40 protein-coding genes and 2 pseudogenes (1 of these 42 running past the window's edge) are annotated in these 57,671 nt (G+C 43.8%); 17 read left to right on the top strand and 25 right to left on the bottom strand.

Features of this window, described 5'->3' with window-relative positions:
* The 13 genes and pseudogenes from gdhA to DXA15_RS26130 all read right to left on the bottom strand — a co-directional run.
* Positions 1 to 455, bottom strand: a pseudogene (gene gdhA, locus DXA15_RS08530) (NADP-specific glutamate dehydrogenase); it reaches 879 nt to the left of the window's first position.
* A 266-nt stretch (positions 456 to 721) separates the two neighbouring features.
* Positions 722 to 1,219, bottom strand: coding sequence for a hypothetical protein (locus DXA15_RS26150; RefSeq protein ID WP_233567009.1), 498 nt, complete (start codon positions 1,217 to 1,219; stop codon positions 722 to 724).
* Positions 1,188 to 2,579, bottom strand: a complete 1,392-nt coding sequence (locus DXA15_RS26145; protein ID WP_233567008.1) for a hypothetical protein — start codon at positions 2,577 to 2,579, stop codon at positions 1,188 to 1,190. The genes DXA15_RS26150 and DXA15_RS26145 overlap by 32 nt, the downstream gene beginning before the upstream one ends.
* 133 nt (positions 2,580 to 2,712) lie before the next feature.
* A complete protein-coding gene (locus DXA15_RS26140; RefSeq protein WP_233567007.1) occupies positions 2,713 to 3,873 on the bottom strand; it encodes a fimbrial protein in 1,161 nt (386 codons plus the stop codon).
* 29 nt (positions 3,874 to 3,902) lie between these two features.
* Positions 3,903 to 5,780 (bottom strand): hypothetical protein, encoded by a 1,878-nt coding sequence (locus tag DXA15_RS08520; protein WP_128133760.1) that lies wholly within the window; start codon positions 5,778 to 5,780, stop codon positions 3,903 to 3,905.
* Positions 5,781 to 5,791: 11 nt separating this feature from the next.
* The gene (locus tag DXA15_RS08515) at positions 5,792 to 6,940 is read right to left on the bottom strand and encodes a FimB/Mfa2 family fimbrial subunit (protein ID WP_128133759.1); all 1,149 of its coding nucleotides are present in this window, start codon (positions 6,938 to 6,940) and stop codon (positions 5,792 to 5,794) included.
* Positions 6,941 to 7,065: 125 nt separating this feature from the next.
* Positions 7,066 to 9,135 (bottom strand): Mfa1 family fimbria major subunit, encoded by a 2,070-nt coding sequence (locus tag DXA15_RS08510; RefSeq protein ID WP_199676265.1) that lies wholly within the window; start codon positions 9,133 to 9,135, stop codon positions 7,066 to 7,068.
* Positions 9,136 to 9,300: 165 nt separating this feature from the next.
* Positions 9,301 to 9,747, bottom strand: a complete 447-nt coding sequence (locus tag DXA15_RS08505; protein ID WP_128133758.1) for an HU family DNA-binding protein — start codon at positions 9,745 to 9,747, stop codon at positions 9,301 to 9,303.
* A gap of 4 nt (positions 9,748 to 9,751) precedes the next feature.
* On the bottom strand, positions 9,752 to 11,197 hold the full coding sequence (locus DXA15_RS08500; RefSeq protein ID WP_128133757.1) for a DUF3868 domain-containing protein: 1,446 nt from the start codon (positions 11,195 to 11,197) through the stop codon (positions 9,752 to 9,754).
* 13 nt (positions 11,198 to 11,210) lie between these two features.
* Entirely contained in the window at positions 11,211 to 11,810 is a 600-nt protein-coding gene (locus DXA15_RS08495; RefSeq protein WP_128133756.1) for a DUF3575 domain-containing protein, read from the bottom strand.
* Positions 11,811 to 11,829: 19 nt separating this feature from the next.
* On the bottom strand, positions 11,830 to 12,924 hold the full coding sequence (locus DXA15_RS08490; protein WP_128133755.1) for a sigma-70 region 4 domain-containing protein: 1,095 nt from the start codon (positions 12,922 to 12,924) through the stop codon (positions 11,830 to 11,832).
* A 467-nt stretch (positions 12,925 to 13,391) separates the two neighbouring features.
* A complete protein-coding gene (locus DXA15_RS26135) occupies positions 13,392 to 13,895 on the bottom strand; it encodes a tyrosine-type recombinase/integrase (RefSeq protein ID WP_233567005.1) in 504 nt (167 codons plus the stop codon).
* Positions 13,841 to 14,329 carry a phage integrase SAM-like domain-containing protein gene (locus DXA15_RS26130; protein WP_233567003.1) on the bottom strand — a complete coding sequence of 163 codons (489 nt, stop codon included), beginning with the start codon at positions 14,327 to 14,329 and terminating at the stop codon, positions 13,841 to 13,843. Before DXA15_RS26130 ends, DXA15_RS26135 begins: the two co-directional genes overlap by 55 nt.
* Before the next feature lie 125 nt (positions 14,330 to 14,454).
* Between DXA15_RS26130 and DXA15_RS08480 the strand changes: the two genes are divergently transcribed.
* Positions 14,455 to 17,412: a PEP/pyruvate-binding domain-containing protein gene (locus DXA15_RS08480; protein ID WP_128133754.1), complete on the top strand. Its 2,958-nt coding sequence runs from the start codon at positions 14,455 to 14,457 to the stop codon at positions 17,410 to 17,412.
* A gap of 74 nt (positions 17,413 to 17,486) precedes the next feature.
* On the opposite strand, the gene DXA15_RS08475 is transcribed toward DXA15_RS08480, so the two are convergent.
* The 8 genes and pseudogenes from DXA15_RS08475 to DXA15_RS08440 form a co-directional block, all read right to left on the bottom strand.
* Complete coding sequence (locus DXA15_RS08475) at positions 17,487 to 18,482, bottom strand: metallophosphoesterase family protein (protein WP_128133753.1); 996 nt, start codon at positions 18,480 to 18,482, stop codon at positions 17,487 to 17,489.
* 13 nt (positions 18,483 to 18,495) lie between these two features.
* Positions 18,496 to 19,398, bottom strand: a complete 903-nt coding sequence (locus tag DXA15_RS08470) for an alkaline phosphatase (protein WP_128133752.1) — start codon at positions 19,396 to 19,398, stop codon at positions 18,496 to 18,498.
* An 83-nt stretch (positions 19,399 to 19,481) separates the two neighbouring features.
* Entirely contained in the window at positions 19,482 to 20,552 is a 1,071-nt protein-coding gene (locus tag DXA15_RS08465) for a metallophosphoesterase (protein ID WP_128133751.1), read from the bottom strand.
* A gap of 23 nt (positions 20,553 to 20,575) precedes the next feature.
* Entirely contained in the window at positions 20,576 to 22,621 is a 2,046-nt protein-coding gene (locus DXA15_RS08460; RefSeq protein ID WP_128133750.1) for a BNR-repeat neuraminidase N-terminal domain-containing protein, read from the bottom strand.
* 11 nt (positions 22,622 to 22,632) lie between these two features.
* Entirely contained in the window at positions 22,633 to 23,664 is a 1,032-nt protein-coding gene (locus DXA15_RS08455; RefSeq protein WP_128133749.1) for an endonuclease/exonuclease/phosphatase family protein, read from the bottom strand.
* 133 nt (positions 23,665 to 23,797) lie between these two features.
* Positions 23,798 to 25,317: pseudogene (locus tag DXA15_RS27920) on the bottom strand (SusD/RagB family nutrient-binding outer membrane lipoprotein).
* Between the two features lie 11 nt (positions 25,318 to 25,328).
* Complete coding sequence (locus tag DXA15_RS08445) at positions 25,329 to 28,628, bottom strand: SusC/RagA family TonB-linked outer membrane protein (RefSeq protein WP_128133748.1); 3,300 nt, start codon at positions 28,626 to 28,628, stop codon at positions 25,329 to 25,331.
* 258 nt (positions 28,629 to 28,886) lie between these two features.
* A complete protein-coding gene (locus tag DXA15_RS08440) occupies positions 28,887 to 29,909 on the bottom strand; it encodes a FecR family protein (protein WP_128133747.1) in 1,023 nt (340 codons plus the stop codon).
* Positions 29,910 to 30,175: 266 nt separating this feature from the next.
* On the opposite strand from DXA15_RS08440, the gene DXA15_RS08435 reads away from it, so the two are divergent.
* Positions 30,176 to 30,760: an RNA polymerase sigma-70 factor gene (locus tag DXA15_RS08435; RefSeq protein WP_128133746.1), complete on the top strand. Its 585-nt coding sequence runs from the start codon at positions 30,176 to 30,178 to the stop codon at positions 30,758 to 30,760.
* 52 nt (positions 30,761 to 30,812) lie between these two features.
* Here the strand turns inward: DXA15_RS08435 and DXA15_RS08430 are convergent, their stop codons facing one another.
* Positions 30,813 to 31,547: a nucleotidyltransferase family protein gene (locus tag DXA15_RS08430; protein WP_128133745.1), complete on the bottom strand. Its 735-nt coding sequence runs from the start codon at positions 31,545 to 31,547 to the stop codon at positions 30,813 to 30,815.
* The gene (locus DXA15_RS08425) at positions 31,544 to 32,974 is read right to left on the bottom strand and encodes an RNase adapter RapZ (protein ID WP_128133744.1); all 1,431 of its coding nucleotides are present in this window, start codon (positions 32,972 to 32,974) and stop codon (positions 31,544 to 31,546) included. The genes DXA15_RS08430 and DXA15_RS08425 overlap by 4 nt, the downstream gene beginning before the upstream one ends.
* 425 nt (positions 32,975 to 33,399) lie before the next feature.
* On the opposite strand from DXA15_RS08425, the gene DXA15_RS08420 reads away from it, so the two are divergent.
* Positions 33,400 to 35,907, top strand: coding sequence for a DUF6383 domain-containing protein (locus tag DXA15_RS08420; protein WP_128133743.1), 2,508 nt, complete (start codon positions 33,400 to 33,402; stop codon positions 35,905 to 35,907).
* Positions 35,908 to 35,984: 77 nt separating this feature from the next.
* Here DXA15_RS08420 and DXA15_RS08415 read toward each other — a convergent pair whose 3' ends face one another.
* Positions 35,985 to 36,821, bottom strand: a complete 837-nt coding sequence (locus tag DXA15_RS08415) for a hypothetical protein (RefSeq protein ID WP_128133742.1) — start codon at positions 36,819 to 36,821, stop codon at positions 35,985 to 35,987.
* A 79-nt stretch (positions 36,822 to 36,900) separates the two neighbouring features.
* Between DXA15_RS08415 and DXA15_RS08410 the strand changes: the two genes are divergently transcribed.
* A complete protein-coding gene (locus tag DXA15_RS08410; protein WP_128133741.1) occupies positions 36,901 to 38,334 on the top strand; it encodes a CCA tRNA nucleotidyltransferase in 1,434 nt (477 codons plus the stop codon).
* A 99-nt stretch (positions 38,335 to 38,433) separates the two neighbouring features.
* Here the strand turns inward: DXA15_RS08410 and DXA15_RS08405 are convergent, their stop codons facing one another.
* Positions 38,434 to 38,769: a helix-turn-helix domain-containing protein gene (locus tag DXA15_RS08405; protein WP_007657339.1), complete on the bottom strand. Its 336-nt coding sequence runs from the start codon at positions 38,767 to 38,769 to the stop codon at positions 38,434 to 38,436.
* 495 nt (positions 38,770 to 39,264) lie between these two features.
* Here DXA15_RS08405 and DXA15_RS26125 point away from each other — a divergent pair, with 495 nt between their 5' ends.
* From DXA15_RS26125 to DXA15_RS08350, 13 genes are all read left to right on the top strand, one after another.
* Complete coding sequence (locus tag DXA15_RS26125) at positions 39,265 to 39,564, top strand: carboxypeptidase-like regulatory domain-containing protein (RefSeq protein WP_233567001.1); 300 nt, start codon at positions 39,265 to 39,267, stop codon at positions 39,562 to 39,564.
* Positions 39,489 to 42,470 carry a SusC/RagA family TonB-linked outer membrane protein gene (locus tag DXA15_RS08400; protein WP_369683046.1) on the top strand — a complete coding sequence of 994 codons (2,982 nt, stop codon included), beginning with the start codon at positions 39,489 to 39,491 and terminating at the stop codon, positions 42,468 to 42,470. The genes DXA15_RS26125 and DXA15_RS08400 overlap by 76 nt, the downstream gene beginning before the upstream one ends.
* A 13-nt stretch (positions 42,471 to 42,483) precedes the next feature.
* Positions 42,484 to 44,130, top strand: a complete 1,647-nt coding sequence (locus tag DXA15_RS08395) for a RagB/SusD family nutrient uptake outer membrane protein (RefSeq protein WP_233566999.1) — start codon at positions 42,484 to 42,486, stop codon at positions 44,128 to 44,130.
* 5 nt (positions 44,131 to 44,135) lie between these two features.
* A complete protein-coding gene (locus tag DXA15_RS26120; RefSeq protein ID WP_233566997.1) occupies positions 44,136 to 44,351 on the top strand; it encodes a RagB/SusD family nutrient uptake outer membrane protein in 216 nt (71 codons plus the stop codon).
* 174 nt (positions 44,352 to 44,525) lie between these two features.
* Positions 44,526 to 45,692, top strand: coding sequence for a Gfo/Idh/MocA family protein (locus DXA15_RS08390; protein ID WP_128133740.1), 1,167 nt, complete (start codon positions 44,526 to 44,528; stop codon positions 45,690 to 45,692).
* A gap of 30 nt (positions 45,693 to 45,722) precedes the next feature.
* Complete coding sequence (locus DXA15_RS08385) at positions 45,723 to 48,821, top strand: glycoside hydrolase family 2 TIM barrel-domain containing protein (protein ID WP_128133739.1); 3,099 nt, start codon at positions 45,723 to 45,725, stop codon at positions 48,819 to 48,821.
* A gap of 158 nt (positions 48,822 to 48,979) precedes the next feature.
* Positions 48,980 to 50,563 (top strand): SUMF1/EgtB/PvdO family nonheme iron enzyme, encoded by a 1,584-nt coding sequence (locus DXA15_RS08380; protein ID WP_128133738.1) that lies wholly within the window; start codon positions 48,980 to 48,982, stop codon positions 50,561 to 50,563.
* 47 nt (positions 50,564 to 50,610) lie between these two features.
* Positions 50,611 to 51,999: a Gfo/Idh/MocA family oxidoreductase gene (locus tag DXA15_RS08375; protein WP_128133737.1), complete on the top strand. Its 1,389-nt coding sequence runs from the start codon at positions 50,611 to 50,613 to the stop codon at positions 51,997 to 51,999.
* A 4-nt stretch (positions 52,000 to 52,003) separates the two neighbouring features.
* Positions 52,004 to 52,945, top strand: coding sequence for a sugar phosphate isomerase/epimerase (locus tag DXA15_RS08370; RefSeq protein ID WP_128133736.1), 942 nt, complete (start codon positions 52,004 to 52,006; stop codon positions 52,943 to 52,945).
* 24 nt (positions 52,946 to 52,969) lie between these two features.
* Positions 52,970 to 53,659 (top strand): helix-turn-helix transcriptional regulator, encoded by a 690-nt coding sequence (locus DXA15_RS08365; RefSeq protein ID WP_199676267.1) that lies wholly within the window; start codon positions 52,970 to 52,972, stop codon positions 53,657 to 53,659.
* A 9-nt stretch (positions 53,660 to 53,668) separates the two neighbouring features.
* On the top strand, positions 53,669 to 54,253 hold the full coding sequence (locus tag DXA15_RS08360; RefSeq protein WP_046145191.1) for a response regulator transcription factor: 585 nt from the start codon (positions 53,669 to 53,671) through the stop codon (positions 54,251 to 54,253).
* A 246-nt stretch (positions 54,254 to 54,499) separates the two neighbouring features.
* Positions 54,500 to 55,459 carry an Rpn family recombination-promoting nuclease/putative transposase gene (locus DXA15_RS08355; protein ID WP_128133734.1) on the top strand — a complete coding sequence of 320 codons (960 nt, stop codon included), beginning with the start codon at positions 54,500 to 54,502 and terminating at the stop codon, positions 55,457 to 55,459.
* Positions 55,460 to 55,948: 489 nt separating this feature from the next.
* A complete protein-coding gene (locus DXA15_RS08350; RefSeq protein WP_128133733.1) occupies positions 55,949 to 57,268 on the top strand; it encodes a hypothetical protein in 1,320 nt (439 codons plus the stop codon).
* Positions 57,269 to 57,671 lie beyond the last annotated feature (403 nt).

Here is a 57,671-nt window from a genome sequence, read left to right as displayed (position 1 = left end):
CGCCACAGTTCCATGATAAAAGCCTGGCAGAAACGCATGATTTCTGCGTCGCTCTTGCCACGGGGTGCAAAATCGGACCCACCTTTACCGCCGCCCATCGGCAGGGTTGTCAGCGCATTTTTGAACGTTTGCTCGAAGCCCAGGAACTTCAGGATAGATAAGTTTACCGACGGGTGGAAACGAATTCCTCCTTTATACGGGCCAATCGCATTATTAAATTGTACGCGATATCCTAAATTAACTTGCACTTCACCTTTATCGTCTACCCAAGGTACACGGAAAGTAAAAATGCGTTCGGGTTCAACCAACCGTTCGATGATTTTGGCTTTCTCGAACTCTGGATGCTGGTTATAAACCTCTTCTATTGATAAAAGAACTTCTTTCACGGCCTGCAAGTACTCTTTTTCACCCGGGTGCTTTGCTTCCAGTGCAGATAAAATAACTTCTGTCTTCATAGCGTTTCTTGCTTTTAGGAATAACAATGTGTAGGCAAATGTAGCGAATCCTATGGAATGACCAAGTGTTTTGCTTACTTTTTGATAGTGAATTATATGTTTTTAATCATCCGCAATAAGCAGTTTATAACAATGCCCATCCTAACAACCTTAGGATGGGCATTATTAGGTGATTAGAATGGGCATTGTAACGACCTTAGAATGCCCATTCTAACAACCCCTTGATTTGCAAGGCGTAGGTGCTTGGTGGCAGGCGGGTGGAGGGGTTAAGGTGTGGGGGACATCCCGGGACTATCGTTGCGGACCGGGCGTATCCCGAAACCATCGGTATTGTAGAAGGCCTCATAAGGGGCTATCAGGTTCAGCCCATCACCGCCTCTATTGGTCCATTTACCTCCGGGCTGAATATCATTACGGTGGAACTTCAAGTGGTAAGAGTTTGTCTCATTATCTGCCATATTGAACCAAACATAACCTTCGCCCATGAGATCGGGATCCCCCGTATTCGGATATTGTACAACCTGTGCGTGACCATCATAATCTCGGTAACCGGTGACAGGGAAGATGATGGATTGAATTTTCCTCGTGTCCGTGTAAAGTTCCAAAACTTGCCTGTTTACTGAGCTGCCGGAATAATAGTCCGACAGCATGTTGCTTTCAAGTACATCATACCAGTCATACGGAAATTTTGCATTTCCTCCATGGGTTGTAAATCCGGTGAAAACAGTGTTGTCACCTACCTGATATCCCGGAGCAGGGGTCATAGACCGTCTTATTACCATTATTTGACCACAGGTCGGAATATGATTTGTTTGTACTATAAAAACCTTTCTTATAATCCTTGGGGTCATTGGGCTGTCGCGTAGCATTATGCCATTTGTCAGGATTCTTAACAAGCACCTCAAGGCACTCTATAGTGTTTTTACGGTTTATGTTATTTGCAAATTGCGCCGGTTCATTATAAAGTCTGGGAGGATCATAGTCCCCACTTTCACCATAAGGGGTGGTGCTATCATGAGTCCATCTCTTTTTGTTTTCCCAAAGTTTGTTTGATCCGACAAACGGATCCTTACGTCCCCACTGGTAGTAAGGATGGTCGCCACGAGGAAGGAGAAAATGGGGATATTGCTCAATCGTCCTTATTATCTCGTGCTCTCCTACTTTGAATGTTATATCACATTTGCGGCGCTTATAATATTTTATCTTTTTGTCTCCTGCACACCATCCGAGATTGACAGGCATGACATCGAATGCTTCCTCTTTATGGTTGAGAATCCGGATATCCTTCTCGAAATCTTCGGAACCGAAACGGGTTGCCCAGATGTGCCAGCTCCAGATCGCTTTTGTGCTTCCGCTTTTCCCGTATACTGTACCTCGGTCTATATCGACATACTCATCTTCATCTGCACTTTTGTCAATCAAGGCTATCACGGCATTTCCTTCCTGTATGTTACTTATGTGGAATTTTATTCCACCATTACTGTTAAAAAGAGTAGGATCATATTCTATTTCATCTGGTATGATAAGATTTTCAGCATCCTGCCATATAAGTTTCACACTGACATTGGAAGTTTCTAAGTTTACATTATTATCCTTAATATATGGGGCTGAAATTTTTTTATTAAGATGGTTTACCATGTGCGTTGAAGAATATGCTGTAGTGTTGTATTTTCCATCTGTGATGGCATTTCCATACACGAGAGGAAAACAATACCAGCCGGGAGCACCCACCATGTAGCAGTTGGCGGTATTCTCCACAGTACCTCCTCCATCTATGCCAGAAAGATTATACGGGGAGCCTTCAGAACCTTTGTTTGTAGTAGGAAACAAGCCATTGATTGTGGATTCAGTCGGATCTGTCATGGAGGCAACAAAAGTATATGGTGTCTGTGACCTGTCATCACTAAGAGTACCTTTGGTAAGTGTGAGCCATCCGGAGGTAGTGTTATCTATCTCCCACACCCCGGTCTGCTTATTATACGAATAGTAAGTATAGCTGATTTTCGGGTCTATCCATTCTTTGTCCATGCCGTTCGTAGCATAGCTGGTCACCGTGATTACATTCTGATCACTGAAATCATGGCCGGCGTTTGCCATGGTAGCAGAATAGTCTTGAGCAGGCACGAAAAATTTGCCTGATAGTTCACGTCTTCGGGGTAGGTGACATCCAAATACTTCTCGCCATACTCGATGTGCCAGTCTATGTCATTGCCATAGTCCTTGAAGTTCATCGTAATCTTGTAATGGTGGTTACGGACTAAATCGAAATTATTTGTCGCATTATTTCCAAGCATGAAGCGGTAAATGATTTTACCCTCTGATTTATATTCAGCCGGTTGGCGACATAATATCCTTCCACTTCGAGGTAGGTGCCGTTATCAACCCCGTCTTTTGTCTTGGAGTCAATGATGCCGTCTCCGTCGGTGTCTTGAAGTTTGGATTTGTCTTCATGTGTACCTTGCATATTTTCATAGCAAGGAAGTGCTTTGGCGTTGTCATCATGGAAACTTGTAACGCTTGAATCTTCCCAGATATTTGGAGTAAACGTCTGTGTTTTTGTCACTGTGGGCCAACTGTTGTAGTCGTCTCCCTTTCCATAGCTGATGGAATAGTCTGATGAGGTGCATATGATATTGTTTGTATTGTCAGTATTGTCTGTGTTTTCGGTATTGTCAACATTAACAGCAAAGGAGTTTGTTCCAAGTAATGCACCGGATGCCACATCCTTCAGTACGGCATTCTTAATATAGACCGTGACATCCTCTTTCAGATTCGTTCCGTCGAAATCGACGGTCACTTTCGATACCGCCCTGCGCACCCAGGAATGAATGTTTTTGGTGGTCGGGGTGATGGTAAGGAGTTCGTCGGCTTCAAAACCCTCATTGCCGGGAGTGGTTCCCGCACCGCCCAGTTTGAATACACCGAACATTTCAAGGTCTTTCGTAATATCATCATTCCAAACAAGTTTGAATTTTTTAAGTCCTTCGATGGTTTCTACCTTCGTGAGGTCGCTCTTCTGTTCATCGGATATATTGGCAACGGCATAGATATAGTACTCGCCAGTCTGTATTTCCTTTGTGAATGTGACATGCTCATGCGTAGAGCCTTCTGAAGGAGTGGGGGTGAAATTTACATCCCCGCTGTAATCTTTATTAAGTGTTCCTTTTGAATCGAAGAAGAACACATACAACGATTTTATACCCTTGTATTTCGTCCCTTCAGGGGCTTCGGTACGTGTCTGTACTTTTGTCGTTACAAGCGGTTTGAAAATAACTTCGCCTTTGATTTTAACCTTTGCGTCGGGTATTTCCTCCGTGTTTATAAAGTCGTCCGTGCATCCGACAAATGTGACAATCATAGCCAGGGAAGCCAGGATGATTGAAAAAATGATGTTATGTTTTGTATTATACTGTAACATGATTGTTCATGAATTTTAATGTTCCAGACTCACTTAAGGTATTTTACCCATTCTCCGAGTATGGCTTCTCTCTTTGCATCTGTATCTCCTTCCGACCAGGGATAACGGTTGCCGAGAATATCAAACCAGTATTTCGGATATATATTACTCTTCCCATCCCAGCGTACCTGATTCCAATTTAATCTATCCCATTCGTACAGGATGCGGCAGCACTTCAAATTCAATCCTACCTTCTGCAAAGCAGCATAAACTGATTGGGCGTCAGCGTCTCCATTGGGATCTCCTCCGGAATCAAGCCATACACGCTGCCGTAGGTCATTGAGATAAAAAGCGAGCCAAGGATTCGACCCATCCTTTACCGGTTTATATCCGGTTATCCCTTCCGCTGTGAGCAGATATTTCTTTCGGGTCTCCTTCTCGAAAAAATGGTCAAGTTTTGCCGCTGTCCGTTCGTAATCCGTATACACAAGTAAATACTCTTTGCTATTGATGGTCACAAACGACGCATTGTCATCTCTTCCGAGGTAAAATGGAGTTCTTTTAGTCGGGTCTGTAGGGTTTTCTGTCTGGTCATACCAGCATTTGTTCCCATTTTCATCCTTACCCACTATGTATCCGGTGAATTCCTCTCTCTCCAGTCCATAATCGGGTTTGAGTTCTACCGATGTGAAGGGGATTACATCCACCACAAGCTCATCAGCGTCTTCCGTAAAGATGAAACCTACCACGACATGCGTATTGCGGAAAAGCGAAGCCAGGTGGGGCAATGTTTTGGAAGGATATGTCTTCACCTCTTCCTCCGTTCCGCCTACGGCTCGCTCTTTCGTGCGGACAGTAATGCTGTATTCCTGTAGTTCCAAAGGATTGCTTCCGCCTTTTATCGTCTTGCTTTCCGGCAGGTAGATGGCATTGGATGTTTCGGCCGACGGGGATGGCTGTGCGTCTGTAGCTGCCGGTATTTTCAGCGAGGCATCAACTGTGGCAGTTGATGTTACAGAAGTTGGCACTTTATAGTCGGTCAGCCATTTATTGTCTGTGCCACTTTGTGAGGCGTTGGCTTCGTATCCCATCCAATCGATCCAGTCTTTCTCTAAATCTAAGGACTTATATGTTACGTTACCGTCCGTTTTCGTTTCTTCGACTACCCAATACTTGTCGTCCTTCTTGTTCACATGGGGCATCAGGTACATCTGGTCGGTTATTACCCCGTTGATATCGATGCCGGTCACGGTGATGTCTCTCTTTTTCGATTGGTTGGTGAACTTGAAAGAGAACTTGGTGGCTGCCCGTACCAGATATAATGGGTCCGGGTATGTCAACTTACCGTCTGGGAACTTGTTGAGGGGCGGTACATCAATCTCATACAGGGCGGTCATCGGCAGGGCGGAAGGTGTGTATGAGTAACCTGAAGTGGATACATCAAACACATAGTTGTCTACCGGTACCCGGCCCGTATCGTCCGGAATGAACTGCTTGTCGGTAAAGTCAAGCGGTTTTCCATCAGCACCGACCAGGCTATTTCCGTTATCGTTTGATTCATTCGCGATCAGATAGATTCTTTTCCGGCTGTCGGGGGCGACTTCGAAGGTATATTTGTTCGACAGCTGCGATCCCCAAGAAACGGTTTTGTTATGTTCCACCACCCACGCAGCGTTTTCCGTTCCTTCCTCCTTCCCCTGCGAGACAATCACGATGCGCAGCGTCTTGACACGATCGTCTGCGACCGGCTCTTCACCCGCACGGGTAGAGATTCCGGCCAGGGTCGCCTGGAACGTGAGGAATATATGGTTGCCATCTTCTTCTTCGCGCGGGAATTCGGGCGTTTCGTTCGAACACGCGACGAATCCCAACAGGCCGCAAAGGAGGAGGCATAATATACTGATAATATGTCGATGTTTCAAATTCATTTGTTATCGTTTTACAAGTCGAAATCGTTCAGCCGGATCACCCAGTCTTTGACCTGGATGACATAGCATCTGTAACCGATGATGGGATCAGGATCGGGGTCCGGATCAGGATCAGGGTCAGGATCAGGATCGGGATCAGGATCGGGGTCTGGATCAGGATCGGGGTCTGGGTCGGGATCAGGGTCAGGGTCAGGGTCAGGACCTGGATCCGGGTCCGGGTCCGGGCAATCGGGGCAGTAGGTCGGGGTCAGGAAGAAGATGATGGAGTATTCGTCCTGGCGGTCGAGGTATTCCTGCGCCGATATATTGTGTCCCTCCATCTGCGTGAGGAGGAGGTAGTTGTTGAGGTTGACGTTGATCACGTCCTCTTTCCATTCCTTGTGGCGCACGATGAGGCGGTAGTTCCGGCGGGCCATCAGGCGCATGGTGTTCATCTCGGCGACGGCGACGGTCTGATTCACCGGTTTGCCCATGAGGCTGTCGCCTTCGGCGATGTTGACGTTTTCCGTATAGTAAGGCAGGTAGGTGATGGCGGGGTCGGACAACAGTTGGTTGTCATAGTCCATATAGCCGTTGTCAGCCACGATGCGGAACGTGAAGTCGCGCACGTCCATGCAGTTGCCGTCGGTGTCTTGCAGCACGAGGCGCACTTTGTTGGTGTTCTTGGCGAGCGAGATGGTGTCGGCTTCCGGAGCGTCGCGGGTGACGGTGAGCGTGTCGAGGCTATGCCACAGGGGCGTCAGCTCGTCGGGCTGCGTCGCGTCGTCGCGCCGGAGGGTCTTCACGCGGCAGTCTTTGTCGACCGAGGTTTCCTGCGGTGCGGGCCACTCATAGCACTTGTCGTCCAGTCCTGCCCAGGTGACCACCCGGTAGGTGCCCGGTTCGAGGTTGAGGGCGATGGAGTTGCGGCTGTCCAGTTCGCTTTTTTCAATGCGCCGCTGGAAGAGGTAATGGCCGTCGGCATCGTGGAAGAAGAGCGTCAGGTAGTCCACTTCGTGCTGCAAGGCATCGGCAAACTTCATGTTGTAGTCATATTTGAAATGTAGCCGGTATTCACATTCGGGCAGCGAATCGTCGTGGATATAGTTGCACGCACAGAAGCCTGCCACCCAGACGGCTGCCGCGACCAGCCCTTTACAAGTATGAAATATACGGTCCATAATCTTGAATCTTTTTGTTGTTTCTTATTCGTTCCTCCTCCCGGTATCTCTCCGGCGGGGAGGTGAGGGCATGCCCTCCAAAGAGGGGCTGTGCCAGCACAGCCTACTCTTGAGTGATGTTTTTGTTACAGGATGATATCGCCGTTATCACGGATTACCCAGTCTTTGACATAGATTATTACATTGAAGCGGTATTCCTTGGTTTCGTCATCTTTATCCGGATCCGGTTCGTCTGTGCCTGACAAACCTAAACCGCTGATATCGGTTACAACCATATCATAAATGTTGTTGCGCACGATGCCGAACTCCATGATACCCATCTCGGTCGGCTTGCCGTTATTGGCATGTCTGATCCAGTAGGGATAGTAGGTTACGCCGTCTTTATATTCTTTCACGTTGGCATAAACATGTTCTGCCTGATTTGTAGCAGCCAGGTAATCATCTATATTGTCACTTGCGCTAAACGTCGTATTTTCATTATAATTCCCTTGTTTATATGTAGCTATACGAGCTCTTAGATACCGGATATAACCCATTGGATCGGAATCAGTGCCTTGATAGAATGCGCTATTCTCGAATTCAGATATTTTTATTCCCCCTATGTTTGCTGTTTTAAAATCATCATAACCGTAGATTTTTGTTTGTGGTCCCAACGTAGCCTGCCTATTCCAAACAAATTCATTGAATATTGCTTCAAAATTTTGATAGACATTTGATTGATAGACCAAGAAATTTTTACCCTTAGTTTTCGAGGTTATCTTTCCTTCTGTCAAGTCATCATAAATCACATCAATGGGTCTGACTTCTTTCCCTGTACCGTCTTCCTTATCTGCAACTGCGTTCCACTTTAGCGGAAAATAAGTGGCTTTAAAGAGGGCACCGGTTGAATACCCGTTCTTGGAATAGGTGACACTTGTCGTATTTTCCATCGTGTAGTCGATCAGGATGCTGGTGTCGTTTGGGTCATTGTTTTGTGGATTTGCATTTAACATTCTTGTATTATCTAATGTACCCCATAATGCATCAAAAGATGCACCTTTAAACACATTGCTATACTTCAGTCCGGGAACAGGATCTGTAGCAGTCAGCATATAAGGAGCTCCTTTTGGGTCGTTTTCAGCTGCTATATTGCTGTAATCTGTAATTGTAGATGGCTGTTGAGTTTTATTTCTTGTCCACGGGTCGATTACATAGTTTGTGCCGGGATATACATAGCCGGCTCCAGGAATAGCCTCTTTTTTCATTGTTTCATCACCTAACCATGAGTCATCGCCTTCGGTTAAGGCAGAAATGTCATTTGATGTAGTTTCCAATGTAACCCGCTTCAATAGGTAAGAACCGGATGTCAACTTGTTTACGAGTGCCACATTATCGAGACGTACTTGGGCTATTGTTTCCTCTGTGCCTTCGTCATCAGTTCTCTTAATCGGGTATATGTAGTTCTCTATTTCGGGTTTATTTTCGACAGGTTTGATGCGAACCTTGGCAGCCAGGCGTTCTACGTGTACTTTGACTTCCGGAGCATTGCTTTCTGTTGCATTGGCATCCAATGTGACAGTTTCGCCATCTTTCATATGTGATGACATGATGAAATCTCTTTGAAGTCCCTCTACCGTATGATGAATTTTATCAACCAACAAATTGGCTAATTTGGTAGCGGTGATATCTGTGGTGCTTTTGATTGTTTCTGCCAAACTATTATCACGCCAGTTGGTTACGGTTATCACTCCGTACGTGTTTTTGTCGAAATCTTCATCATCTGTCGCTGTTACCAATACTGTTACGGATTTATTGTGCAAGTTTCCATCACCAGGGTTCATAGAACCTGACGTTTTTGCGTAACCCGCTCCCACGATTTTCGATGATTCTTTGAATTCCGGCTCAGTCAATGTGTTATTTCCACCGCTTCCTGATTCGTTTTTGTAAAGAATGACTGTTACATCACTTACAATATACTCATTTACCTTTCCCACTTCGTGGCCATCGCCATCTTCACCACCGGTAGGGGGAATGTCTGACGCAGGAGGATCGGCGCGTGTCACGACACCGGTATTGACCGTTACTTTCATGTAGGTACTCGAGCCGTTCCCATTGGGGTTCTCGTTACCTTTGCCCGGATTATCCAAGTCGTCCGAACAGGACACCGCCGCGAATGCGAGGGCAAGTGCCCATAATGAATAATGTTTAAGTTTCATATACTTTGTTTTTTATGAATGAATATTTTAATATCTCTGTTAATCAGTTGTTTAAACCTTTTGGAAGCACCCCTCCGAACACTGCCGCAGTGCCCCTCTGACGACTGCCGCAGTGGTCGGAACACGACTGCCGCAGTCGTCAGAGGCCTTCTTCCGGGGTGGCGATCATTCGATTTCCGGACGATCGCTGCCTCCTTCTTCTTTGCTTGATTCATCATCCTTTTTGACGCGGGTGAAGGTCATGCTGTCGCGCACTGCCTGTATCGTTTTCCCGGGGATGAACGAAATGGAAGGGCGTTTCATCATGGTGGCGGCATCGAATTCTTTTTCGGTGGCTGCTCCCTTGCTCCCTACTACCGGGCGGAAAGTCCCTAACTCGCCGGCTTGCACTGTGCGACCCTCCTTTACGTGGCGGGCAATGTGGCGGGGCAAGCGGTCGAGACACGATTTGACATCGGCACTGGTCAGGGTTGTTTCCTCTGCGATAGCTTCGCATAATTCTTCGAAGCCTACGGTTCCGTTGTTGACCAACTGGGCATAAAGCTTGGTTGAGCCTTCGGGCGCATCCTTCGAAAAGTCTTTGCGCAGAACTAATTTGTACTTAGCACTCATGGCATTACTTTTTTGAGGTTAATAATGTGTATTCAATCATCTGCTTGACTTGCTCCAAATTGGCGGCTGCGGCATCTGCCACTTCGGGGTTGCCGGTCAAACGTGTGAGAGTCTTTTCTGCTTCCGTCCATTGTTCGCCGAGCATCAAGAGGATGGCTTCCGCCAGTTCCTTATGTGCCGAAGGGGTGGCCTTGGCCAGGTAGCGGCGGGCGCGGTCGGGTTGCTTGTTTTGCAGGGCGATGTTGGCGGCGTTGAGGTTCGACACCGGGTCGTCGGGATACATGCGGACGGCTATTTCGAACACCTCCTTGAACTCGTCGCTGCCGGCCGGGTAGCTCAGTGCCACGCGGTGCATCTCTTCGAGGCTCAGTTGCGAGGGGGCGCGATGGATCAGTTCGCGTGCCTCTTCGACGGTAAAGTTGCGTATGTTGTATTCCACCACATAGTCCGAACGGCGCAGGGCGGGATAGATTTCTGCCAGGATCTGCTTGTAGACGGGCAGCTGTTTCAATTTGGCTTCGCGGGCATCGAAGTCAGCCGGTTCATCGGCACGCACGATGGCGAGGGCTTCCGCTTTCCCATCGAGCGTCGACGCTTCGAGGCGTTCCTCCAACCCTTCCCAGTCTTCCGGCTCGGCGGTGACGTCGTAGGTGGTCTGGTTGTTGAACTTGTACAATCCCATCACGTAGTTGAGCAATGCCTGTGCACGTCCTTCCGCCAGGCGGCGGTTGTTAGCGTAGGTACCTTCGGGCGACGCGAAGCCTTTGATGGCCAGGCGGGTGATGGTGGCGTAGTTGTTATCTTTGACGGCATCGATGGTCTGCCGGATGGCAGCCAGCTCGCTGGGGTTCTTGCGGTAGTCGGGGTATATCTCGGTGCGGTTGACCGGGAAGTCGAGATATGCCTGCCCGTTGAGTGTACGGCGTTTCACCTCTTCGGCAGCGGGTGCGAGGAAGGCAGGCACTGGTTTCAACACGATCGGTTCGATGAAGTTGATCGGGAAGAGCGTCGAACGGTCGTTCTGCAGCGTTTCCCATCCGCAGCCGCATTCGTCGGTGACGAGGGCGATTTCGGCGCGTTTCATCCATGGGGCCATCGGGGTACGGGCGGTGTAGCCGAAGGTCTGCGACTCGCCGTTCGTGCGGCGCAGGGCGTATTCGCCGTGGGTGGCGTAGGTGCGTCCCGTGCGTTCATACAGGATATGGCGGTCGCGCCCGTTGAGGATGATCGGGGTGAGCGGGCGGATGCTGTCGCCCGAGGCGACGACCGGGGTACAGACGATGCTGCGGCCCGCGGGCACGTCCACTTCGCTGAAGTCGAGCGTCATGCCGACGAGCAGCGTGCCTTCCGATTGCTCGACGTTCTTGTCCTTGACTTTGATTTCTTGTGCCTGCAGGGCGATTGTTGCCAACAGGCTTGTTGCTATGAGTAAAGACTTGTTCATTTTCATAAGGCGGCGACGATTAGAATTGGTAAATCAGGTTGATGGCAGCCTGTGTGGGGCCGAAATAGTGCTTCTTTTCGTACCCTTGCCGGCGTCCGCAGTTGGTGCAGGGGTATTTCTCCGATTCGAGGTAGAGGTAACCCACGCCGACGGTCGCTTCCAGGTTCCAGTGTTTCGAGAGCAGGAACGAGTAGCCATAGCTAACACCTACGCCCGCGCCCCAGCCCTGGTGACGTTCGCCTTCGGTACCCAGCAGCTTGATGTCCGATACATTATATAATAGGTAGGGGATGTGCAGGCCGATGAAGTGCTTATAGGAAGTTTCGCAGAACCAATAGCGCAGTTCGGGATGCAGGCGCAGGTGTTTGAGCGATTTGCCGTAGCTGCCGTCGTCTTTCTTCCCGTCAAATGGGTTGAGGCCCGCTTCGACGTCCAGGCTCCAGTGGCGTGCCAGGCGAAATTCCACACCGGCATTGAATGTTCCCATTACTCCCCAATAAGGGATGTTGGTCTTGATCCCGACGGTCGAACCTCTTTGTCCGGCTAACCTGTTTTCCTGGGCGTGGAACAGCAGGGGGAGCGTTGAGAGAAATATCATGATGACAAATTTTCGTATCATACCTTCTATAATTTGATTGTTATTTGATATTCTTTTTTTTGCCGAGCGAAGCGGCCAACTCAGGTTCGTGTGTCCGTAGGTAACGGCGGAAGGTATCCGCGTCTACCCCGAACTCGGCAGCCGCATGGGTGACCGGGCGCGGACGAGCTTTCAGGCTTTCGATGGCCGGGGCATATTTGGCGGCGGTCGACTTGAGGTAGCGTTTGCTTTGGCTCAGGTCGAGGTCGTATCCGTTACAACCGGCTTCGGGAACGCCACCCCGCCGTTCGAGCATCAGGTCGCGGTGCCACATACGCAGGTGGTTACGGAAACCTTCGAGCGTGACGCCGGTACGGGCAACGATCTCTTTGGCGGTCAGGTGAGTCGTTCGGTAAAGTTCGACCGACTCGCGGTATTTCTCATACGTGCCGAAGGAGGGTTCGGCCGCACGGCCGTTGCTCTCCGGCTTATCCTCTTTGCAGCGGTTTGCCGTTGGTCGGTAGAGGGTGCTTTTTTGTTTCACCAAGTCTTTGTGGTAGAAGCGCAGGTACTGGCTGAGTCCACCGAGCGAGACTTCGCACTCTTCGGCGATGGAGGGCAAGTTGCGGTCGGTGTTGCGGAACAGTTCGACGGCACCGGCATATTCAACCACGCTTTCGGGGCGTACCCCGCGTAGGAAGTTGTCACCGAAGCCGAGGCGTTCCCTTGCCTTTTCGCGCCGTTCGAGGATCTCCGGGTAGTGTAGTCTCAACTGGTTGCGCAAGGCTGTCCCGTCGTGCCCGAACATACGGGCGATCTGTGAGACGTTGTATTCGATGTAGTCGAAGTCGTCGCAGGCTTCGATGGCTTGTTTGTATTTTTGGTGGGCGGCAGGTGTCTGGCCCCGCTTGCCTCGTAGTTTGCCGTCTTCCGTGAAGAAGGCACTCTTCTCCGGTTCGGCATTGTTTCGTTTGAGTACCAGCTCCCGGTAATGCCGCCTCAAATAGACCCTGAAACCGGACAAGCTGACACCGCACTGTTCGGCAATTTCCTTGCCGGTCATGTCGGTGGTCGCATACAACATGACTGCTTGCGAATATTTTCCGTAAGAAATGTCAAATGTGACTTGTTGTTCTATGTTTTTTTCTTCTTCCATCCGATACCTTTGGGTAGTAACTTATTTATGAAATAAGGTGGACACACAACAGTCCTTATTTATGAAATAAGTTTTTCGTAGGGAACTTTATGGTCCGGGGAACGCGGATGGAGGCGTGCAAAATAGCAATTACTGAACGCAGACGACTCAGAACGCGCAGAGTTACGCAGACTATTTTATTAAAAATTAATCTTGTCTGCGTTGTTCTGCGCTCTGTCTGCGTCGTCTGCGTTCCTTGGGTAGGTTTTCATGTTCATAAACGGACGAATCAAGCAATAAGAAAGCAGGAGGGCCTTTTGTCTGAAAAAGTCTCCACATATTTTTTTTGTTTCCGCATTTTCTACTACTTTTGCTTTCGATATAAGGAAATATTTCCCTTAATCCAAGCGAGAAACATCACTAATCTTCTGATAGAAAACTTGTTATAGGCTATATATCCTTATTTCATAAATAAGGTAATATTTTGCTTATCCCCTGTCAAACAGTCTGTTGATCGGGGCGGAAACTATCCGGTTTGCCTTCGTCAATTCCGACACATCCAATTCACTTAAATAATAACGGGTCGTTTTTTCCGAACTATGTCCCAGCCCCTGGCTGATAACGGCTACAGGGACACCTGATTGTAGAGCCGATGACGCCCAACTATGCCGTATCACATATGAAGTGAAAGGAACGGGGATATTGAGTTTTTCACCGACCGTTTTCAACTCTTGATTGTGCATGGCCAAGCAATGTTTATATTGCGAGTGGGTAGGTGAACTCGACGGGAGGATGGGGAAAAGGAATTGCCTTTCTCCGTTTGCGGGCGCATATTTGTGAATGATCTGCCACATGCCGGTAGTGATTTCCATACGGATCTGTGCCCCCGTCTTCCGCCGGTTATAGACCAGTTCGCCATTGCGGATATTGTTTGCCGTCAGGTAGGCATATCGACAAACGGCATCCCGCAAGCCAAAAAACTGAACAGGCACAGGTCTACTGCCAATTCCTGACTACGTGAACCGTCGGTTGTAAGATTGCCCAGTTCACGGATAAGGGTGACGGATATGGCCCGTTTGATGGTCGGTTCCCGTTTTAGTTTTATTCCTTTGAAGGGATGTTCGGCAGGGTGCAACAAGCCATCGTAGCAGGCGGCATTATAGATGGCGCGCAAACTGCTCAGGTAGGAGTTGATTGTGTTCGTTGCCAATCCTTTACTTTGTAAATAGGCGGTAAAATCGGAGACCAGGGTTCGGGTCAGGTTTTTCATGCGAAACTCCGTATTTCCTGTAAATCTTAGAAAATGATTGACGGTAACCTGGTAAAGTTCTGCTGTACATGTCTTGTTCAACTCCTTTTTCTGTTGGATACGCATGTTAGCATATTCGAGAAGCGGTAATGTGGAAAAAGTTTTCTTTCGTGCCATAATTGTATTTTATTTAAATGATTATGATTGCCGAAATAAATAAAATACGAATGAATGGTTCTTAATATTTACGAATTGGAAATATTTTCCTTATTTTTGGGCGCATATAATTCTATGAAATCATTATGAGCGGAATACCGGACTTTCAGAACCTTGTGTTTAAAGACACATCATTCGCCAATCTAATGAATAAGCGTATATATAATGTACTGCTTATCGCTACAAAATACGACGCCTTTATGCTGGAAGACGACGGACGGGTAGATGAACAGATATTCAATGAATATACCTCACTCAGCCTGCGTTATCCTCCTCGTTTTACCCAGGTGACAACGGAAGAAGAGGCGCTTGCCGAACTAAAAGATCGTAATTTCGAATTAATCATCTGTATGCCGAATATGGATAACCGCGATATTTTTGCGGCGGCAAAGGAGATAAAGATACATTATCCGAATATCCCGATCGTGGTGCTTACTCCTTTTTCGAAGGAAGTGTCCAAACGTATTGCCAACGAAGACCTGAGTGCGATAGATTACGTATTCAGTTGGCTGGGCAATGCCGAGCTGCTGTTGGCTATTATCAAACTGATTGAGGATAAGATGAATGCACCCGACGATACGGCAAGTGTTGGGGTACAGATCATCTTGCTGGTGGAAGACTCCATCCGTTTCTATTCGTCTGCTTTGCCCCATCTGTATAAATTCGTATTGGAACAGAGCCAGATGTTTGCGAAGGAAGCGTTGAACGGTCACCAGCAAACCCTCCGGATGCGTGGTCGTCCGAAGATTAAGCTGGCCCGTACTTATGAAGAGGCTGTCCGTATTTTCAATCAATACCGGGATAATATGCTCGGTATCGTTTCGGATATGAGCTTTATGCACGATGGGGTGAAAGACCCCTATGCCGGGTATAAATTCGGGCGGTATGTCCGCAAGACCGGGTTGATCATACCTTTCGTGTTGGAATCGTCCGAGTCAAGCAATAAAGTATATGCCGAAGAGTTGGGAGCCTCGTTTATCGATAAGAATTCGAAAAGTTACCCGCAGGATTTGCGTAAGAAGATCATGCAGCGTTTCGGGTTTGGCGATTTCGTAATCCTGAATCCGCAGACGAAGGAAGAGATTATGCGTATCAAGGATTTGAAGGACTTGCAGAAGAAAGTGTATCAGATTCCCGACGATTCGCTGGTCTATCACCTTTCGCGCAACCATTTCTCCCGTTTCTTTTATTCGCGTGCCATGTTTCCGCCGGCAGAAGTGTTGAAGCGGGTCGATGTTAGCGATTATAAGGATATGGATGAAGCACGCAAGCTGATCTTCGACCTGATTGTGCAGTACCGGCGCATGAAGAACTCCGGAGTGGTGGCTATCTACCAGAAAGAACGTTTCGACGAGTATAGTAATTTTGCCCGTATCGGTGACGGTTCGTTGGGAGGAAAGGGTAGAGGACTGGCCTTTATGGGTGCTATGGTTAAGCGTTATCCCAAGCTGGAGACGGAGAACTTTAACACGAATATTCCGAAGACCGTAGTGATCTGTACGGATATCTTTGATGAGTTCATGGAGACAAATGAACTTCTGCCCGTCGCCCTGAGTGATGCGGATGACGAAACGATATTGAAATACTTTCTTCGTGCCAGTCTGCCGGCCAGTTTGATCGATGATCTGATGGCATTCTTCGATGTGGTGAAAAGCCCGATAGCCGTCCGTTCGTCCAGTTTGCTGGAAGATTCGCATTATCAACCGTTCGCCGGGATTTATTCTACCTATATGATTCCCCGGTTGGAAGATAAATATGAAATGCTCCGCCTGCTGAGCGATGCGATCAAGGCTGTTTATGCATCTGTCTTTTACCGTGACAGTAAGGGATATATGACCGCTACGTCCAACCTGATCGACCAGGAAAAGATGGCGATCGTTTTGCAGGAAGTGGTGGGAAACCGTTACAACGATCATTTCTACCCGACTATCTCCGGCGTGGCTCGTTCGCTGAATTTCTACCCGATCGGTAATGAAAAGGCGGAAGACGGAATTGCCAATATTGCCCTCGGTCTGGGTAAATATATCGTAGATGGCGGACAGACGTTGCGTTTCTCTCCCCGTCATCCGCACAATATCTTGCAGATGAGTACGATGGATTTTGCTCTCCGTGAGACGCAAACCCGTTTTTATGCACTTGACCTGAAGAACCTGGCGGAACAGTTCTCTATCGATGATTCGTTTAACCTGCAACGATTAGGATTGAAGGAAGCCGATGCGGACGGTTCTCTGAAATATATTGTTTCCACTTACGATCCGTATGATCAGATTATCCGTGACGGTTATTATCCCGGTGGTCGTAAAATCCTGTCGTTCGTAAATATTCTCCAACACGACGTTTTCCCTCTGGCGAAGACGTTGGATGAGTTACTTCGCATCGGGCAGGCCGAGATGGGACGTCCTGTTGAAATAGAGTTTGCGGTAAATGTCGATCCGAACAACCACGACAAGGCAACTTTCTATCTCCTTCAAATTCGTCCGATCGTCGATAATAAGGAAATCATGGATGAAGACCTGACGCAAGTCGGTAATGAGGAAACGATCCTTTCGTCCACCAGCGTGCTCGGTCATGGCATCGTGACGGATGTGCAGGATATTATCTATGTAAAGAGCGGTGCTTTCAACTCGTCGAACAACCAGTTGATTGCCTATGAAATAGAAAAACTGAACCGTCGTTTTACGGAAGAAGAGAAGAATTACGTGCTGGTCGGTCCCGGACGTTGGGGAAGCAGTGACCATTGGCTGGGGATTCCGGTGAAGTGGCCGCATATCAGCAATGCCCGTGTAATCGTGGAGTGTGGTTTGGAAAATTATCGTGTCGATCCAAGCCAGGGAACGCATTTCTTCCAGAACCTGACATCCTTCGGTGTCGGATATTTCACCATCAACCCGTTTAAAGGAGACGGTTGGTTTGACGAGGAGTATCTGAATGCCTTGCCGGCTATCGAGGATACCGAATATCTGCGGCATATCCATTTCGACAAGCCAATCGTCATTAAGATGGACGGAAAGAAGAGTTTGGGTGTGGTGCTTAAGCCGGAATGAGATAGTATATAACAAAAAAGTCATCTCATGCATCAAGCAGAGATGACTTTTTTGTTATATGGCGCAATGATGTATCAATCTTTCTTCTTAATGAAGTCTGACGGGTAATTCACCTTGTTGATGATCTCATTATCTTTCAGGCGTATCCAAGTTTTGAAACCATTCTCACCTTCCGTCATTTCAATCACACGGGCGCCATTTGTCAGGTTGTTGTAAACAGTGTTGCCACCGGTATAGCGGCCGTAAGCTAGCAGGATGCCTTTCCAGTAAACGGCATAATCATCGTCGTGGTCGTGACCAACGAATACTCCCTGTATATCGCCCATTTCTTTCATGGAAGCGAACAGTCCGGAGTTGAGTTGCGGAGCGCAAGCCTTTTCCTTACGGGTTCCTACCAGAATGGCTGTTTCATCGGAAGCCGCCTGGTTGTATTCCGGCAGAGCAATATGGAAGAATGCCAGTGAAGGAACCGGGGTACCTCCGTTTTGTTTGGTATATTTGGCACTGTTCTCACGATACCATTGGATCTGGTCGAATTTGATATAATCGTATCCGCCGATGCCGTTGATCTGGGAGTATGAATGTGAATCCATGCAATAAAGGATGGTAGCATCCTTACTTCCATCCGATGATTTGATCGGCAGGATATAATTGCTTGCTCCCGATACACCTTTTACAGAATCTGTCAGGTTGTAAGGGATCGTTTTAATGATGTCGAACAATTCGGTGCGTGTCAGGCCCTGTTCGTTGTCGTGATTACCGAATGTGATTCCAAAAGGAATCTTACGGTCGGAGGCCAGTTTTAAGACTTTCCGCATGCCTTCTTCGGCTGGTTTTCCGTAGATAACATCGCCGGTGAAAAGAACCAGGTCCGGTTTTTCTGCATCCAGCACTTCATTGATCCTTTCAATCGAAATGGCCGATTTAGGATTCTCATATATATAATGTACGTCAGTAAACTGGACGATCTTGAACTTTCCGTCTTTATTGAACTTCAGTGACGGCTGTTGGGCGTTACCGTTCAACAGGCCACCCAACAGGAATAATGCACTTATAAATAACTGTTTCATTGTTTTCTCTTATTTATTTGAATACCGGCATCGGACGTCCGATCCATACCTGAGGCTGAGTCAGACCTAATAATTTAGCCAGTGTGGAAGCACAGTCGAACTGCATCATGCTGATGTCGTCAAAGCAATAGCCTTTCTTTACGTTCTTTCCTGCAATGATGAACGGAGTTTCCATCTCCTGCATAGTCTTGCCGCCATGTCCTTTGTTGATACCGCCGTGGTCGGCTGTGATAACGAAAATAGTTTCATCCATCATGCCGGCTTTTTTTACTGCTTCAACGATCTGTCCGATATAACTGTCCAGTTCTTTCAGCGTTTTGTAGTAAGAAGGGGTGTCATGTCCGTCTGCATGACCTACATGATCCGGATTATCAAAAATTACGGCAAACAAATTGGGCTTTTTTTCAGTGATATATTTAACAGCCATTTCAGTCAGAGCCGTTGGATTCTTATTGTAATCCGGTCCCTGAGCATGATAACTGAGTGATAATGTGTCTACCAGATATTTGATTCCGTCCCAGTCATAGATACAACCGATCTCTGCTTTCGGGGCGGCGTCGCGGTATAGCTGGAATACTGTCGGGAAGATACCGTGCTGATTCAGTTCGCGTGAAGGAAGCTCAGGTGTTTTAGAGCCCCATTCGGTATATCCGTGAATCTCCGGACCTGCACCCATAAACATGGAAGCCCAGTTCACAGCACTGGAAGAAGGTAATACGGAACGTTTTTTCAAGGTATAAGAACCGTCTTTCATAAACTGCTTGGTGACGGGCATCTCTGCTTTTTCCACACTATAAGCACCCCAGCCGTCCAGGCCGATCCAGATTACGTGTTTGGCTTTTGGTTTGGCTGCAAAAGCCGAACTGATTGTAACGATGGCTAAAACCAGAATAAGTAATAAATTTCTTTGTTTCATGATATGTGTTTAAATTTTGTATTAGTTCACCAAAGGTATGTATAATTGGCTCGAATACCCAATTATCATAAGTTCTTTTATCATTATTTTATAGTAATATCGAATTGATCGTACGACTCGGTCCTCCAGGATTTATCAGCCGTTGTCGGGGAGATAGCGAAGAGGGGAGAGAATGTTTTTATCTTGATCGTCTGTCCGTCAGGCATAAACTCCATAATCCGTAACCAGCCGTCACCTCCGTTGCCATGCCAGAAACCGTCGGCCGTCTGGGCGTTGAACATCATCTGCGGAATATCTTTGCCGGCTGCATTCTTTTCGATACTGAAACCTACATTATCTTTATACGGAGCAATTTCACATTCATGTCCGCAAATGACCATGCATATGTTTTTGGACGGGTAGACCAGCTTTTGCCAGATGGCTTCCCCATAGTTTGCCGGAGATATTTTATAGTTCTCTTTCAGGCGCCGTTTTCCTTCGGCGGTCAGATAGGAGTGAGTCAATAGGATCACTTTATGATCGGTATATTTGGGTTTCTCCGTTACTGTTTTTGCCCATTCGATAGCTTCGTCACGTGGGGCGAACTCTAAAGAGATCACCAGGATTTTACCCCATGTTTCCGTATTGAATTCATAAGCAGCATTTTCGAGTGTCGGGATTCCCTGATAGTTGTTTCCTACTTCGACCAGTGAGTTTCTCCAGCAGGAGTTTCGTTCTGACGGGAAATATTCCGGTAGCCGGCATAAACGGTTTTCCGCCTTTTCGTATCCGTAATCATGGTTCCCGGTACAGACTACATAAGGCAGTTTATTATCCAGTCGGGCAAAGGCTTGCGAAGCTGCTTTCCATTGTTCTTCGCTGGTTTGGTTTCCGTTCACTCCGTCGGGGATACGGATTTCGTTCTGCTCCACCAAATCTCCGGTACAGAGCACTGCTTCGATATTCAGTCTCTCCTTATTGTTTGCCGTCCACGCGGTCATCAGTTCGAATAAAGGCTGGTTTACATCGAATTTCGTGTAACTCTGCGGGTCCGGCAACAGGATCATGGAAAATGATTTGTCGTCCGTTAATTTGGGCTGCACAGGCTGAACCTGTGCGGTAATTGTTGCCAGGTTGAATAGGCCGGCGGCGAATAAAAGAAGTCCTTTTTTCATGTGTATTTAGTTTTAAATTGTAGTTATTTCTCGGATGGTGATATTATTTCAAAGACAGTCAGGACAGCGGCATGATCGGAGGCCCAGACATCATCGATCTCCGGTGCTGTTTTTACTATTTTGGAAGAAACAGCTTTGATATTCTTTCCTTTGTAATAGAGAAAGTCAATACGGCTGACCTGGAGTTGTCCGTAAATAACGGCAAATGTCCCTTCCGGACGGGCTACTTCATCCGGATTGATTTCACGGAAGCTGTCTTTAAATCCTTCGTCCAGCATATACTGCGAGATAGGGAAAGGTACGGGACCATATCCGAAATGTATGGGGGCAGCTACCTGGGTCCAGTCCAGATGGCTGCAAGAGTTAAAGTCACCTCCGATAATAATGGGAGTATCGTCATCCGTCAGATAAGGTTTCGTATCCTTTTCCATAATATGTTGCATATCTGCCAAACCGCGTAGGGCATCTTCTGCCACCCAAACCGAAGTGTTATGTCCTATATTGGGGTAATTGCAGGAATATTCCGGGTTATAAGCATAACGTAACCAGCAGGCGTTAACTAATAGTTGTCGGTTGCCGGGTAATGTCAGTTTCACGGGGTTGGAGTTGAAACTCTTCTTTGTCGGTATAACTTCAGTTATAGGATAACGGCTGAAGAGAACCAGATTGTCTTTCAGGGAAGGTGTTTGCATATAATATTCCAGTGAGTCTTTGATCCGTTGCTGGCCTCCGTAGCCTTCTTGCATGGTGATAATATCGGCATTTGATGCTTTTATGAGATCTATAACCCGGCTGAGTCCGTCATTTCCGACATGAACACCTCCGTGCCAGATGTTCCATTGCAGGACTTTCACGATGTTGGGATTGTTTTTGCTGCTTTCCGTGATTCTTTTTTCAATGATATCGTCGCTAACTTTCGGGATATATCCGGTTTTTCCCAGTTTGAAAGAAGGTACGGATATTTTTATTTTGTTACCGGTGATGGCTTTTTGTGCTATATCGGCTGTGACCAGTAAATAATTGATACCAGGAGTCAGTGTTACGACACCCTGTTCATCTTTAAAAGTCATTTTCTTTTGAGGCTTTTCTCCTTTACCGAATAATTCGGTTTTGACTCCTGATCGGGCGGTTTTTCCCGTATAATATACGTGAAGACTGTTTATATCGGATAAAGCAGTCGTTTCAGATAAATCAAGAGAAAGTTCTGTCAGGCGTAACGGGGCCTGGCTTCCGGTAACGGCTATTCTTAATTTAAGGACCTGATCATCCAGACTTCCCTGATCGACGTCCCATTCGCTATCGATGACGACTGCGTTGAATAATTCCTGCTGTTTATCCGGTTTTATGAATTTGGGGTTATCGTTTACTACGGTATAGGCCAGTGGAACAGTACCGTTGTATTTGTTTCTGCCGTTTCTCAGATGGTATCCAAGATCTCCTTTTCCCACCCAGTTGGTTGAAACATCTTCGATACCGTCATCGAAGTTATAGTAGGCAACCAGCGTGCCAAACTGGGGATGAGTCGGTTCAAGTGGTTTCCCCATCCACTCTTTTAATGTTTCGGTTGATACTGCCGAGTTCCATATGCGGACTTCGTCCATTACCCCGCCGAACGTAGTCGGTTCACCTTCATTTACTCCAATTGCTCCAGGCAATACGGATATGGCAGTCGTTTTACTGTCGACAACTTCTCCATCCAGATACAGCTTGGTGACAACCCCGTCACAACTTAATGCCACATGATGCCACTGGTCATCCAATACATCCTCTGACCATAAATCGGCCCATGTGTTATGCAGCCTGCCATTCTCGATAACAAGCGGCAGATAATCCGCTATATTCAACAGGCTGTATTCTCCTCCCCCGAAGATAACTTCAAGATCTTTCCATGAATTATCATCGCCTTTGATCCAAGTCTCCAGTGTCCATGAGTCTTTCAGGATGCCGATACCGGTACGGACATTGTTATCTTGCCCGTCCAGGTGAAGGGCAAGATTATCGTTTGAGGCGTGTATAAAAGATAAATTTGTAAAAAGGCTGATAAATAAAAGAGTGAATATGTATTTCATGGTATTTTATTTTAATGTTTTAGTTTGAAGGTCGCCAGGACTGCTTTATGATCTGTTGGCCATGTTCCGGTAGGTTGTATAAATTTGTCCTTGCTGTTTTCTTCAGCGCGTTCACCTCGGATTATAGATTTCCGGGGACCTACCACGGCGGCATCTATTAACTTTAATTTTTTGTTAGGTTTGAAATAGATAAAATCGATACGGTCTCTTTCATCGGCTTCCGGAGCCCAGGCCAGTTTTTTTACATCGACATCGGGATTGTCTGATGGAAACGTGAAACCGGGATGTGTCACAGGATCAGGATATACTTCACGATAAGCATCTTTAAACCCGTTTTCCTCTAGAAGGACAGAACAATCCCAGCGTACGACCGTTCCATTGTGATCCCACAGGTCTTTTGTGTTTTCCTTCCAATCCAGATGGGACGGTTCATTGAAGTCTCCTCCCAGGAGGATGATATTCCCTTTTTCATTTTCGACATCTTCGATTACTCCCCGGATAGCTTCATCCCGTAGGGATTCATTATTGGCCTTTTCTATTTCCCGGGAGTCAAGAACCGGTGCGTCCAGTTTTTTCCAGGTAACGCCACTGTATCCGCGTGGCAGATAACAGGCATAATGCGTATAATCCAAATGGGCGGAATAGACAACAATGGTTTGCCCTTCGATTTCGATACGGGCTTTGAGAACTGACCCTGCATCATTTTTGAGAGGATAATTCGGCCGTTGTTCCTGTATTTTGTATTTGGAAAGGATACCGACATCCAAAGTACTGGTTTCGCCGTAATAATTAACACCTCTGTCTTTTAATGCCTGCAAAATGCGCGGAATAAATTGTTTACCGTGGTAGTTTCTTACTTCACTGAACAGGACAATATCCGGAGACAACCGGCTGACTTCGTCTGCTATGGCATCGAACCCACCATCCACCATCGTACCTTCCTGCCAGATATTCATTTGCAGAACAGTCAATTCTTTACTTTTTCCATAAAGCGTACAAGAACAAATCAATAGAATTAGAAGTGTAAAATTATATTTTTTCATGATATTCAAAGTGTATAATAAAGATGTACTCTATGAAAGATAGAGCGGTCTATATTCAAAGAGTACATCAAAAGTAGTAATATAAATTTGTAATAACAGATTTTAATCGAAAGAAATGCTTATTGGCAAAATTCTATTGCAGTATCCACATCTCTTTATTGACATCATCTACGCCTCCGAACTGACGTTGTACGGCTTCTTCTACATTTTCTTTGTTGTAGTCGTACTCTGATTTAGGATACATCCAACGTACAGGTATTTTGTCGTGTACGGGATTCTGATTTGTTTCAGGATTGATCGGTAATTTCGGATATCCTGTACGGCGGTAATCGTAATAAGAGTCGTAAGGATGTTGCATAAATGAAGCCAGATAACGTTGGGTTAATATTTTCTCGATATTTTCTTCTTTGTTACTACCCAATTGAATCTGAGGGGTTTCTAAAAATGCATTTTTGACATCTTCAGTGAGGGGATGACCATGATGGTAAATCTCTTCGTCTGGTGTATAGGTTGTAATGAAATCCATACTGGCCTTAATCCCTTTTTTATAATAGTCGGATGCATCTGCCAATATCCATCCTCTGGTTGCTGCTTCGGCCAAAATAAAGTTTTGTTCCAGATAACTGATTCTCATTAAAGGCTCACCTGATGGTAGATCTGTATATCGAGGATTCAATCCGCAAAAACTTCCCGATGAAAATATTTTTTTATTTGGTCGAAAGGAAGTGAAGGGTCTACTCCCAAATATGCATTCCGATCATCGGCTGTTAATCCTTCATCGATTTTGCTTTGAGCCGGTTTGGCATAATAGAATAATCTTGGATCTTTTGTTTCTTGAAAAGCATTGATGATCGTTGTAGAAATCATTGAATATCCGGCATGTTTAGTCTGGGTATTGTGAAATGGATATACCGTGTTCGCTTTATCGGCGTATGTCAATTGCAGATTGTCGTCATTAGAATCCATCAAAAGACGTGAAGAAAAGATAGAGGCAAAACGCTCTTTTATTTTCAGATCCGGATCAGATTCTTTTAAAGACAAAGACATCAGCACTTTCAACTGTAAGGCAGTAGTTACTTTTTTCCATTTTTCTACGTTACCCCCTAACATTTCATCTCCAGTGAAATCATTTGCTTGCGAGAATAATTCGTATGCCTTGTCCAAGTCGGCTAATACAAATTGCATGACCTCTTTCTGCGTATTGTACTTCGGTTTTACCAATCCGGTTTCTCCTTGTAATGCTTCCTCATAAGGAATATCTCCCATTTCCAGTGACATATAAAAAAGCTTGTATGCCTTTAGGAAATGAGCCAATCCTCCATATGCATTTTGGTCGTCTTCACTGGCTGCTTCAAGCATCTTTTCGCAGTTAGTTAACATTTTGAATCCGCTGAAACTGGATCTGTCAAATATGTTGTATTGGTAACTTTCCATACCTTCTCCCCATGCCAGTTGTTTACTTAGAAAATTGTCGTAAACAAAATTTTTGCTACCTCCGGTTTGCATGATATCTAGTAATAGTCCGTTGGCTAATAATGAAGATGTAACTTTTGTTGTTGCATCGGGATCTGTATTGATATCATCAAATTTATTGCATGATATTAATGCCGTAGCTATTAATAACAAAGTTATATATCTATTGAATCGTTTCATATTTGTTTCTATTAAAAATCTAATTTAACATTAAAACCTACATAACGGCAAGAAGGTGAGTTCAGCTTATCTGAAGCTCGGTCAGGATCTGAGAAACGAAAATCTTTGGTCCATATCAGTAGATTTTGACCAACGAAAGCAACCGACATCCCTTGCATTCTGATTTTCTGGCAGATTTGTTTAGGAACTTGATATGCCAAAGATAAGTCGCGAAGTTTGAAGAATGTTTGGCGAAGCACGTTTTGTCTTCGTACGGAACCTATATAGGGGTTCATTGTACTCATGTATGTTTCGTAAGATACCTGTACGTCGTTGGGGGCAAAAACACGATCATCACGGATGATGTTTCCGTCGGAATCATAGTCTACACTTCCGGAAACGACTTTTACGCCGGTTCCGATGAAATTTGTTTTGCCATTGACAACTTCATCATATCTCCATTGATTGTCCGAGTCGATATGGGCTCCGGAATTCCACATAGCTTGATCGGTTTGTGAATGCATAATACCTCCTACACGACCATCGAAAGTGAAATTTAATGTAAAATTCTTATACGAGATACTATTGCTCCATCCCCAAATCCAATCAGGAGATTCGTATCCGGCGACTGATTCGTATTTGCTAAGTACAGGGTATCCGGCTTCGTGAATGATATTTCCTTCCGGATCACGTTCCCAGTCATAAACGCCATACCAGTCCCAGCGTTCACCTGCTTTCACCCAAGGCTTCTGGGTTGAATATACAGGGTCTACTTGTGAGTAGTAATAACGATCTCGTGACCAGTTGAACATAGAATTCCAATTCCAGTCTTTTGTGCGGATAATATCGCCGGAGAGTGTGATCTCAAACCCTTTACGAAGTTGTTCTTCATCGATGTTGATCAATGTTGATCCAAAACCAGAAGCTTCGCTGATACCTGCTTGTCTGGTCAGGTTGTAATAGAGTTTGTTATAATAAGTAAAATCTACTTTCAGACGATTCTTAAACAAATTAACAGCAGTTCCAAGCTCGTAAGATCGTGTAGCAGATGGTAATACGGAAACTCCACGAATAGAGGTCGGATAGTAAGCTGCACTACTGCCATTGAACAAATTGTTAGATATACTGAATGCATTATTCGTTTCGTATACACTTAAATCCGATTTTGTTTGTGTCCAAGAACCTCTTACTTTCCAAAAATCAAAAACTTCAGGCATTGGGACGAACTGTGACAATACAACGCTACCGGCAACAGACGGATAGAAATAAGATCGTGTTTCTTTCGGTAAGGTGGATGACCAGTCGTTACGTCCGGTGATATCCACAAATACAGTGCTCTTCCAAGAAGCAGAAACTTTACCATACAAACTGTTTACTAATTTTTTTGTAACGCCGCTTGTTGTTTTTACATTGTCGATAGATCCTTTCAGCGAATAATATCCGGGAATAGTCAGTCCGTTTTGTGTTTCTCCCATGATATTGTCACTCTTCCAGTAGTAAACTGTTCCTCCGATAAATCCATCGATGTTGAAATCGCCCAATTGATGGTCGGCGGACAACATGAAGTCGTTGTTTAAGCTATACCCCCCTAGACGTTGCAAGCAATAATACCCCTTTCTATCCCATCCGCCAGATGCACTAATTGGGTTTTTCCATTCTTTCTTTTCCGAATAAGAGTCCAAACCAGAACGTAGAGAGAGTTTTAACCAAGGAGTAAAGTCGTAGGCAGCAGAAAGATATCCGTTTACAATATCATAGTCGCTGGAACGGGTAATTTCATGTGCAATGAAGTAGGGGTTATCATACCATGTATCATCCATCCAGTTTTGTTGTTCATTTGGCTTAACCCAATAGTTTTTATAATCTCGAATATCATATTCGCTACCTGACCATACCAACAAGTTATATAAGAATCCGCTTCCGCCATATCCGGCTCCCATGTCGTTGGGATAAAAGCGTTTGTTGTATGTCAGTCCTCCATCGAATGAGAAATCTTTCCATTTCATATCTCCGGAAACAGAATAAGTGATTTTATTCAGACGTTCATTCGGATATTGTCCTTTGTTAAACATGTGGGTAAGGGAAGTCCTGACACTGCCGTATTTCCCTTTTTGAGAAACACTGACGTTGTTATTAGTGACAAGACTTAAATTCTGGAAATTTTTCAGGTTATTCTTACCCTTTGATTCCAATGGCATCTCTTTCCATTCGTGTGTATATGGATCATACTGAACGGCAGTTCTTCCTATGTCTAGTTTATCTCCCCATACATAGTCGCCTGTATAGTATTTACCACCTGAACCAGAACTGTATGACGTTTGAACTTCCGGTTTTTTCAGGTAACCTGCATTGAACATAGTGCTGCTGTTGACAGTTACATTCAATCCTTCTTTTGTTCCTTTTTTAGTCGTTACCATGATTGCCCCAGCACCACCACGTGCTCCGTAAAGGGCCGATGCTGTTGCTCCTTTTAATACATCAACGGATTCAATATCATCTGCTGCAATATCTTTTAATGATACATTTCCATAAGGAACTCCATCAATTACTAATAACGGTTCGGAGCCACGTAAAGAGATCGAAGGGGCTGAATTGAATTCCGGACTGTTTTGTATGTTCAGACCAGCCACTTTTCCTGTTAACGATGTTGCAACATCTACCGGTTTTATTGTAGAGAAATTATCTCCTCCCACTTTCTGTACGGCATAGCCCAATGCTTTCTCTTCCCGCTTGATACCCAATGCGGTTACGACTACTTCATTCAGGTTATGAGTATCTTCTTCCAGCTGAATATTGATTATATTCTGGTTTCCGACAACAATAGATTTGGTTGTATATCCGATATAGGATATAACCAGGGTTGACTTGTTGGGGACTGAAAGAGAAAATTTACCGTCAAGATCTGTTATTGTCCCGTTTGTTGAACCTTTTTCGAGAACATTGGCTCCAATGATCGGTTCTCCTTTGGCATCGGTGACAATACCAGTTATATCTTTGATTTTTTGTTGTACTATGGCATTGCTCAATACTGTTTTTGGAGAAAGAATTATACTTTTATCCAGAACTTTATAGCTAATGTCTGTTCCGCTGAATAATTGTTCCAATACATTGAACACATTCTTTTTGTTGCTCTTTATTGAAACAAGCCGATTCGTATTTACCTGTTTGTTATTATAGAAAAAGTGAAATTCTGACTGTTTTTCTATCTCATCTAATACTTCCTGTACGGTTTTGTTATTGACGTTCAGGGATAAAGTGGCTGATTGACTGTAACTTTCAGTGGCGTATGCCAATCCGAAGCAAACAAATAACATTATAACGGTGATTCTCATACATAATGGTATTTTATTCAGGAATGTGAATAAAGATTTCACCATCCTGAAAAGTTGGATGCTAAAATAATTTGTCATAGATTTGTAAGTGATTTTAGAGTTAAAAAATTCATTTACTGACAGCTTGTCGCCAAACAAGCTTGCAGTTGTTTTTCATACGGGGAAATACGCCAATATTTTCCCGTATGTTTTTGTTCTAGGGAGGTTCAAATATTTTCATTTCAGTACTAAATTTTAAGTTGTTCATAATTCTGATATTTAATATAGTTCAACAATTGTTTTTTCTGGAATCTTGTTATTATCTGTTTCCGGATAGATATATTTATACTGGATGTTTGATGATAGCCGAAAATGTTCCAGAATCAGAGACAGATGCTGACTTTGAAATGTTCCGGTAAAAGAATAATTATACAGCAGGTCATTCTTTACAATGAACTCGGAATCAAATCTTTTACCTAGAATTTTCAGGGCTTCTTCAAATGAAGTGTTTCTGAATATAACAAGTCCGTCCTTCCAGGCAGTCAGAGTTGCCATATAAGTGTCATTTTGTTTAAGTTTTCCGGTTTTTGCGTTATATTCAAATTCTTCGTTAGGTTTCATTAATAAAGCCTCTTCCTTATTGTCTTTGCTTTGATAGGCGAGCTTGACAGAACCGGAAACCAAGGCTGTTGTAACCTTATTACTTTCTTTATAGGCTTCTATATTGAATTCTGTTCCCAGAACTTCAGCTTTCAGATTGAAAGGTGTGCTGACTATAAATTTTTTCGATCTGTCTTTTTGAACCGAGAAATAAGCTTCTCCGTCCAACACCACATCACGAGTCTCTCCTGTGAATTTTTGGGGATATTTCAAGTATGTTCTGGAATTTAACCAGACTTTACTTTTGTCAGGAAGAGTAACGGTGGCTACCATTCCAGGGGTTGTCCGGACTTCGATATATTCGACCGGCATTTTCTGTGTGGCAAAATAAATGGAACTGGCTATCAATGGCAGGATAAGGATGGCTGCAACCCGTTGGAACCAAAACATTAACGAATGTTTGTTGCCTGTTTTTCTGTTTATTCTTTTCCTGACATCATTTAATGCTCGGTTTGAATCTACAGATTCGATCGTATTGATTGTGTCTGTCGCCAGGAAAATATACCGGATATCCCGTGCCGTTTTTCTGTTTTCCTCAGAAGCTTGTAGCCAGGTTTCTATCTCCTGCTGTTGGGTAGAAGATAGAGTTCCGGAAAAATAATCCAGTAGTAATTGCTCGTCTATATGATTTTGTGTGTCCATTTTGTCCCTTTTATACTATTAAGACTAATGGGCAGAAAAATCTCCTAAACGAAAATGTGATTTTTTTTGTGATTTTTCTTTTTTGAAAGAGTTCTAGTAAGACTAACGTAACTATCCGTGCAAAAATAACATTTTTCAACATATAGACCTATTACATAGTGATTAAGTTTTTATAATATTAAATAAAAGAGAGTTCTTTAATATCTCAATCTGTAAATAATCAACAATTTCTTACCATAGTCTTACTAGAACTAAATACTTTTTATATGCTTTCTTTTACTATAGACAACATAAATGATGAGGTTCTTTTCCAAAAGATCCAGGCTGGTGATGTGAAAGCATTCGATACTCTGTTCATGCGCTATTATCCTCTTTTATGTGCTTATGCAAAGCAATATGTGGATTTTTATGACGGACAGGAGATTGTGCAGGATGTGATGGTTTGGTTTTGGGAAAACAGAAATATGCAGGTTATCGAATCTTCCCCGAAGAGTTATCTATTTAAAGCCGTAAAGAACAGATGCCTGACCCTGATCAATCGGAATGAACTGAAACAACAGATTGTAAATACGTTGTATGCAGATTGGCAGTCACAGTATGAAGATCCGGACTTCTACGTGGTTGAGGAGTTGACGAGGAATATTGAAGCAGCTTTGTCACGTTTGCCGGAAAGTTATCGGGAGGCTTTTGAAATGAATCGCTTCCAGAATATGACTTATAATGAGATAGCACAGAAACTGAATGTTTCATCTAAAACGGTCGATTACCGTATTCAACAGGCATTGAAACTTTTGCGCGTCGAGTTGAAAGACTATCTGCCATTATTAATGGCCTTAGTCAGAATTGTCTGAAAGACATTTCCGGCTAAAGCCATCCTGATGTATTATTGTCTTTATCCTCGTATTATAAACCTTTCATCCATTCTTCCGCTTTTGCCAAAGCCTCCGGCTTGCCTATATCCAGCAACTGTAAGTTTTCGGCTGCATAGGCATGGATATTTGTTTTAGCACAGATGGCCAGATAGAAATTGATGATCGAGAATTTGCCCGTCCATTCTTCCATCCAGTCGAATATTTTCGGCGATAATACATGGATACCGCTGAAAGCGTATTCATTATATTGTTTGGGATCGAAATCCGGATAATAAGATTTTACTTCTCCGGTTTCATGATTTCTCCAGCCACACAACCGGCTCTCTTTGTTGAACAGGAGATAACGCGATGTATTGCGCTTGCTGACCAGTAAAGTGGCGATCGGATCTGTTTCCAAGTGGCAATTGTATAACTTTTTCAGATCGACATTCGACATGATATCGACATTGTGTACCAGAAACGGTTCGTTTCCCTGAAGGAATTTGGCCGCTTTTTTTATTCCGCCTCCCGTGTCGAGCAGGTAATCCCGTTCATCGGAGATATGGATCTGAACTCCGAAGTTGTTGTTGGCTGCCAGGAAATCGATGATCTGGTCTCCCAGGTGGTGAACGTTGATAACGATCTGATGAAACCCTGCATCCTTCAGCTTCAGAATTACATGTTCCAACATTGGTCTTCCATTTATTGGTATCAATGCTTTTGGTGTATTGTCAGTCATCGGTTTGAGGCGGGTCCCCATACCGGCTGCAAAAATCATAGCTTTCATAATATTGCGTCAAAGATTTGTTCTATATTTTGTTCCCTGTGGGTCAGGTCTACTTTTACTCCGAATTTGGCATGCAGATGCTCTGCCAGATGTTGTGCCGAATAGACAGAACGATGTTGTCCGCCGGTACAACCGAAAGAGATCATCAGATTCGTGAAACCGCGGTCCAGATAACGTTTCACCGAAGCATCCACGATCGTATACACGTGTTCCAGGAATTGCGTGATTTCCCCGTCTTCTTCCAAAAAGTGAATTACAGGCTCGTCCAGTCCCGTAAAATGGTTGTATCGTTCATATTTTCCCGGATTGTTGATAGCCCGGCAATCGAATACGAAACCACCGCCGTTTCCGCTCGGATCGTTCGGTATTCCTTTTTTGTAGGCAAAGCTGACGATCTTGACTTCCAGCATCCGTTTTTGTATGTCGTCCCTGAACTGCGTCAGGCCGGTCAGTTCTCTCAGAACGGCGCACAGGTACGGATATTCCGGATAATCATTCTTTAATAACTGCCGCAGATTGTTGATGGCGAAAGGTACGCTTTGGATAAAATGCGGTTTCTTTTCAAAGTATCCCCTGAAACCGTAGGCACCCAGCACCTGTAGAGTGCGGAACAACACGAAATGGCGTAGCTGGCAGAAGAAATGTTCTTCGTCTACATCAGTATATTTTTGTAATGCTTGTAGATAATCGGCAAGCAATTCGTTTCTCAAATCTTCTGGGTAATTAGCTTTAGCCTGCCAAAGGAAAGAGGCTACGTCGTAATAGACCGGACCTTTTCGTCCTCCCTGGAAATCAATGAACCAGGGTTCGCCATCTTTGATCATGACGTTGCGTGACTGGAAATCCCGATAAAGGAAAGTGGGAGAGGTGTCCTGAAGCAATACATTGCTCATTTTCTGGAAATCATCTTCCAGGCGGTCTTCCTGAAACTCCATCCCCGTCGCTTTCAGAAAGCAATATTTGAAGTAATTCAGGTCCCAGAGAATGGAACGTTGGTTGAATTCCGGTTGAGGATAACAGTTCTCATACTCGAATCCTTCGGCGCCGGCATATTGGATAGAAGGAAGTTGCGTGATTGTTTTGTGTAACAACCGGCGTTCCTCTTCATCGAATACACAGCTTTTGCGTCCTTTTTCTATCGCATTGAAAAGCATGGTATCGCCCAGGTCTTCCTGCAAATAAAAAGAATAATCGTCCGAATAAAAATGCACTTCCGGGACGGAAATACCTTTTCCCCTGAAAAATCCGGACATATAAATAAATGCTTTGTTCTCCTCCTGGGAAGAGCCGCTGACCCCTATTAATGTTTTCGGGCCGGATATTCTGAAATACCGGCGGTTTGAACCGGATGAAGGTAGTTCTGTTATATCTTCGGCCTGTGAACCGGTATATTCGTAGTAGAGTCTTTTTAATTCTTCTGTTACCATATTTTTTGAATTACGGCACTAAGGTAAGCCTTTTTTGTTAGGGAAGGAAACTTCTCAAAAACATTCGCAATTGTATTTGCTTTTTGTACTGATGTCTGTGGAATTACTATACGTACTAAATAGAATTACATGCCTATGTAATCAATGGTTGATAATTGTGAACCGATTGGCTCATAATTATCGGCCGATTGGTTCATAACCATCAACCAAACGGCTGACAATTATCAGCCGCTAAATAGAAAGGGAGAAATATGAGAAGAGTAAGGGTACTAAGATACGTAATATCAGTATGATTTTGCATGAAAAGTCGTCTCTTTTGTACAATATACTTGATTATTAGCGTTTGTTATAGTAATTTCGGATTTAAAATATTCTATCTTTGTACTTAGTATGGGTTAATATGTAAATCAAAAGTGAAATAATATATGAATAAAAAATCTACTTTATTGGCTGTGGCGTTGATGACTATGGGTTCTTTTACGATGAATGCAGAAGAACCGGTAAAGTTGGGTGCTACAGACGATTTTTATTATTTGAAGGTGGACGATAAGTGTTTATCACTGGATGGAAATAAATCGGATTCTGTGATTGTGAAACCTTACAGTGAGTTTGTTACTGAGAATGCGACGAAATCTGCTATCGACTCTGCTTTATGGCAGATCGTAGATAAGCAAACAGAGTTAGGGATTAATACTTATTTGATTAGAAATAAAGCAACACTGCAATATCTGGCTTTTGCTCCGGGAGAGAAACTTGTTCCCGTATTGAATACGAGCATCAGTGGGGTGAAGAGATGGGTGTTTACTGATGGCAGTGATTTGAAAGCTTATTATGGTGGAAGTACATATTTATCTCTATCGGTTACAGAAGAAGGTCTTTCCTTAGTTGATAATGAGGAAGGTTCTCCTTTTAAAGTTGAGATACCATCTCCTGAATTTGTTTTGACAGCGAAACAATTGGGAGCAGGTTTCCAGACCTTCCGGTTGAAGTTTGGTGATACTTACGAAGGAAACATTTTTGAAGGGAAAGACCTGTTGGCAAAAGATGTAGTTGCTACAGATAAAGAAGGATATGTTACTTTGCAAGTAAAAGGCGATGAATCTTATCCGAATGGTGTAGTTAAATATTTTGGCGTTGATACATTAAAAACATCAATTGCCGGAGCAAAAGATGCATTTGGTTATAAATTTTCATTAGATTCTACCCGTACGGTTCAGAAGCCGAATGCAGCATGGCAGCAATTTAAATTTGTAATAGATTTAAAGAATGATTCGCTCTCCATGTTTGTGGCAGAGACTCCGGTGGCAGCAGAAAGTCCTTTAGTGGGGAAGATCGCCAAGGTTGTGGTTGCAGGTGTGGATAATAAGAATATTCTAACGGTGTCACTGCCTGATGAAAAAGGAGAATATCAGGGTGCAGCACCTTCTATAGCATTAACAAAAGGTTCACATGCCACGATTCCTGGTGGAACGGGTGTCTACGCACTGAAAAGTGCAAGTAAGGGTGTTAACGGAGGCAAATATTATGTTTCTGCAAATTCTTTTATGGGCGGAGATACTATTCCGTATAAAGAAGTACCCAGAGGACAATGGTATATTAAAGCTAATGGCGGCAAATACTCTGTTGTAGATCGTGAATCTAATTCAGCGTTGATCATGAATCAGGAGATTTTTGAAGTAAAGGGCCAAAAAGATACTTATCTTTTTGGTAATGATTCTATAACTGTTATAGAGCTCGCTGCTGATTTGACTGATAAATACCTGGGTTCTTTGGCTCTGACTGAACAGGAACTGGTAGATAAAGGTTTCTTGCTCAATCCGATTTCCGGAACTTCCGGGGTCGGTGATATGTATATCTATACAAATGACTCTATTTTGCAGGTAATAGCAAAGACAACAGAAAATGAAGCTATCTTTAAATTGATACCTGTCGATACTAATGTAGTAGCAGGAGCCAGACAGTTAGGTGATGAAATATCCGTCATCTCCTATGAGTTAAGAGCTTTGTATAATCCAGGTAAAGTAGCTAAACAGAGCGATAGTCTGAAATTTTCAACAACTGATCCTGCCGTTTCTTTCCAGTTTATTTCTGACCATACGCGTCAGAGTTATGCCCTGAAGACTGATGGCGGTTTGTATGTTGGAGTGAATATCAATGCTGCTTGCCTCCAGTTGACAAAAGATGTAGCCTATGTGAATTTCTCGTCAATAGATGCTCCTGAATACGCTTCATTTGCAAATAGCCATAAACGTCTTGTTTATAACAATAATTCGTTGGTAATGAATCCGAATACATTCCTGGCTGAGACTCGTATTGAAGGAAATGAGATAACAAAAGCGGGATATGAAAAAGATAATTTTAGTCTTTGGGTAGAACAGGCTACAGAGTTGGTTGATGGTAAGCATCTGTATTACATCTCTTCTGGTATGGTAAATACAAATGCAGCAGATGATAACCGCTATTATCTGGCTGCTAAGGATACATTGGGAGGTCATGCTGTATTTATGTATAATGATACGATCAAGACAATGAAGAATAGCCCTGCCCTCTTTGCTTTCAAGACAGTAGAAGGAGGTGGTTATTATTTGGAAAACCAGAGTGAACTGAGTAAAAATGGCAAACCTTATATTGGTGTAACGAATGGTTTTGCAGTAATGCAGGAAGTCCCGACTGCTGTATTCGAAGTGGAAAATGCTCCGGCTCCTGTAGCAAACGAGGAAATCGAAGCTCCGACTGCTGTTCAGATTGTTGGCGGTGTTGGTGAATTTAGTATTCGCAATGCTGGTGGAAAGAGAATCACTATCTCTAACATACTGGGACAGAAGATTGGAACTCAAATGGTTTCATCTGATTATGTAACTGTTCAGACAGCAAGAGGCGTTGTGATTGTGTCTGTTGAAGGTGACAAGGCTTATAAGGTGATCGTGAAGTAAAAAAGATAATCTCAAATAAAAATCCGGTTCTCATATTCAATTGGGAACCGGATTTTTTATGGAGAAAATCAGACCATTTATTCTTCTGTATTACTTTCCAATTTGCTTTTTAAATAAGCAATTCGCTTGGTTGCTTTTTCTTTCTCTTTCTGAAGATTTTCCAGATCGCTTAATACTGTAGCCAGTTCAAAAGTCGCGGCAATCGCTTTTTTATCCCCGTCAGCTATATATAATGTATAGGGTTTGCCACCTGTGTACTCGGCTTTGACACGTTCTTTTACGTTTGTAGAAATGAACTTGGCAGCATCGAGTCCTTTTTCGCCTTTGTAGGTGACGACTTCAGTTGTTTTTCCCAGATCTTTAAAACGGTAGTTTACTCCGCCGTCGTACGGGATTGCGGCTGTTTCGGCAAACTGGCCGTCTTTCGTACTGACTTTAATGCCTGTATGGTTGATCGGTGCGCCACCGTAGAAAACACTGGCAAGATAAATCTCGCCCTTTTCGTTTACCCCGCTGCGGATATAACAGCGTTGCACATTCCGCTCCACTGTCTGCTGTTTCCATATATAATTACCGATCTCTTCGTAGACGCTGTCTTTTTCAAAAACGAATCCCTTTTTCAGTCCTTCCGCTTCTTCTGTCTTGATGGGAATAAGGCTGTCGCAAAAAGCGATATTCCGTTCCGCCTCTTTCATCTCGACCATACGCATCAGGGAAAGTCCTTCTTTCAATACTTTGAATTCTTTCGGATAGAGGGCGCGGACAGAGTCTATTTCGTTTTTTGCAGCGAAGAACTCGTTTCGTTCGTACATACTTTTTGCATTGTTCAACCGGGCCCGGGCTTCTTTCTCCGTATTATTGCATGCAGCCAGGGTTACGGCTGCCAATGCGATACATATTACAGACTTCTTCATGTTGTTTATCTTAATCGTTCTGTCTGCAAAGATATATTTTTTATCTTTGCAGTCTCAATGAGTGAGATAAATAAAGCGAATGTATATAGAACAGGAAGATATTTTAAATCATATATCGGCAAAACCGTTCCACATAATTTCAGAGGCTGCAGACGAATTAGGTGTTGAGGCTTATGTGATTGGCGGTTACGTCAGAGATATTTTTTTATACCGTCCATCAAAAGATATTGATGTTGTTGCAGTAGGTAGCGGGATAGAGTTGGCAAAAGCTGTTGCCGGCAAGTTGGGGAAAAAGACGCATTTGTCCGTATTCAAGAATTTCGGAACGGCGCAGGTGAAATCAGGCGACCTTGAGATCGAGTTTGTCGGAGCCCGGAAGGAGTCGTATAATCGCGATAGCCGGAAGCCGATTGTGGAAGACGGGACTTTGGAGGATGATCAGAACAGGCGCGATTTTACGATTAATGCACTGGCTTTATGTCTGAATAAAGAACGTTATGGGGAGCTGGTCGATCCTTTTGGAGGATTGGATGACATGGATAATCTGATTATCCGTACGCCACTCGATCCTGATATTACATTCAGTGATGACCCGTTGCGTATGATGCGTGCAGTCCGGTTCGCTTCACAGCTGGGATTTTTTATTCATCCCGATACATTTGATGCGATTGAGCGCAATAAGGAACGCATCTCCATTATATCCAAAGAACGGATTGTGGATGAATTGAACAAGATCGTCCTTTCACCGAAACCCTCCATCGGTTTTGAATTGCTTGATAAGAGCGGATTGTTGCAGCTGATTTTTCCGGAACTGTGTGCTCTGAAAGGAGTGGAAACAAAAGAAGGCATCGGCCATAAGGATAATTTTGCCCATACCTTAATGGTGTTGGACCGTTTGAGTAAAATAACGGATAATCTGTGGCTTCGTTGGAGTGCGATTTTCCATGATATAGGAAAACCGGCAACCAAACGCTTTGATCCTCGTCTGGGATGGACGTTTCACAATCATAATTTTATCGGCGAGCGTATGCTGCCGGGTATTTTCCGTCGGATGAAGTTGCCGATGAATGAGAAAATGAAGTATGTGCAGAAAATGGTAACTCTTCATATGCGTCCCATAGCTTTGGCAGACGATGAAGTGACAGATTCTGCCATCCGTCGTTTGTTGTTCGATGCCGGTGACGATATCGATGACTTGATGAAACTTTGTGAAGCGGATATCACTAGCAAGAATCCGGAAAAAGTCCGCCGTTTTCTGAATAACTTCCGGTTGGTTCGTGAGAAGCTGGCAGAAATAGAAGAGAAAGACCGGGTGCGTAATTTCCAGCCTCCTGTCTCCGGTGAGGAAATTATGGAGACATTCTCCCTGCCTCCTTCACAGCCGGTAGGCGTCATAAAAGAAGCGATCAAGAATGCTATTCTGGATGGCATAATTCCTAATGAATATGAGGCAGCTAAACAGTTTATGCTGGAACGGGCTGCAAAAATGGGATTGAAGCCCGTTGGGGGATAATTTCTTTAAGTATAAATAGTTACAGAATATAATATAATTAATTGGATCCGGTTTTATTATTCAATAAGCCGGATCCGATCTTTTCAATAGATAAAAATATCACTTTCCTTTTAGCAATTCTGCTGCTTCATCTCCGAAAACGATTTTTAGCACCTGCTCTTTTTTATCGTTGTCCAGTTTGATTTGTAATACTGTTTCTGTTGATATATTACTTTCCTTGCTCAGAACATATTTATCCGGATATGCAATAATGTTTATTACTGATTCTTGCAGGGCGTTTGCAATTTGTAATAATGTGTTGTATTTAAGTTCCCGCTCTCCTGACATAATAAGACTTAACCCGGCTTGTTTCAAGCCGATCTGACTAGCTAAATATTCTTGCGAATATCCTTTGTTTCTGCGAATTGCATCTATATTCCTTAGTATATCGTTCATGTAAGCAATTTAGTGTTTGTGGTTTGAATAAATAAATGATATTTGTAATAAAAAATTGCACTTGTGTTTGCTAATATAACAAAATGTAATATCTTTGCTGCTGTGATTTTCTTAATTCTCTTAATAGATCTTGTGTTCCCATTTTGAAACATTTTGCTATTAAGTCTAATAGTTAACCTAATTTGTCTGAAGATTATGTTGATGTATAGAAGGTTATGCTTGTTTGGTAAATGAGGTGTCCGGTATGTGTATGAAGGGGGCTGTTTTCTTTAGTAATACGGTTTTCAAGATATATGCCAGTTGTTTCTCTGTAATAAAGATTGCACTTTGTTAAGTAATGGAGAAGATAAAATTTAAGTTTATATAATTCACTAGTATTCATTTTAATATTGCTTGCCTATGATTATGAATTTTTAATTCCAATGTTTTCTATTCGGATATGTAGTCATATCCATTGTGTTTTTTAACCTTATATTCATTTAATAACAGAAGGAAATGAAAGAATCTTTTTTAGACATACATTTAAAAGGATGTCGTGTTAAAAGCAATTTATTCAGAATGTTAACCTTATTGCTTTTAATTTTTTGCACGACAAATGTATTTGCACAGCAGAAAAATGTCAGGGGAACGGTTGTTGATGCTTCGGGGGATCCTCTTATTGGTGTAAATGTTTCAGTAAAAGGAATGACAATCGGTATAATTACCGATATGGAGGGTAGATATCAACTGGAAGTACCGGCCAATGCTACGCTTCTCTTTCTTATATTGGATATCGTTCGCAGGAGATTGCGGTAGGTAATCAGTTATCGATCAATATTACGATGCAGGAAGATACTCAAAATATAGATGAGGTTGTGGTTGTCGGATATGGAGTTCAGAAAAAAGAAACTGTTACAGGTGCTGTCTCCACATTGAAGGGGGATGATTTAATAAAAACACCAGTAGCGAATTTATCAAATGCCATAGCAGGTAAAATGTCGGGAGTGGTAACATTTCAGCGTTCCGGTGAACCGGGTTACGATGGAGCAACAATTCGTATTCGCGGTTCAAATACATTAGGAAATAATGATCCGTTGGTTGTCATTGACGGAGTAGCGGCGAGAACTGGTGGTTTGGAACGTCTTGACCCAAACGAGATTGAAACGATGTCTGTACTGAAAGATGCGTCTGCAGCTATCTATGGGGCACGTGCAGCCAATGGTGTGATCTTGATAACTACTAAAAAAGGACGTGCGGGTAAGAAACCGGTGTTTTCTTATTCTTTTAACCAAGGATGGTCTAAGCCTACCAATCTACCGGAAATGTGTGATGCTCCTCAATATGCAGAGTTGATGAATGAATTGTATATGAATAAAGCCATGAAAAATCCGGCTAAGAATAATGGTGTCGGTATGGGAGATTATACTTTGTTTGCAACTCAGGAAGAAATTCAGAAATATCGTGATGGTTCTGATCCTTGGAGATATCCGAATACGGACTGGTATGCGGCAACCTTTAAAGATTGGTCTCCACAGCGAATTCACAATGCATCGCTGGAAGGTGGTTCTGATAAATATCAATACTTTGTAAACTTCGGACATAAATATACAGACGGGCTTTATCATAAATCAGCGAACAACTACAAACAGTTCAACCTGCGTATGAATGTTGATGCACAACTCAATGATTTTATTAAAGTGGGAACTCAATTAATGGGACGTCAGGAAAACCGTAATTTCCCAAGTCAGGGAGCAGGTGATTTGTTATGGTTCACATCCAGAGGCCGTCCAACTGACCAGGCTTACTGGCCTAACGGACTTCCCGGACCGGCACAGGAATATGGGCGTAATCCGGTTGTTGCCTGTACAGATGAAACCGGTTATACGCATGATAAGCGTTACTATATACAAACTAATGCTAATGTAGAAATTACCCAGCCCTGGATTGAAGGCTTGAAACTTGTAGCTTCCGTCTCTTATGATAAATATTTAAAGCAAAGTAAAACATGGTTTCAGCCATGGACTTTATATGATTGGGATAAAGTGAGTTATGAATCAGATGGCACAACACCTAAATTAACGCCGATGTTGAGTTACCCGAACCATGAGGATCCGGACTTGTCTATGGAGTCTACAGACCAGACAAATACAGTTTTAAGCGGTATTATGACATATAATCGGGTTTTCGGAGATCATGGAGTCGATTTTTTGATTGGTATGGAACGCGACTGGTCCGATGCTGAATCGTTTAACGGATACCGGAGGTATTTCCTTTCTACGGCTCTTCATCATTTTAATGCAGGTGGTGATAAAGAGAAAAATGCCAAGAGTGACGGAGATAACTGGGAACGTGCCCGTATGAATTATTTCGGACGTTTTGCTTATAACTATAAAGAGAAATATCTGGCTGAATTTGTATGGCGTTATGATGGTTCTTATATGTTTGCAGCAGGCGAGCGTTTTGGCTTTTTCCCCGGTGTTTTACTTGGATACCGTATTTCGGAAGAGGACTTTTGGAAAGAAAATCTCTCTTTTATTAATTATTTTAAGTTACGTGCATCCTGGGGGCAGATGGGGAACGACCAGGTTTATTATGATGATAAATTAAGGGAATACCAATTTGCACCTACCTATTATTATGAATGGGGATATATTATTGATAATGCGGATGAAAAGGGATTGCGCATCAGTCGTTTTCCGAATCCTGCTATTTCGTGGGAACGTGCTAATAACTTCAATGTTGGTATTGAAGCCCGGACATTCGATAATCGCTTATATTTAGAGGCAGATTATTTTTATAATAAACGTTCAAATATTTTATGGCGTAGAAATGCATCTATTCCTACAACTTCCGGCTTAACATTGCCTGCTGAAAATATAGGTAAGGTTAATAATACCGGTTTTGACTTTAAGATTGAATGGAATGACAATATCGGTAAAGATTGGCGCTATAGTATATCTGCAACCGGAGGTTATGCAAAAAATACCATTAAGTTCTGGGATGAAGCTCCGGGTGCTCCTGAGTGGCAAAAGTCGACAGGTCATCCGATGAATACTTCTTTGTATTACGAGTATGACGGTGTATTTAAGGATTGGGATGAAATCAACGATATAGCTAATCGTCCAAATTATGACGGTATAACAAAGGATGCGGATTTAAAACCGGGTGATATGAAATTTAAGGATCTCGATGGGGATGGTAAAATAACCCCGGATGACCGTTATCGTTCGGACCGTACCAATGAACCGAAATGGACATATGGCATTACAGGATATTTGCAATGGAAAAACTTTGACCTGAACATCTTATTTCAGGGTGCGGCTGATTCATGGACTAAAGTTTACTGGGAAGCCGGTGATATTGGTAATTATCCGAAAACAGTTTATGACAAGCATTGGTCTATTGATAATCCGTCTGACAAATATCCGCGTGTAAACGAACGCAGTCAGTATTATTGGGATGGAACGGCTGCCGGTAGCAACACTTACTGGATGGTCAATACGAATTATATCCGTTTGAAAAATCTTGAAGTAGGATGGAGTATCCCCAAAGCATGGTTGCTGCAAACAAAGTTTATCTCGTATGCCCGTTTGTATGTGAGTGGGGTAAACTTGCTGACTTTCTCGCCAAGTAAAGATATTGACCCGGAAAGTACAAGTTCCAATGCGACAAACTATCCTCAGTCAAAAATTATTAATGTAGGTTTTACTGTAACATTCTAAACTTGATATGAACATGAAAAAAGCGAATATATTATGTCTTTTATCTGTAGCTTTGCTTACTGTGTCTTGCAGTACGGATTTTCTGGATACAAAATCACAGACAGAAATCATGGCAGATGATATATGGAAAGAAAAGAGTCTGGCAGAAGCTTATATGTATGATATTTATTTTGCATTTCAGGATGCCGGCTTTACGGAAGAACTACAGGCTTCGGCTTGCGACGAGGCGATGTTTATACATGGAAGGGAATTTGTTGAGACAAACGCAGGTGCTGTGACTGATGTGAATTTAGGCTGGTTTTCAAAGACTCAGAGTGGGCATCAATGGCAACGTTTATACCTGAATATACGTTCCTGCAATGATTTTATCGAACATGTGGATGACGCAACATTTGCTGACGATGCAAAAAAGCAGTTGAAAGGGGAGGCTTATTTTTTGAGAGCCTATTTCCTGCATCGTTTAACACGTGGATTTGGCGGTGTTCCTATTCAGTTAAAGGTAACCCAACTGACTGACGATCCGGAGTCGTTTTTATTATCCCGTTCTTCTTATACGGATTGTATCGGGCAGGTTCTGGATGATATTGACAAAGCTGCGGAGTGTTTAAAGGATCATACGTTTGATAATACGCAGAAGGGCAGGGCTACATTGGCTGCTGTTAAGGCTTTGAAAGTTCGTGTGTTGACGGATGCTGCCAGTGATTTGCATGACCAGGCTACAGCTTCGGTAAAATCGTCCCTGCTTGCTTCTTATAAAAATCCGGAATTGTTGTTTTACACGCAAGGGTCACGAACGGAGCGTTGGCAAGCCGTTAAAGTCGCAGCAAAAGATTTGTTGGATAATCCGATGGGACATGCTATTCCGACCTATGGAGGTACAGGACTTTCTACAGAAGAAAAAGCCCAAGCTATCTGGCGTTTCTTTCTGGCAGAAAGTGCAGATCATATTTTTTCTCGTTATTTTATCGATACAAAAGACGAAAGTGGTACTAAGATGCCGCTATTTAATGGCCCTTCCGGTTATCATGGATGGGGAGGGAATACTCCTGTTCAAGATTTGGTAGATGCATTTGCAATGGAGGACGGGAGCAAATTTGATTGGAATAATTCTCAACATGCAAACAATCCATATGGTAATCGCGAACCCCGCTTTTATGCAACCATCATGTATGATGGCATGCAATGGATACAGAGACCCGATGATTATGCTTCTATTGAACCGACCGGAAAAATACAGACTGGTTATTATCAGTTGGATCCGTCTGTAACTGATGATTCTAAATTTTATGCAGGAATGGATAGTCGTAGTGGCGGTGGGGAAAATTGGAATGCTACATACACTGGTTATTATTTAAAGAAATATATCAATCCAGCCGATGGGGATCATCGTAACAAGATCAATGCGGTTTTTCCGTTCATTCGTTTGTCAGAGGTTTATTTCTGCTATATTGAAGCTTGCATTGAGTTGGGTGAATTGGACGAGGCGAAAAAGTATCTGAATGAATATCGTGAACATGTGAATTTACCGGCTGTTACAACCAATAATAAAGATGAATTGCGGAAAATTTATCAGAATGAGCGTCGTCTGGAATTTTCTTTTGAAGAAATTCGCTATTGGGATGTCCGCCGTTGGATGACTGCCCTGATCTTCCGGGTTTAAATAGTTTGAAAGGTATTCGTGTTACTGCTACATTGAAGTCAGGAGCTGGCGTTCAATACAAGTATACTGCGGATCCGGATATCTGGAATATGCATTATAAAGTTATAGACCTGAATAATGAAGGGCGTCAGTTTGTTGACAAATGCTATTTTTTACCTATAATGCGTGATGAGAAAAACAGTAATCCAAATTTAATTCAAAATCCAGGTTATGAAAATTAAATAAGTTACAAGTTCTTTTTTTATAAAGTACCGTCTTTGTATTAGAGTATAGACGGTACTTTATTCAGCCTTTTGTTGAGTGATTTGCATTAAATCGGATTTATCATTTGTCTATATAACGAAATAAATCCTATCTTTAGGGTCTCAATTCGTAATTGTAAAAATAATAGTATCATGAAACACAGAAAATTAAGAATGGGCATGGTAGGCGGTGGAAGTGACGCCTTTATCGGTGCAATCCATCGTCGTGCGGCTTTTATGGACAATCAGATCGAACTGGTATGCGGATGTTTCAGTGTAGACCCTGAAATTTCTAAGAGTTCCGGTCTGTCTTATTACTTGCCGGAAGATCGCATTTACAGTACTTATCAGGAAATGTTCGAGCATGAAATGACGTTACCGGAAGGTGAACGGATGGATTTTGTGACTATCGTGACACCTAACCGCTGGCATTTTGAACCGGCTATGATGGCTTTGGAAAGAGGATTCCATGTTGTAGTAGACAAACCGATGACCTTCTCGCTGGAAGAAGCCAAACAACTTCAGAAGAAAGTGGAAGAAACAGGACTGATTCTGGCTCTGACCCATGTATATTCTGCCTATCCGGCAGTAAAAGAAGCCAAAGAACGTATCGCCAGAGGTGAACTGGGGACGCTCCGCCGTGTCTATGTGGAATATCTCCAGGGATGGCTTTCCGACCGGATCGAACTACAGGGGGGAAATAATGCCGGATGGCGTACAGACCCGAAACGCTCCGGAAAAGCCGGTTGTATCGGAGATATCGGTACTCATGCCTGGCATCTGAGTGAATATATAACTGGTTTGAAGGTGCTGGAAGTTTGTGCCGACCTGAATGCCTTTGTGCCCGGACGTCCGATCGATGATGATGGCGCAGCATTCCTTCGTTATGAGAACGGTGTGGTCGGAACTTTAACCGCATCGCAGGTTGCTGTCGGAGAAGAAAATAATATTCGGATCCGTATTTATGGAGATAAAGGTGGTTTGGAATGGCAGCAGCAAGAACCGAATACTTTATATGCTAAATGGTCGAATAAACCGACAGAAGTGATTCGTATGGGAAATAACGGCTTTATCGGCGATATGGCCAAAATGAATACCCGTACTCCGGGTGGCCATCCGGAAGGTTTCATCGAAGCTTTTGCCAATATTTACAGGAACTTTGCCCATACTGTCATGAGTATCAAGAAAGGAGAGAAGCCATGTGAGGAATGTCTGGACTTCCCGACTGTTTATGACGGCGTAAGAGGCATGCAGTTCATTGAAACGATGGTGGAAGCCGGATACAATGAAAATGTAAAGTGGCAGAAGTGGGTAGATTGATGGTCGCACATTAGTAAATCAATTATAGGAATGAAATTAAAAATGTTAGCTTGCTGTTGTTCCTTGCTGGGAGTGACAGCATTTGCTCAAAAAAATGAGTGGAAAGATCCGAACGTAAATGAAGTTAACCGTGCCCCGATGCATACCAACTACTTTGCGTTTGAAACAGAGGATGCGGCGTTGAAGGGATGCAAAGAATCGTCAGTCAATTTTATGACTTTGAACGGGACCTGGAAATTTAACTGGGTGAAGGATGCCGATGCCCGTCCGACAGATTTTTATCAGGTAGGATTTAATGATAAAGGTTGGGCGAATATGCCCGTTCCCGGTATTTGGGAATTGAATGGTTTCGGTGATCCTATTTATGTGAATGTGGGATATGCCTGGAGAAACCAGTTCAAGAATAATCCGCCGGAAGTGCCGGTAGAAAATAACCATGTCGGTTCATACCGTAAAGAAATCATTATTCCGGCAGACTGGAAAGGAAAAGAAATATTTGCTCACTTCGGTTCGGTAACATCCAATATGTATCTTTGGGTAAACGGGCAGTATGTAGGGTATAGCGAAGACAGCAAACTTGAAGCGGAATTCAATCTGACCAAATACCTGAAACCCGGTAAGAACCTGATCGCATTCCAGACATTCCGCTGGTGCGACGGTACGTATCTGGAAGACCAGGATTTTCTGCGTCTGTGCGGTGTCGGACGTGATTGTTATCTGTATACCCGTAATCCTAAATATATTCAGGATATCCGCGTAACTCCGGATCTGGATGCACAGTATAAGGATGCAACATTAAATGTAAGCGTTAACCTGAAAGGCAGTGGCGTTGTGGATGTGAAATTGTTGGATAAACAAGGTAATTCCGTTGCGACAACTACGCTGAAAGGCTCAGGCAAAGTGTCTGCGGATATCGCTGTTTCCAATCCGTTGAAATGGACGGCTGAAACGCCTAACCTGTATACCTTGGTCGCTACGCTGAAAGAAGGCAATAAAGAACTGGAAGTTATCCCGGTGAAAGTTGGCTTCCGTAAGATTGAACTGAAAAACAGTCAGATCCTGGTAAACGGGCAGCCGGTATTGTTTAAGGGAGCAGACCGTCATGAAATGGATCCGGACGGCGGATATGTGGTTTCCCGCGAACGTATGTTGCAGGACATCAAGGTGATGAAGGAATACAACCTTAATGCGGTTCGTACCTGTCATTATCCGGATGCAAACCTGTGGTATGATTTGTGTGACGAATACGGTATTTATGTCGTAGCCGAGGCTAATGTGGAATCCCACGGTATGGGGTATGGCGAACAAACCCTGGCTAAGAATCCGTCGTATGCAAAAGCACATATGGAACGTAACCAGCGTAATGTACAACGTGGTTTCAACCATCCGTCTATTATTTTCTGGTCATTGGGTAATGAAGCCGGTTTCGGACCGAACTTTGAAGCATGTTACACTTGGATCAAGAATGAAGATAAGAGCCGTGCCGTTCAGTATGAGCAGGCAGGAAAGAATGAATTTACCGATATCTATTGCCCGATGTATCTGGGGTATAAAGGTTGTGAAGACTATTGTAATAGTAATGTCGACAAACCGCTTATCCAGTGCGAGTATGCGCATGCAATGGGTAATTCACAGGGGGGATTTAAGGAATACTGGGATCTTGTCCGTAAATATCCGAAATATCAGGGTGGTTTCATCTGGGACTTTGTGGATCAGTCATTGCGTATGAAAAATAAGGAAGGTGTGGAATATTATGGATACGGTGGCGACTTTAACCGCTACGATGCATCTGATAATAACTTCCTGGACAATGGTTTGATCAGTCCGGACCGTAAGCCTAATCCTCATATGCATGAGGTCGGACATATTTACCAGTCGATCTGGGTAACTCCTTCGGACCTGGCAAGCGGTGTCGTGAATGTTTATAACGAAAACTTCTTCCGTGATTTGAGCGGTTATTATGCAGAATGGGAATTGCTGGCTGACGGCGAAGTGGTTCAGACAGGCATGGTCAAAGATCTGGAAGTGGCTCCGCAACAGACCAAATCTGTAAAGTTGAACTATACTACGGACGGAATCTGCAAATGCAAGGAATTGCTGTTGAATGTCGCATTCAAACTGAAAAAAGCGGAAACAATGTTTCCGGCGGGATATACGGTTGCTAAAAATCAGTTGGTTGTCCGCCCGTATAAGGCTCCGGAATTGAAACTGGCAAATGTTGAAAAAGTAAATGTTGCCACGGTAACTCCGGTAATTACAGAAAACGATTACAACTATCTGATCGTTACAGGTGAAAACTTCCGTATCGAGTTCAATAAACACGACGGATTCCTTTGCAAATATGATGTAAAAGGCCAGGCTTTGATCGATGAAGGTGGTAAGCTGACTCCAAACTTCTGGCGTGCCCCGACCGATAACGATATGGGAGCCGGTTTGCAGAACAGATATGCAGCATGGAAAAAGCCGGGACTGAAACTGACCTCTTTGACAAATAAGATGGAAAACGGCCAGGCGATAGTAAATGCTGAATATACAATGGAAGCCGTATCGGCTAAGTTGTCTGTTTCTTATACCATTAATAATGAAGGTGCCGTAAAAGTAACACAGAAGATGATTGCTGACAAGTCGGCTAAAGTATCGGATATGTTCCGTTTCGGTATGCAGATGCAGATGCCGAAAGAAATGGCATTGATCAAATATTATGGCCGTGGTCCGTGGGAAAACTATTCAGACCGTAACAATGTGACCGATCTGGGTAAATTCTGCCAGACAGTGGATGAACAATTCTACTCTTATATCCGTCCGCAGGAAACCGGTACAAAAACGGATATCCGCTGGTGGAAACAGACAAACAAGGGTGGCAACGGTCTGATGTTTGTTGCCGAGGCTCCTTTCTCAGCTTCTGCATTGAACTACTCGATCGAATCACTGGACGACGGTGTGCAGAAAGACCAGAGACATTCAGAATTAGTCCCGAAAGCAGACTATACCAACCTTTGTATCGACAAGGTACAGATGGGGCTGGGATGTGTGAACAGCTGGGGCGCATTGCCTTTGGAGCAATATCGTTTGCCTTACGGTGATTATGAATTTACTTTCATTATGACACCGGTACAGTCAAATCTTTAAGGGATACTGAAAATAATTAAAAAAAGCATAATCTGCTTACTTATTACGTTAAATAGGTGGGTTATGCTTTCTTTATATTAAGGAAAATGCTACTTTTATTGCCGATTTTTAAATCTAATTCTCAGACTAAGTGTAAATATTGAATACCATAAAAACAGATGGCTACTAACAAGAATTCTAATCGATACTCATCAGGCCTGAAGAAGAATTTTTTTAAAGGAAAGACCTTTATGCTTCTTTTGGGCGTAATTTTTGGTGCCGGGGTAATGATTCTGGCTTATAATACTTCCGTTTATTTTTCCAGTGACGAATCCTGTATGATGTGTCATGTGCATCCGCATGTGGAAGGCAGCTGGAAACTATCCAAGCACGTAAATAACGGTAGTGGTGTGAAAGTGCATTGTGTGGACTGCCACCTTCCGCCTAAAAACGATACCTGGAACCATTATACGGCAAAAGCAAAACTGGGCTTAAAAGATGTCTGGTCTTTTATGACCAAAGACAGTGCCGATTTTGACTGGGATGTGAAGTCAGAACTGGATCATGCCGTTAAATATATTCCGAACGAATCATGTAAAGAATGTCACCAGAATTTGTTTCCGGAAGGAATTACGAACGACGGTATTACAGCACACCTTTATTATGATGAAAATGAAAAGAAACTGGACTTGCAGTGTATCAGTTGTCACCTGGATGCCGGACATTATAATCCCAACTACAACCATTCCAAGTTGACAGGTATTCCTGGTGTGGCTTCCGGATCTTCGGCTGTCGATACAAGTCTTTATTTCAAGGAACCTGCACAGGTAACAAGTTTTGCCGATTATGTAGAACAGATACCCGGAACACCGGTGTCTTTTAAAATGGTTGCCGTGCCGGGCGGTACGTTCAAAATGGGTAGCACCAGCAAGGAACCGTTCCATAAACCGGACGAAGCACCTGTACGCAACGTAACGGTCAGCTCGTTCTTTATGGCTGAGGTGGAAGTTACCTGGGACCAGTACTGGTCGTTCTATGGAAATACGATGAGCGAGGGACGTACTCCTCCTGAAACGGTTTATGCGAATAACAGCAATCCGGATGTGGATGCTATTTCCGGTCCGACACCTCCGTTCGGATTCCCCGACCAGGGATGGGGTGGCGGCGATCGTCCGGCTATCACAATGACACATTATGCAGCTGAAACATTCTGCCAGTGGTTATCAAAGAAGACCGGCAAGAAATACCGTCTGCCGACCGAAGCCGAATGGGAATATGCAGCCCGTGGAGGTACGGAAACTCCTTACTTCTTCAGCGGCAGTCCGAAAGACTTCTCCGATCAGGGATTCTGGCGTAAGTTCTTCGATGCAAAAACCGACAGTATCGGCTCGTTCGTCATTTACAGCAAGAACAGTAAGAATAAGACACAGGAACCGGAACTGGTGAAAGCCAATCCGTTCGGATTAAAGAATATGTTGGGTAATGTCATGGAATATTGTGCAGATAAGTATGATCCCGAAGCCTATAGCAAGGGAGGCGAGTCTGTTACGAATCCGTTGGTAACCGAAGGAACGGAATGGGTAGTGCGCGGAGGTAATTATACTTCTGACGCGGCAGACCTTCGTTCGGCAGCCCGCGACTATACCAAACATGAAGCGTGGTTAAAGACTGACCCGCAACAACCTAAAAGTATCTGGTGGTATTCTGACATACGTGGCATTGGCTTCCGTGTGGTGTGCGAGCCGGATTCATCCATTCAATAAAGTAGACTAGTGTAAAAATTATATCAATTCTTTAAATTTGCTATATCATGAAAAAGGAAAACAGTATCAGTAGAAGATCATTTTTAAAAAGTTCAGCGATGGCCGGTGCACTGGGTGCAATCGGTACAGGTAGTGCAGCAAGTGTGGTTCTGACTTCATGCGGCGGGGGAGAAAAAGCCGCTGCTTTGAAACCGCTGAAAGAACCGGGCACTTATTATATTCCGGAATTGCCGGATCTGGCAACCGACGGGAAAGAGCTGAAAGCCGGTGTTATCGGTTGTGGCGGACGTGGTTCCGGTGCCGCTTTCAACTTCCTGAATGCAGCAAATGGCGTGACTATTGTTGCGTTGGGTGATACTTTCCAGGAAAGAGTTGACGAACTGGCCGGTAAGTTGAAAAAAGATAAGAATATAGATATTCCTGCCGACAAACGCTTTGTAGGTCTGGATGCATATAAACAAGTAATAGACAGTGGCGTGGATGTTGTGATCATTGCGACTCCTCCCGTGTTCCGTCCGGTACATTTCCAGTATGCGACAGAAAAAGGGAAACATTCATTCCTTGAAAAACCGATCTGCGTGGATCCGGTTGGTTATCGTACGATCATGGCTACAGCTAAACAGGCGGAAGCAAAGAATTTGCGTGTGATTACCGGTACGCAACGTCACCACCAGCGTTCTTATGTAGAATCTTATAAAAAGATCATGGAAGGAATGATCGGAGAGATTACAGGTGGTACTGTTTACTGGAATCAAAGTATGCTGTGGTTCCGTGAACGTCAGAAAGAATGGAATGATTGCGAATATATGATTAAGGACTGGGTGAACTGGAAATGGCTGTCGGGTGATCATATTGTTGAACAGCATGTGCACAACATTGATGTGTTTACCTGGTTCAGCGGTTTGAAACCGGTTAAAGCTGTGGGTTTCGGTTCTCGCCAGCGTCGTATTACCGGTGACCAGTATGATAACTTCAGTATCGACTTTACCATGGAGAACGGTATTCATATGCACAGTATGTGCCGCCAGATAGATGGTTGCGTTAGTAATGTAAGTGAATTTATTCAGGGATCCAAAGGTTCATGGGACAGTTCTACGATGGAGATCAAAGACCTTGCCGGTAATGTGGTATGGAAGTATGATTATGAAGCAGAAAAAGCAAACTTCAAACAGACCGACCCGTATACCTTGGAGCATGTAAACTGGATCAATAGTATCCGTGGTAACAAACCACTTCAGCAGGCTTCCGAAACAGCTATTTCGAATATGGCAGCTATTATGGGACGTGAATCGGCTTATTCCGGTGCTGAGACGACCTGGGATGCTATGACTGCTTCTCCGTTGGATTATACTCCGAAAGACCTGAATCTGGGTAAGATGGATATGAGCACATTTACTGTTCCGGTTCCGGGAAAACCTCGTGATCAAAATAAATAAAGATATGACATTAAACAGAAGAAACTTTTTAAGAATAACCTTGTCTGGTGCTGCGGTAGCAGCCGTAAGTACCGGCACGTTGGCATCCTGTGCATCGAAGGCTTCTTCGGATGAGAAATGTCCGGAAACGAAGTCTTGCTGCAACACCAAGGCGAAACTGAACCTCTCTTTCCAGGAAGGCATCGCTCCGGGTGAAAACCTGAACCAGAAGCTGGACTATATGGAAAAGCTGGGTATTGTCGGTTTTGAACCGGGAGGCCGTGGACTGAAAGACCGTGTAAAGGAAATCAAAGAAGCCCTGAGCGGTCGTGATATCAAAGTCAGTGCCATTTGTGCAGGGTTTGAAGGTTTTATCCTCTCTACTGATCCGGCTATCCGTCAGAAATGTATGGATACGATGAAAGAGATTATCACCGCAGCCGGCGAACTGGGATCGACAGGGGTTATCATCGTTCCGGCTTTCAACGGGCAGGTACCGGCATTACCTCATAATCAGGAAACCCGCGACTTCTTGTGCGAGCAGTTCACCGAAATGGGAAACCATGCCGCTCAGAACGGAACGACCGTGATCTTTGAACCTTTGAACCGTAAAGAATGTTTCTATATGCGTCAGGTGGCTGACGCCGCTTCCGTATGCCGGGATATCAACAATCCGGGAGTACGTTGCATGGGTGACTTCTGGCATATGACCTGGGAAGAAACGTCCGATATGGGAGCTTTTATCTCGGCTGGAGACTATTTGCAGCACGTACACGTGGCAAGCCGCAAACGTCGCAGCATGCCGGGTGAAGACGGGGAAGCAGATAACTACGTAGACGGCTTCAAGGGCCTGAAGATGCTGGGTTATGACAAATACGTAAGTTTCGAATGCGGATGCCAGGGCGATCGTAACATCGTTGTCCCTGCCGCGGTAGAACTCTTGCGCAAACAATGGGAAGAAGCATAAATTATGCCTTTAGTATATCCAAATATGCAAATGAGTGAGGTGGTGGAAGAACATCCCTCACTCATTCCTGTAATCAACCGGTTCGGTATCCGCCTCGGGTTGGGCGATAAATCGGTGAAGACGATCTGTGACGAATATCAGTTGGATACCGATTTCCTGCTGACTGTAATCAACACGTTCCTGAACGAGGAATACTTCCCGGAAAGGAAGTTACAGACATTCCATACGACACAGATTATCGATTACCTGACCAAGACCAATCTTTACTACCTGCGTTACCAGTTGCCGAACATAGAGCGGCACCTAACTTCTTTCATCTCTATGAGCACGCCGGGAAACAATACGTTGAACCTGATCGGCAAATTCTTCTCCTCTTTCAAGGAAGAGCTTACGGCACGCATCGAACATGATGATAAGGAATGGTTCCCTTACTGCCTGGCGTTGAGTGAAAAAATAAAAGGAGGCTGTAATTCCGATGAAAAAGAGGCACTCCATCTGGGCGACGAGCAGCGTTCGGAAGATGCTATAGAAGCATTGTTGTCCGACCTGAAAGGCATCATGATCAAGCATCTTTCCGGCGATTACAACGAGAATCTGTGTTATGCCGTGATCTTTGGGATCAGCAGCCTTGAAAAAGACATCAAGCAGCATAACCGTATCCGTTACCGTATCTTGACTCCGATGGTCTCTGCCATGGAGAAATTATGTAAATAACCCCTGTCGATGCACCGGAACAAACAAATAGCGATTATCTTACCCGACACTCTACAAAGTATAGGTCTTCAGAGTCTGCTGACCGACTACTTTCCTCCGGTCGAGGTCTGCTATTTCCCTGCATTCGAGATTTTTAATGCGGCAGGTGGCAATGATGCGTTCGATTATTATTTTACCTCTCCGGACATCATGGTGTTGAACGCCGATTTTTTCCTTCCCCGCCGTAGCAAAACCACGGTACTGATCGATGGGGGAGAGGGCACCGGCGGTATTTCCACCACCAACCATATAACCATCAAGGCATCGCAGGAGATTATCATCGAGCAATTGCAGCAACTGTTTACCAGCGACAGTTCCGCTTACACAGTCGGTGAAAACAGCAAGGACCTTTCTTCCCGCGAGACCGACGTCCTCCAACTGATCGTCAAAGGCATCACGAATAAGGAGATTGCCGACAAACTGAATATCAGCCTTAACACTGTCCTGACTCACCGCAAGAATATCACAGCCAAGCTAGGCATCAAGACCGTCTCCGGTTTAACATTCTATGCCATCATGAACGGGATTATTTCGGGGGATGATATTGAGTTATAATCCTTGATAGTAATTGTCAAAATCTTCGCAATACAGATAATGAGTTTTCATTTCAGAAATGCCGGCGATATATTCGTTCATTAGTTGTATACAAACTAACTTTCATACTGTGTCAATGGGATAGTGAGACCTCTTGCAATTATTCTTTTTAACTATAATCTTTCAGTTATAAAATATATTCTTACATTTGCAGAACAGTTACGCTATCAAGGCGATAGCGAACATAACCATAAAATATACTTAACTATGGAAGAAGAATTAATTCCGTTAAAGGAGAAGTTTATCAACCCTTTTTCAGACGTTGGGTTTAAAATGATTTTCGGGAGTGAAGTTAGCAAGGAGTTGATTATCAAATTTCTCAACAGTTTGTTAAATGAAGGTATTACGGATATAACCTTCCGAAATGTAGAAGCATTAGGGATGGGGCGAAACGACCGCAAGGCAGTATTCGACATCTTCTGTGAAACAGACAAGCATGAAATGATAATCGTGGAGATGCAAAAGAGTTCCCAGAAATATTTTTCCGACCGGGTGTTATATTACGCTTCCTTTGCTATCCAGCAACAGGCTACTTACGCAAAAGAACAGTTGGAGCGGGCGTTGGAACAGGAAGCAAAGAATGGTTGTAAGGCAGAGACGAAGTTGCTTCGCTGGAACTATGCTGTGAACCGTGTGTATGTAGTTTGTGTTTTAAACTATATAATGGATCGCAAGCATCCTGAAAAATACCGTTGGGACGTGGTCCGTATGGACCGTGAGTTGAAAGAACCTTTCAGCGAAACATTAACGGAGGTTTATCTTGAAATGCCTAAATTTAAACTGCTCCTATCGGAATGCGATACGTTATACAAGAAATTTTTATATGTACTAAACAATATAGAGATCATGGCACGATTACCCAAGGAATTGAACGAACAGATTTTCCAGAAGCTGAAAAGCATAGTGGAAATCGAACGTATGACCCCTGACGAACGTTTGGAATACGAGCTAAGCCTCTCCACCGAACGTGACCTGTATGCCTGCATGGAAACTAAATATGAGGAGGGTATGGAAAAAGGCAAATTCGAGGGTATCAAAGAGGGTATGAAAGAGGGTATCAAAGAAGGCATTCGTGAAGTCGCCCTCCGCCTCAAACAACTCGGCATGGATATGCAATCCATCATGCAAGCCACCGGCCTGACCGAATCCGAGATACAAGCTTTGTAATTACTATATATTATATATAGCAGGCGATCCATATCAGATCGCCTGTTTCTATTATCAAGTATTTCTACCTTTTCCGCCCGTTCAGATTATCCAGCAAAAACTTTCCGGGTTTAAACTTGACACTCACACGGGGAGCGATGAGGTAGGAAGTGCCGTAGATAAAGTTGTGCCATAATTTACCTGATTGAAAATGATACTTTCACAAAGGTAGAGAAATATTCTTAATAATATACCTTTTCACCGAATCCGGGATACAAGCACTGTCATCCCTATACATTATATATGTAGCAAGTTCTCCGGGCCAGGTCGCCAGCTATATTTTCCCTACCAATACCTACTATTTCTGCGGTATAAGATTATGCCGGTTATTAGCTAAATAATGTCATTTGCAAACAATACCTGTCGTTTGTGGAAATAAATTGCATAATCATTTCGTAATCTTTAGCTTTAGGCAATTATAGATCTTCGAATCTTATACCAACTGTTCTTATGAAAGAAAGTAAGCAAGATAGAATATCTGCCGCCAGAACGATCTGTCCGAATCTGGGAGGTGCAGTGCGTTTTCCAGATGCTCGTTCTCAGGTCGTAGCGCAAGCAAAACTAACTGCTTTGATTCGACAAACAGGCCATCCCTCTGTTATCCAGCGGCAAATCGGACTGTATGGCAACGTTGGAGATATTGTTATTACAATGTATGGAGAGGTATGGCGGATTGTAGCTGTCAACCCCGAGACTTATACGATCGAATATGCCGGAACAAGAGCCCGCATGATAACGAGGCAGAATGTCTCTCCTGATGATGAACGATATAGATTGGCTGGTGCCGAAACAAGCTCATCCGACCAATCTGATTCCGAAACGAGCTCATCTGACCATTCTGATTTATCCGAAGCCTATCAATCAGACGATATAAGTGAACCAAGCAGTGGTGAATCGGATGATATATATAGGCCTACTACCGGTGAAACGATTCATACGAAGATCCATACTCCTCATTCTGCCGAGCATCGCAGTGCAATAGCAATCCGTGATATGCGTGCAGGAAGAGAACTCACCTATCCGCAGCCTTTTCTGACGCAAATAGGATCGGGCATGTTTGAATTTTCTCCTACTACCTGGCGAAAAGACTTTGGCGTGTATCCCGTAACCAGAAATGAGGACGAGGAAGCACGGCAAAGAGAGGGGAATGCTAAAACCTATCGTCAGTTAGCAGCCTTAGTGGAAGCAGATCGTAAAAGAATCGGAGCAACGGAATCTCAACTCAAGGAATGCTTAAACGCTATTTTGCGGAGTAACACCGGAGTCTCTTTAGAAGATATGCGAGCACTATATCCTTTCCTGGATGAGGAAACTTTGGCACATTTGTCGGAGTTGGCGGCAATTTTAAGATTGGACCAGGCGAGAGCACATCAGGCGAGAGGCGTGATCGATGCCGAAGTCTTTCAAAAAGGAGCATCTTTTACCGCAACTTTTGGAAGTGGCACTTCAGCCGCTCCTGCCTATAGAGGTGCCAGATCGGCGACTGTACATAAAGGTCAGGGTGGCGTACAATCACTTAGACAGGCTGATGATACTGAATTCGCCAGTACTGAATCCCCGACTAGATATAGGATAGACACATTGACCGATGAAGAACTTATTAGTTTTATAGATAAAGCCGTTGATCAAAAGGCTACTTGGGCAATAAATCTGTCACGTATGGCCGAGGAAGGAGGAAGTGCTGTTGCATTAGAATACTTACGTCAAACAACCAGCCGTATCAGTGTTATGCCGAATGGCCGTATTTTTATTCATTTACGAGGTGGCTGATCTTTTTACTGGAGATCAGCATATAGTTATTAAAATGACAAAATAAAGCTGGTGATAAATAATTAGGATAAAATTTTAAATATACCTGATTCTCAAAATGACTAGAAAAAACGATCGTTTTTATTTGTCAGCAAAACTAGGACTTTTTTTAATACCGACCAAACTTTTCACTATTTATTAATGCTTAATAATCAAGTTCTTTTGAGGAAAACACAAAAAAGGTGATGCTCCCGTGAAAATGACTAGAAAAAACGATCGTTTTTTTTAGTCATTTTTATTTTGACAAAACGGTCGAATATTAACCGGAGATCTAACAAAACTCCACAATCCGCACTAGTATGCAAAACAAATTAAGAGGATGGCTGGCAGATAACAGCTTAACGGCAGATCCGAAAGATCGGAT

The organism is Parabacteroides sp. AM58-2XD (assembly GCF_003463685.1).
Classification (GTDB): Bacteria; Bacteroidota; Bacteroidia; order Bacteroidales; family Tannerellaceae; genus Parabacteroides; species Parabacteroides segnis.
This window is presented reverse-complemented; position numbering and strand designations above follow the sequence as displayed.

What these genes read in the sequence shown, in the direction of transcription:
- DXA15_RS08490 (WP_128133755.1), bottom strand. Translation starts at nt 12,924, where the DNA reads ATGGAAGAAGAAAAAAACATAGAACAACAAGTCACATTTGACATTTCT.
- DXA15_RS08365 (WP_199676267.1), top strand. Translation starts at nt 52,970, where the DNA reads ATGCAAATGAGTGAGGTGGTGGAAGAACATCCCTCACTCATTCCTGTA.
- DXA15_RS08375 (WP_128133737.1), top strand. Translation starts at nt 50,611, where the DNA reads ATGAAAAAGGAAAACAGTATCAGTAGAAGATCATTTTTAAAAAGTTCA.
- DXA15_RS08350 (WP_128133733.1), top strand. Translation starts at nt 55,949, where the DNA reads ATGAAAGAAAGTAAGCAAGATAGAATATCTGCCGCCAGAACGATCTGT.
- DXA15_RS08480 (WP_128133754.1), top strand. Translation starts at nt 14,455, where the DNA reads ATGAGCGGAATACCGGACTTTCAGAACCTTGTGTTTAAAGACACATCA.
- DXA15_RS08475 (WP_128133753.1), bottom strand. Translation starts at nt 18,482, where the DNA reads ATGAAACAGTTATTTATAAGTGCATTATTCCTGTTGGGTGGCCTGTTG.
- DXA15_RS08495 (WP_128133756.1), bottom strand. Translation starts at nt 11,810, where the DNA reads ATGATACGAAAATTTGTCATCATGATATTTCTCTCAACGCTCCCCCTG.
- DXA15_RS26125 (WP_233567001.1), top strand. Translation starts at nt 39,265, where the DNA reads ATGAAAGAATCTTTTTTAGACATACATTTAAAAGGATGTCGTGTTAAA.
- DXA15_RS08420 (WP_128133743.1), top strand. Translation starts at nt 33,400, where the DNA reads ATGAATAAAAAATCTACTTTATTGGCTGTGGCGTTGATGACTATGGGT.
- DXA15_RS08385 (WP_128133739.1), top strand. Translation starts at nt 45,723, where the DNA reads ATGAAATTAAAAATGTTAGCTTGCTGTTGTTCCTTGCTGGGAGTGACA.
- DXA15_RS08460 (WP_128133750.1), bottom strand. Translation starts at nt 22,621, where the DNA reads ATGAAATACATATTCACTCTTTTATTTATCAGCCTTTTTACAAATTTA.
- DXA15_RS08435 (WP_128133746.1), top strand. Translation starts at nt 30,176, where the DNA reads ATGCTTTCTTTTACTATAGACAACATAAATGATGAGGTTCTTTTCCAA.
- DXA15_RS08390 (WP_128133740.1), top strand. Translation starts at nt 44,526, where the DNA reads ATGAAACACAGAAAATTAAGAATGGGCATGGTAGGCGGTGGAAGTGAC.
- DXA15_RS26130 (WP_233567003.1), bottom strand. Translation starts at nt 14,329, where the DNA reads ATGGCACGAAAGAAAACTTTTTCCACATTACCGCTTCTCGAATATGCT.
- DXA15_RS08410 (WP_128133741.1), top strand. Translation starts at nt 36,901, where the DNA reads ATGTATATAGAACAGGAAGATATTTTAAATCATATATCGGCAAAACCG.
- DXA15_RS08430 (WP_128133745.1), bottom strand. Translation starts at nt 31,547, where the DNA reads ATGAAAGCTATGATTTTTGCAGCCGGTATGGGGACCCGCCTCAAACCG.
- DXA15_RS08355 (WP_128133734.1), top strand. Translation starts at nt 54,500, where the DNA reads ATGGAAGAAGAATTAATTCCGTTAAAGGAGAAGTTTATCAACCCTTTT.
- DXA15_RS08445 (WP_128133748.1), bottom strand. Translation starts at nt 28,628, where the DNA reads ATGAGAATCACCGTTATAATGTTATTTGTTTGCTTCGGATTGGCATAC.
- DXA15_RS08440 (WP_128133747.1), bottom strand. Translation starts at nt 29,909, where the DNA reads ATGGACACACAAAATCATATAGACGAGCAATTACTACTGGATTATTTT.
- DXA15_RS08425 (WP_128133744.1), bottom strand. Translation starts at nt 32,974, where the DNA reads ATGGTAACAGAAGAATTAAAAAGACTCTACTACGAATATACCGGTTCA.
- DXA15_RS08505 (WP_128133758.1), bottom strand. Translation starts at nt 9,747, where the DNA reads ATGAGTGCTAAGTACAAATTAGTTCTGCGCAAAGACTTTTCGAAGGAT.
- DXA15_RS08415 (WP_128133742.1), bottom strand. Translation starts at nt 36,821, where the DNA reads ATGAAGAAGTCTGTAATATGTATCGCATTGGCAGCCGTAACCCTGGCT.
- DXA15_RS08500 (WP_128133757.1), bottom strand. Translation starts at nt 11,197, where the DNA reads ATGAAAATGAACAAGTCTTTACTCATAGCAACAAGCCTGTTGGCAACA.
- DXA15_RS08370 (WP_128133736.1), top strand. Translation starts at nt 52,004, where the DNA reads ATGACATTAAACAGAAGAAACTTTTTAAGAATAACCTTGTCTGGTGCT.
- DXA15_RS08405 (WP_007657339.1), bottom strand. Translation starts at nt 38,769, where the DNA reads ATGAACGATATACTAAGGAATATAGATGCAATTCGCAGAAACAAAGGA.
- DXA15_RS08395 (WP_233566999.1), top strand. Translation starts at nt 42,484, where the DNA reads ATGAAAAAAGCGAATATATTATGTCTTTTATCTGTAGCTTTGCTTACT.
- DXA15_RS08510 (WP_199676265.1), bottom strand. Translation starts at nt 9,135, where the DNA reads ATGAAACTTAAACATTATTCATTATGGGCACTTGCCCTCGCATTCGCG.
- DXA15_RS08520 (WP_128133760.1), bottom strand. Translation starts at nt 5,780, where the DNA reads ATGAATTTGAAACATCGACATATTATCAGTATATTATGCCTCCTCCTT.
- DXA15_RS08515 (WP_128133759.1), bottom strand. Translation starts at nt 6,940, where the DNA reads ATGGACCGTATATTTCATACTTGTAAAGGGCTGGTCGCGGCAGCCGTC.
- DXA15_RS08360 (WP_046145191.1), top strand. Translation starts at nt 53,669, where the DNA reads ATGCACCGGAACAAACAAATAGCGATTATCTTACCCGACACTCTACAA.
- DXA15_RS08380 (WP_128133738.1), top strand. Translation starts at nt 48,980, where the DNA reads ATGGCTACTAACAAGAATTCTAATCGATACTCATCAGGCCTGAAGAAG.
- DXA15_RS08455 (WP_128133749.1), bottom strand. Translation starts at nt 23,664, where the DNA reads ATGAAAAAATATAATTTTACACTTCTAATTCTATTGATTTGTTCTTGT.
- DXA15_RS08465 (WP_128133751.1), bottom strand. Translation starts at nt 20,552, where the DNA reads ATGAAAAAAGGACTTCTTTTATTCGCCGCCGGCCTATTCAACCTGGCA.
- DXA15_RS26140 (WP_233567007.1), bottom strand. Translation starts at nt 3,873, where the DNA reads ATGTTACAGTATAATACAAAACATAACATCATTTTTTCAATCATCCTG.
- DXA15_RS08470 (WP_128133752.1), bottom strand. Translation starts at nt 19,398, where the DNA reads ATGAAACAAAGAAATTTATTACTTATTCTGGTTTTAGCCATCGTTACA.
- DXA15_RS26150 (WP_233567009.1), bottom strand. Translation starts at nt 1,219, where the DNA reads ATGACCCCTGCTCCGGGATATCAGGTAGGTGACAACACTGTTTTCACC.